The sequence below is a fragment of the Megalodesulfovibrio paquesii genome (assembly GCF_054653055.1).
In genome coordinates, this window is record NZ_BAAIGQ010000004.1 from 342702 (window position 1) to 399535 (window position 56834).

Sequence of the window (56834 nt, forward strand, 5' to 3'; positions counted from 1 at the left end):
TGGTGATCGCTTCGGCAGGGCAGCTGTCGATGGCTTCTTCAACGCAATCCAGATCGGAATCGGGATTGATGACAATCGCCTTGTCGCCTTCTTCGTTCATTTCAAAGACGTCGGGGCAGATTTCCACACAGGCTTCACAGGCCATGCAATCGTCATTGACTTCGATGGGCATTGTCCTCTCCTTGAGCTTGGGGGTGACATGTGTTTGACAGATCGTTTCTGTAATGACGCGTGGATGTTTCGGGCTGCCGCGCCGGGACATTGGCAGTCGCCAGTCATTGCAGCCGGTTCCATTTTACCAGAGACATAGCCGGATGGAGAGGCCATAGCAAGGCCCCATTCGCAACGCAAGCAATTCCACTTAAAAAAGTTGGCCGGAGGGTTGCGCCATGGGTCCGAGAGCCAGGGCGTACAGGAGCCGCGCCGTGGGAGCGAGTTGCAGAAATCCCGCGGCCTCCTCGTCAAAAAAGGCCCCCACGCCGCACGCACCCCACCCGAGTGCCCCGGCCGCAAGATACGCGCGTTCGCCCAGCCGGCCTGCAGCCAGACCCAGGCCGCGGTAGCTGCGCGGCCCCTGGCGCGCCTCGCAGTCCGCGAGATCCGCCACCAGATAACACTGCACCGCCGCCCTGGCCATCCAACGCTGGCCCAGACAGCAGGCCGCCAGCATCTCATGTGGTGCGCCCCCTTGCAGCAAGGCCAGCGTGCGCCGCACCCTGTCCAGCACATAGAGCCCGTCCTCAAGGCCTTCCACCCGGCGCAGCGCAAGGGCCACGGCCAGATGCCGGCTGCCACGGTCCTGCAGGGTGCGCTCGGACAGCAGCTGACACAAGGCGTGCATCATGGCCGCGGGCACAGGCGCGTCCGAGAACCGTCGCTGGCTGCGCCGCGCCAGGAGGCAACGCGCGGCAGAGGGCCATTGCCGGCCGGCAAACACCGCCTCGGCCGCGGGCAGGGCCATGCCCGCATCCGGCGTACCAGGCGTACCAGGCGTGCCCGGCACGCCCGGCACACCTGTTGAACCAGGGCGCTGGGCAAAGCAGGCGGCCCCTTCCGGCGAAGGTGCGTCCTCTGCCCGGCCCACAAACCGCGAATCAATATTGCCTGCCTGATGCATGGCCAGCATGCCCGGCCACTGCGGTTCCACGGGAGCGCAGCGGCTGGCCTCGCGGGCGGCCGTGCGATCCAGAAAATCCTCCAGAGGCCCGGCCTGCGCCGGGGCCTCCTCAAAGGCGTCCGGCACCGCACCGTTGAAAAAGGGAATGGCCAGCAGGCAGACTTCGCGCTCGGTATCCAGGCCCAGCAGCGCGTTCATGGCATCATCCTTGAAATCCACGGCCCACATGGCGCCAAAGCCTTCCAGCGCCAGGGCCTGCAGCAGATTCTCGGCCAAATGCCCGGCGTCCAGTAGCAGATACCGGTACGCGCGTTCGCCGTATTTCCAGGCAGAACGATGGAAGATGCCGGTAATGCAGACCACGCCGCACAGCCGGGCTCCGGAACCGGGCACCGGAGCCGGCAACCCCGCGGCCAGGGCCGCGACTCCCAGGGCATCGCCATGCCGCAGCAGGGAAAGGCTGTGGGTTTCCGGCTGATGGTGCCACAGGCCGGGCTCCAGGCCGGCTTCGGGGCAGCCGCTGCCGTCTCCCCCTTGCCAGGTCTCTCCCAGGGCCACATAAAGCTCGCAGGGGTAGAGTGCGCCAGCCGAGGGCCAGCTGCGGAAATGGGCGAGCCCGTCGGCATGCACGCGGGTCTGGGTAATGCCCGCAGCCAGTCCCAGAATGTTGGCCAGCCGCTGGAGACTGGGCCGACCCGGAGCGGCCAGCCCGCCTTGCAACAGCATGGGCAGCGACTGGGCCGCGGCAAAGGAGCAGTCCGGCAGGGGCAGCACCCGGCTGGCCAGGCCCTGCCCATACCGTTTGAACACTTCCGGCCGGTTCGCCCAGTCCAGCTCCCGGCCAATCAACCGTTCGCGCGCGTGGCTGGTGGCGGTGTGATATTCCATGACGGATGACATGCCTGCTCCTCTTGCCCCGGCGACAGCTCTTGCGATACGAAAAGACGCCCGCAACAATCCTTGCGTGTCTGTGCTATCACCTCCAGCCCGTGATGACAAAATGATTTCCGCCTCCACCCTTGGCTTTGCCTATGCCGATGGCCCGGCAACACTCCAGGATCTCTCGTTTCATCTGGAGCCGGGAACCATCACCTGTCTGGCCGGGCTCAACGGCAGCGGCAAATCCACGTTGTTGAACGTCCTGGCCGGGCTTTTCACCCCCACCACCGGCACCCTGCGCGTTGGGGACCATGTGTCTCCAGGCCAGGAACGGGCCTTGCGCAGCCGCGTCCGCCTGGTGCTTCAGGAGGCCGAGTTGCAGTGCCTCGGGGCCACGGTGGGGGAAGATCTGCTGCTGGGGCTTGCCGCCACCCCCGAAGCCCAGGCCCGGCGCATGGCCCGGCGCATGGGCCTGGAATCGCATTGGGATGCCCCCATCCAGACGCTCTCCCACGGCCAGAAGCGCAAATGCGCCATCGCCGCCGCCCTGCTGGCCAACCCGGCTGTGCTCCTGCTGGACGAGCCCCTGAGCGGGCTGGACCATCCGGCCACCCTGGAACTGCGCGACATCATACAAGAAAATCAGGCCGCCGGCATGACGCAGATTCTCTCCACCCACGACCTGGAACCCGTGCTCGATCTCTGCCAGCAGGTGCTGGCCCTGGAGGCTGGCCGACTCGTCTGCCTTGCCCCTCCGGCGGCTGCCCTGCCCCACCTGCAGGCCATGGGACTTCGCCCGCCCTGTTCCTGGCGCCTTGCCCGAACCCTGGAACCCTACGCCTGACCATTGTTTCAGAGGCTGGACCACAGCTGCCGATTCCGCTACCCTTCCACAAGTTGTTCCCCCACCTCCGCCAACCACGAAGAAACGATTATGCTCGACATCAAACGCCTGCAAAAAGATCCCGACGCTGTCCGCCAGGCCCTGGCCCACCGCAACGCCGTGCTCAAAGTGGACGATTTTCTGGCCCTGGACGACGAACGCCGCCGGCTGATCCAGGAAACCGACGCCCTGAAGGCCGAACGCAACACCGCCTCCACCGAAATCGGCAAGCGCAAGCGCAACGGCGAGAATGCCGACGAACTCATGGCCCGCATGGGCGAGGTCAATGCACGGATCAAGGAGCTGGATGTGCTCCTGGCCGAGGCTGACGCGCGGGTGGAAACCTGGCTGCTCGCCTGCCCGAACATCCCCCACACCAGCACTCCCGTGGGTGCGTCCGAGGCGGACAATCCCGTACTCCACGTCTGGGGCGAGAAGCCTTCATTCGACTTCACCCCCAGGGAGCACTGGGAGCTGGGCGCGGCCCTGGGCGGGCTGGACTTTGAACGGGCGGCCAAGATCTCCGGAGCCCGCTTTGCTGTCTCCTGGGGATGGGCTGCCCGGCTGGAGCGCGCCCTGGCCGCCTTCATGCTCGACGTGCACACTCTGGAGAACGGCTACACCGAGGTGGCCACCCCGGCCATCGTCACGGCCAAGACCCTCTATGGCACAGGCCAATTGCCCAAATTTGCGGAAGATCTCTTCAAGCTCGAAGGCGCGGAACAGTACCTCATCCCCACGGCCGAAGTGCCCGTGACCAACCTGCACGGCGACGAGACCCTGCCCGAGGAGTCCCTGCCCAGGGCCTACTGCGCGCACACACCCTGCTTCCGTTCCGAGGCCGGCAGCGCCGGCAAGGACACCCGCGGCCTGATCCGCCTGCATCAGTTCAACAAGGTGGAGCTGGTGCGCATCTGCCGCCCAGAAGACAGCTACAACGAACTGGAAACCATGCGCGGGCATGCCGAGTCCATCCTGCAGAAGCTCGGCCTGCATTACCGCGTCATCCAGCTTTGCACCGGGGATATCGGCTTCTCCTCAGCCAAAACGTACGACCTGGAAGTCTGGCTGCCCGGCCAGAATGCCTATCGGGAGATTTCCAGCTGCTCCAACTGCGAGGACTTCCAGGCCCGCCGCGCGGCCATCCGCTGCAAGGCCAAGGCAGACAAGAAATCCCGTCTGGCCCACACCCTGAACGGTTCCGGGCTGGCCGTGGGCCGCACCCTGGTGGCCGTGCTGGAAAATGGCCAGCAGGCCGACGGCAGCGTGGTTCTGCCCGAGGCGTTGGTGCCATACATGGGTGGCGTGCGCGCCATTCCTACTGCGGGCTGAGCGCCTGCTCCACATGAAAATGGCAGGGGGTATTCCCGGATAGTCCGGGAATCCCCCCTGTATTGTTATGGCCGCTTTTTCTGATGCGGCTTTTTTCTTGGCTGCGACCCGCAGCCCGGCGCGCTTCCTCAGCCGGCAATCCCGCCCTTGGGCAGGATGACCTTGAACAACACGGCGGCCAGGACCACCATAACAATCACGGCCAACACTTCCATGCCTTGATCCTCCGTTGCACGTCTTTTTCATCTCGTAGACATCCATGGGGAATCTGGCAAGATCCCCGCACGCGCATTACCAAATCGCATTCCCACCCTTGCGGTTTCGCTTTTTATCTCGTAATTATAGTTTGTCGGCTAAAAACCAACAGACACGGCTAAATTCTCGAATCATTCCCTACAATTCGCTAGAATCCCACTCTGGGGGCGTGCATGAAGAACCTCAAACTGGCGTATAAAATCGGGACGGGCTTCGGATTATTGATTCTCATTTCCTGCGCCCTGGGGGGGGTGGCCATCTGGAACATGGGCGACGTGGAAGATGATGCCACGCAGCTCGTCCAGGAGTTCATCCCGGAAGTGGGCATGGCGGGCGAGGTGGAACGCGAGACGGCAAGCCTCATGTATGCCATGCGCGGCTACGCCTTTACCCAGAAAGAGGCGTTCTGGCAGCAAGCCACCACCGCGCAAACCCAGCTCAAGGAAGCCCTGCGCCTGCTGCGTGCCCATGCGGATAAATACCCACGACTCGTCAAACTCAGGGAAAAAATCCCCGCTGCGGAAAAATCCATCGCCGAATATGAATCGCTGATGACCAAAACCCGGGAGAGCGTGCAGGGCATGCTCGCAGCCCGGGGCGCCATGGAAGTGGCTTCAGCTGAATATGTCAAAAACATCAATGCCTTTGTCACTGACCAGCATGGGGAGCTTGCCCGGGAAATCGCCTCGGGCCAGCCCGCCAGCGCTCTGCAGGAACGCCAGCAAAAGATCCAGTGGGTGGAAGAGGCCATCACCCACACCACCACCGCGCGCCTGATGAACATCAAGGCCATGGCCTGGCAGGACATTACCATCATGGACGAGGCCCTCAAGGCCTTTGACAAGCTGGAAGCCGTGTTTGACCAGCTCAAAGCGGTGACCCGCAAGCAGGTCAACCTGGACCAGATTGCCGCCTGCCGCAAGGCGGCTGCCGCGTACAAGCAGGCAATCCTGAGCTTTACGACCAACTGGAAGCAGCTGGAGCAGGTCAATAGTGACCGGTCCCGGGTGGGCGATGAGGCCACTCAAACGGTTGTCGCCATCGCCAGGGCTGGCATGGACGCCACCACCAATGTTGGCAACGGCGCAGTGGAAGCCATGGGCAATGCCTCGCGCGTGCTGGTTATCGGCTTGTCCGCAGCCATTCTCATCGGGCTGGTCCTGGCCTGGGCCATCACCAGGATGATCACCGGGCCCATCACCAAGGGGGTTACCTTCGCCGAAGCCATGGCCCAGGGCGACTTCACCCGCACCCTGGACATCAATCAAAAGGATGAAGTCGGCGCGCTGGCCAAGGCCCTTAATGAGATGGTCGGCCGCCTGCGCGAGGTGGTGGGCGAGGTGCAAAGCGCCTCGGACAACGTGGCTTCCGGCTCCGAGGAACTTTCCGCCTCGGCCCAAAACATGAGCCAGGGCGCCACGGAACAGGCAGCCAGCGTGGAGGAAATCTCCTCCTCCATGGAAGAGATGAGCGCCAACATCCGCCAGAACGCCGAAAACGCCGTGGAAACCGAGCGCATCGCCCTCAAGGCCGCCAAGGATGCCCAGGCAGGCGGCGAAGCCGTGGGCAAAACCGTCTCGGCCATGAAGGAAATTGCGGAAAAGATCTCCATCATTGAAGAAATCGCCCGCCAGACCAACCTGCTGGCCCTGAACGCCGCCATCGAGGCCGCCCGCGCCGGCGAGCACGGCAAGGGCTTTGCCGTGGTGGCTGCGGAAGTGCGCAAGCTGGCGGAACGTTCCGGGGCGGCGGCCAACGAAATCAGCGATCTTTCCTCAACCAGTGTGGAAATTGCCGAAAAGGCCGGCCAGATGCTCACTGTGATTGTGCCGGATATTCAGCGCACTGCAGAGCTGGTGCAGGAGATTGCCGCAGCCTCCAACGAGCAGAATGCCGGCGCCGACCAGATCAACAAAGCCATCCAGCAGCTGGATCAGGTGGTGCAACAGAACGCATCGGCCTCGGAAGAAATGGCCTCCACCTCCGAGGAGCTTTCCAGCCAGGCCCAGCAACTGCAGGGCACCATGTCCTTCTTCCGCGTGGATGGCACGGGCATTCGCCGGCCCGCCGCCACCACCCAGGCCCAGGTGGTCCGCAAGCCCCTGGCCACTGCCAAGCCCAAGGCGGCCATTGCCGCCGGGCGTGGCCCCAAGCCGGCCAGCCCCACCCCCTCCGGCGGCGTCCGGCTGGATCTCAAGGACGACATTGCCGATGATGAATTCGAACGCTATTAGCCGCTGCGCCTAGTTCGTCGCAACCATAGGGAGGGCCTGATGTTTTGCCGCACCGGGCCCTTCCGCGCATGATCTTTTCCAGTGCGGCCAAGTTTGCAACCCCCTTCGGAGGCCGGCATGAGCGACGCGACCTCGCAGCTCAACCAGCACCTGACATTCTCGCTGGGTGAAGAGCAATTTGCCTGCAATATCGGCTCGGTACGGGAAATCCTCGACGCCGCGGAAACCACCCGCATCCCCATGGCCCCCGAATACATGCGCGGGGTGATCAACGTGCGCGGCCAGGCCGTGCCGGTGGTGGATTTGCGCGTCAAGTTCGGCATGGAGCCTGCGCCCGTCACGGTGCATACCTGTGTCATCATCATGGAATTGTCTGTGGGCGGCGACACCGTGCTCCTGGGCGCGCTGACAGATTCTGTTCAGGAAGTCATTGAAATTCCACAGGACACCATCTCCCCGCCCCCGCGTCTGGGGGCCAGCATCGACACCCGCTTCATGACCGGCATGGCCCGCATGGGCGAACGGTTCTGCATTCTGCTGGATCTGAACGCCGTCTTCTCTGTGGACGAGCTGGCCGAGGTGGCCTCGGTGGCTGCCCAGCCTGCCTGAACTCGATCGAATTCGCATCCGGCCCGCCCTGGCTGCCCCGGCATCGCGACAGGCGTCCTGCGAGTTCCATCCAGGACGCCTTTTCCCTTCCCAAAACCCGCCATTTTGCCTACTGATTGACCCAGGCTCACATTTCTGTCGTCCTCCTGGCGGCAATCCTCTTGCTCTGCAGATCCTCCAAGGAGCAGCCATGGAACAAACATATGATGTGATTGTCATCGGCGCCGGCCCTGCTGGTGGCGCGGTGGCTTCGCCCTGCCGCGAAGGCGGGCTTTCGGTGGCCATGATCGAAAAGGACCTCTTCGGCGGTGTCTGCCCCCTGCGCGGCTGCAACCCCAAAAAGGTCCTCCTCGGACCGGCCGAGCTGATCGAAGCGGCGCGACATATGGCCCCGCACGGCCTTGCCGGCCAGTTGCGCATCGAGTGGCCGGCGCTGATGGAGTTCGTCCGCAGCTTCACCCGGCCCATCCCGGACTATGCGGAAAATGCCTATCAGCATGAAGGCATTGAGACCTATCACGGCGCTGCCCGCTTCCTGGATGCCCACCGGGTCCAGGTGGGCGATGACATCCTGCGCGGCGAACACATCGCCATCTGCAGCGGCCGCGTGCCCCGCCCCATGCAGGTGCCGGGATATGGGGAGCTGCCCACTTCCAACGAATTCCTGGAGCTCGAAGAACTGCCCCGGCGCATTGCCTGCATCGGCGGCGGCTTTGTGGCCCTGGAGCTGGCCGGCCTGGCCGTACGCGCCGGCGCCACCGTGCATCTGCTGCATCGCTCCGAACGCCTGCTGCGCGGCTTTGACGAGGACTGCGTGGATGTGCTGGCCACGGCTTCCCGCGAGGCGGGACTGGACATCCGCATGCAGACCTCGGTCAAACACGCGGCCCGCACCGAGCGCGGGCTGGTGCTGACCCTGGAATCCCCTGCCGGCCAAAGCCAGCTGGAGGTGGATGCCCTCTTCAACTTTGCCGGCCGGATGGCCGATGTGGAGGGCCTGGCCCTGTCCGCCGCAGGCCTCTCGGCCGATGGCCGCGGCATCGCCGTGTCTGCGACCATGCAAACGGCCGTGCCGCACCTTTTCGCCGTGGGTGACTGCGCGGCCACGCCCTTCAACCTCACCCCTAGCGCCAGCCTGGAAGGCGCCGCGGCGGCGGCAAACATCCTGGCCCTGCGCCAGGGCCGGCCGCTGGCCGAGGTGGACTACACGGGCATCCCCAGTGTCTGCTTTTCCCTGCCGCCCCTGGCGGGCGTGGGGCTGTCCCAGCAAGAGGCGGAGGCCGAGGGCCTGCCGCACCGGGTCAAGACTTCCAACCTGGCCAAATCCTTTCCCTGGAAGCGCCTGGGCGAGACGGCCGGGCTGGCCAGGGTCATCCTGGACGAAGACGGGGACCGGCTCCTGGGCGCACACCTGGTCGGGCACATGGCCGAGGAGATGATCAACCTCTTTGCCCTGGCCATCCGCTCGCGCATACCCCTCTCCACCCTGCGCCAGACCGTCTGGGCCTACCCGACCTGCGGGTATTATCTGAAGTACATTGTCTGAAACAAGGGGACCGCCTTTTTCAAAGGCGGTCCCATCCTGCGCTCCTGCCCCAACTGACGAGCTGGGAAGCGCGCGGCACTCCACTCCTTGAGCGGGGCGTTCAGGGGGAAACCGTTCCAGACGAACGAGTTCCCCCTGATTTCTTTATGTGGTGCCTAGAAGAACTTTTCCTGCAGCCCGAACGGATCCTTGAACTCCAGGGCCGGGTCGAACTTGAGCTTCTTCTCGCCGCGGTTGTCCACATACTTCATGAGTTCCAGGTCGATGCTCATGGGCACATCCACGCCGGCCTTGGTCAGCATCTGACGGAGGATGCCTTCCGCCTTGGTGGAGAAGGCCACGGAATCACCCAGGATACGCATGCCTTCCGCGGGGTTGTGGAAGCCGACGGAGTTTTCCGCGCCCATGAAGAGCTAGCGCAGGAAGCCTTCCATGTACAGGTCCTTGGCCTTGTCATACATGGCCTGATCCACCTGCGCGCCCTCGGCCTGCTTTTTGTGGGTCAGCTCAAAGAGCTTGGCCACGGTGGCGCTGGCGTAGCCGGCGCGCAGCATCATGGAGACGGTGCGGTCCTGGATGGAGAAGACGCGCTCGCGCAGCCACTCGGTGCTTTCGGCATGGCACTGGCGGCAGGCCTTCATGTCACCCTGCACCGGACTCATGACGCGGTGGTCGCTGATCTTCTTCACACCCACGGTGGTGTACGGCATGTGGCAGTCGGCGCAGGAGGCGCCAGCCTTGAAGTGCGTGGATCCCATGGAGAAGTACTCGAATTCAGGATGCCGCATGAAGGGCATGCCAAAGCCGGTTACCGTCTGCTTCCATTCGATGACCGTGGGATCGTTGCGGATCTGCTTGATGATGTTTTCCACGCTGATGTTGCCCCAGGTGCTGCCCTGCCAGGGGAAATACAGAGCTTCGGACTTCTTCTCCGGATCCTTGGGAATGTTGTACGTCACGTGGCACTGCGCGCAGATGACGGAACGCATCTGCTGGCGGGTCAGATCTGCCTGCTTGGTCCCGATGGCCTCCAGGGCCTTGCCCAGCGTGAAGCTGCGGGAAATCTGCAGACCCAAATCCTTGTTGTTGTGGCAGTCGATGCAGGCCACGCCCAGCTCGCGATCCTTTTCCGGGATCTTGGCCAGCACTTCCTTGAAAGGCAAGGCGTAATAATCCTTGCCCATTTCCTTTTCCAGCTTGGCGGCGTAGGGCGTTTTGCAGGAGAGGCAGACGCCGCCGGACTTCAGGCGGGAGGAGTCAATCTCCAGCTGGTCGCGGACCATATAGGCGTGGCCGCGGGGTTCGTTGTACTCGATGCCAAAGCCCCAGCCGTTGAACAGCAGGGCCATGTAGGGAAACTGCGAGAGCTTGTCCACGGTGACCTGGCCACCGTCCATGCCGGTCTTGTACTTGCTGCGGCGGGTGTCTATGGGTTTTTCGGTGAGCTTCCAGGTTTCATACTGCTCGGGGTAGGCCTTGCCCCAGACGGCGGGGTCGATTTCGCCATCCGGGATTTCCGGACGGACCATTTCCGGCTTGGGCGGGGCCTGGCAGGCCCAGAGCCCCAACACGCAGAGCACCACCAGCCACTTGCCATAGCGTACGATGTGTCGTTGCATTCGCGGTCTCCTCCTCAGAACGTTTCACGCGCGCCGGCCCGCTTATGCTGCAGCATGCGGTGGCAGTCCCAACAGGGGCGGTTCTGGTCAATCATTTCCACCCGCGCACTGTGGCAGCGGATGCAGTTGTCCTGGACAAACTTCTGGCCATGCTCCGAGATCTCGATGATCTCCGGCACCTTGCCCATGTTGAAGACATAGACGTCCTTCATGCCGTCGATGCCTTTCCAGGTGTAATAGGTGAGCTTGTTCTGGTGGGGCAGGTGGCAGTCCACGCATTGGATGGTGCGGTGCGCGCCGGTGTGGAACCACGCCTCGTACTGCGACTCCATGACATGGCAGGAGGCGCAAAACTCGGGCGTTTCGGTCTTGGCCAGCAAATGCGGCGGGCCAAAGGCCAGAAACACCCCGCCCGCAGCGCCGAGCGTGAGACTTGCCAGGGCAATCTTCCACCAACTTCGCCTGGGGGGAGGACTGTGCTGCGACGGTGTCATCAAGGGTACGCCTCCTTTGTCTGCTGAACGTGGAGGGAACGATCCGGACCTCAGAAAGATTTCCTATCCTTAGAGACCTCTGCACAACACCACCCGAACGACTCTTCGCCGAGGAAATGGCCCTCTCGGCCTCTGATTTTGGTCTAATCTGTCATCGTTTTCATCATTTTTCCCTCATTTTCATCATTCCTTCCAAATTTTGGACGCACCAGCCCCTCAAGTGCCCATCAACCGCACGGCTTTCTTCAAATTGAAGGCCATTCCCACCAGATACAGCTCGGCGCAGACCTTTTTCAGGCCCAGATAGCGCGCCCGGGCCAGGCCGTAGCCGCGTTTCCAGGTCCCGAACACCCGCTCCACGCCGCAGCGCACGCTGCTGATGAGCCGGTTGCGCAATCGTTCATAGGCCGTGAGCGGCGCGTGGCGGGTGGCCTTGTCCATGGTGGCGTCCTTGAGGCCGCGGGCCAGCAGCGCGTCGCGGTTGGCGCCGCTGGAATACCCCTTGTCGCCATAGACATAGGTCCCTGGAATAACATGGATTTCATCGAGCAGCGTTTCGAACTCGCGCATGTCTGACCGGTTGGCCGAGGTGGCGTGGCCGCCGAGGAAGAAGCCGTCGCGAGCATCGGTGGCGGCGTGGATTTTGTAGCCGTAATGACAGCGACGCCCCTTCTTGAGCCAGGCCGCGTCGGCATCGTCTGAAAAGCTGACCTTGACCGAACAGTCTGATTTCGCAGGGGATGCAGGTTGCTGTTCGGCCTCCTCCGCGCGATCCTCGGGCAGGATGTCGATGATTTTGCGCGGGCGGCGGGCAGATTCGACCACCGAGGCGTCGACCACGGTCCCCTCACGCACGAGCAGGCCCTTGGCTTCGAGCTGCTCGTTGAGGCGATCCAGAAGCTTATCGAGAATATTCAACTTGATCAGGCCGTTGCGAAATCGGCAGATGGTGGTTTCGTCGGGGACGTCACCCTCGAAGGACAGACCAACGAAGCGGATGAAGGAGAGGCGGTCGTAGAGGGCCTGCTCGGTGGCCGGGTCGCTGAGATTGTACCACCGTTGCAGGAGCAGAATCTTGAACATGGCCAGGGCCGGGTAGGCGGGGTTGCCCACGGCGTCGGCCTTGCGGGTAAGTTTCTTGTTCAAAAACGAACGGATAGGCCGCCAGTCGATGAGGGCGTCAATGTCGTCCAGGAAGGTGCGCTTGGTCTTGCGCCGGGCCATGAAGTAATCGCCAAGCAACGGGGCCTTGGGGCTGCGCTCTGCCATGTTATCCTCCTTGGGGTGAAGGAAGAATAGCAGATATCATGCTGGATTTGAAGAGAAAATATGCGGTGGCCGTGCAGAGGTCTCCCTTAATGTGTCCGGCATTCCTTGATCCAGGTCAAGAAACCCACTGATGACAAAATATGGAAAGCGATATTGTTGCGAATAGTTAGGGCGAAAAAATATTTCTCCTCCCCCTCGGCAATACACAAACCGCCGGGCAGGGCCACGAATGCATGCGTTCGTGGCCCTGCCCGGCGGTCAACCGGAGGGGGCGCGGGGGAACTCAGTTCCCCCGGATCATCTGTTCGGATGAACTCAGTTCCCCCGGATCTTCCCTTCTTTTCTCTTCTTCTCTTCCCTACACGACCTTGTTCAGCGCGTATTCGATGATACCTTCCGCGCCCTTGGCCTTGAGTTGGGGGATGAGGGTGCGGACGACGTGCTCTTCGACCACGATTTCCACGCTGACCCACTTGGAGTTGAACAGGTGGGCCACCGTGGGAGAGTTCAGGGAGGGCAGCACGGACATGACGTCCTCAACCTTGTCTTCGGGCACGTTCATCTTGAGCCCCACGAGCTTTTCCGCCCGCAGCGCGCCTTCAAGCAGCATGACCAGCTGTTCGATCTTGGCCCGCTTCCAGGGATCTTCCCAGGCGGTCTTGTTGGCGATGAACTTGGTGTTGGTAATGAGAATCTCGGAGATGATGCGCAGGCCGTGGGCCTTGATGGTGGTGCCGGTTTCGGTCACCTCCACGATGGCGTCGGCCAGGCCTTCCACGACCTTGGCTTCCGTGGCGCCCCAGCTGAACTCCACATCCACATTGATGCCAGCCTGGGTGAAGTACCGCTTGGTAAAGCCCACCAGCTCGGTGGCAATCTTTTTGCCCTGCAGGTCTTCGGGGCGCTTGTAGGGCGAGTCCCCGGAAACAGCCAGCACCCAGCGGGCCGGGCGGTTGGAGGTTTTGGAGTACACCAGGTCGGCCACTTCCACCACGTCGGATTCGTTTTCGAGAATCCAGTCCTTGCCCGTGAGGCCGCAGTCCAGAAGGCCGGATTCCACGTACCGGCTCATTTCCTGGGCGCGGCACATGGAGCAGACGATCTCGGCATCGTCCACTTCAGGGAAGTAGTTGCGATGCGCGGGGCGGATTTTCCAGCCGGACTTGGCGAACAGATTGATGGTTGCGTCCTGCAGGGAGCCCTTGGGGATGCCGAGTTTGAGACGATTCTCGCCGGCCATTATTTGTAGACCTCCTTGGGGTCAAAGACATAGGCGGAGCACACGGCGCAGGCTCCGTCCTTGAGTTCACGGAAGAAACAGCTGCAGTAGCCTTCATGGCAGGCCGCGCCGCCGATCTGGTCCACCAGCAGCAGCAGCGTGTCGTTATCGCAATCGATGCGGATGGAGACGATCTTCTGGACATGGCCGGAGGTGCCGCCCTTGTGCCAGAGCGTTTGCCGGCTGCGGGACCAGTAATGCGCCTCGCCCGTTTCCAGGGTTTTTTGCCAGGCTTCTTCGTTCATGTACGCCAGCATGAGCACTTCGCCGGTCTTGTGATCCTGGGCAATAGCCGGGATCAGGCCGCCCTGCTTGGCGAAATCAGGGGTAATGGATGTCATGTCAGCCATGGGGATACATTCCTCGCAGAAAAAAACCGCCCACCGATGCGGCAGGCGCAATTCTTTCACTTATCGCGATTTTTCCCGGCTCGCAAGCGGGAGCGCGTGGCGTTTGCGCGGAGAATGTGCCAAAACGGCGCATCACGGCGGGATTTCCTGCGGCTCAGCCAGCTTGCGCCTTGAGTTGCCCGCAGGCCGCGGCAATATCCGCCCCCTTGGATGCCCGGCGCAGGGCCGTCAGCCCCTTCTTTTGCAAAATGGCCATGAACTCAAGCACATCCGCCTCACGCGGCGCCGCATACGGAGACTCCGACCCTTGCGGCGGATTGTAGCAGATCAGGTTGATCTTGGGGGACGAACCCTTGAAATGTGACAACAGCCTGACCAGCTCCCGCGCATGCTGGGGCTGGTCGTTCACCCCGCCCAGGAGCACATATTCCAGGGTGATGCGTTGCCGGGCCTTGAGAGGATAGGCCTCCAGCAGGGCCAGGAGCTCCTCCATGGGCACGGCCTGGGCGGCCCGGGGCAAAAGCTTCTCCCGCAAGGCCTGCGTGGGCGCATGCAGGGACACTGCCAGGCTGCACAGCCCGCTCTCCCCCAGTTCCACCAACCCGCGCTTCAAGCCCACCGTGGACACGGTGACGCGGCGGGTGGAGAAGTTCATGCCCAGCGGGTGGGTGATTATCTGCAATGTATCGAGAAGATTATCGTAATTAAGCAACGGCTCGCCCATGCCCATGAAGACCAGATTGCGCAGGGGCAGGGCCATGCCGCGTCCGGCCATGACCTGCCGGGCGGCGAGGATCTGCCCGGCCATTTCGCCGGCGGTCATGTTCCTGGTAAAGCCCAGGCTGCCCGTGGCGCAGAAGGTGCAGCCCATGGCGCAGCCCACCTGGGTGCTCAGGCACTGGGTGGTGTGGTCCTTTTCCGGGATGAGCACGGTTTCCACGCGTTCGCCGTCTTCCAGAGCCAGGAGCAGCTTGACCGTGCCGTCGGCGCTGGCCTGGGTGGCCACCACCTCGGGCAGGGCGCAAGAGCACGCGGCCATCAGCTTTTCCCTGAACCCCTTGGAAAGATTGGTCATGGCGGTCACATCCACCACGCCTTTTTCCCAAATCCACTGGAAGAGCTGCCGGGCACGAAAGGCCGGCTCCCCGAGATCAGCACACAGCTGTTCCAGGGCCGGCAGGGTGAGTGAAAGAAGTGATGTCTTGGTCATATGCCTGCACCCCCGGCCACAGCCAACTGGAGGGGGCCCGGGGGAACTCAGTTCCCCCGGAAAATTAGTCATATACACTCAGCCCTACAAAATATCGACGTTTTTCCCTACCCCAGCTTATCCTTGTCCACATATTGCCGAACAAATTCCACCGCCTCGGGCACGGACTGGACATCGCCGCGGATCTGGGCCTGGAGAAGCTGGTCTCGCAGCACGCCCACCTGCGGGCCGGGACGCAGGCCGGTGAAGTCCATGATTTCATTGCCATTCAGCAACGGTTCGAGCATCTCTTCGGGCACATCGGCGCGCTCCAGGAGCTTCAGATTGTGATTGAAGCTCTTGTAGCTGCCGCGCATGGCCTTGAGACGGGCGCGGGCCATTTCGATAAGCCTGGGATATTCGTCCAGTGCCTTGAACCGGCGGATGCCCTTGTCTGACAGCATGTAGGAGAAGCGATGATGGTGGCGGACCAGATGACAGATAAGATCCGTATCCTCGGGCGAAAACCGCAAGCGGGTGAGGATCTTGCGGGTAATCTTGGAGCCGACTTCCGCATACTGGGAAAAATGCCACTCCCCGGCGGCCACCTGGGCGGTGTACAGCTTGCCCACCCCGTGGAACAGCAGGGCCATGGCGCCGAACCAGTCGTACGGCAGTTCTTCCGGGTAGCAGCGCATGGCGTGGAAGGTGTGCTGCAGCACGGTCACTTCCTCGCCGCCGTCCTCACTGGTCTGCTTGACGCGGGTCAGGGCCGAGACTTCGGGCATCAGACCGTGGAGGATCTGGGCGTCGTACAGCAGGGAGGCGAAGTGCGAAAGGTTTTCGGCCTCCACCTTGCGCCATTCGTCCATAATGTCAGAGATGGAAACATAATCCAGCACGCGGCGGGCGCTGCGAACGATGGCCAGCCAGGTGTTCGGCTCAATGGGCAGGTTGAAGTTGGCGGCAAACCGGATGGCGCGCACGGCCAGAAGATAATTGCGGCGCAGGGTCTTGTCGGGCATGCCGGCCAGACGGATGACGCCGTCGGCCATGTCGGCAAAGCCTTCGCTGGGATCAGCGGCCCGGGGCAGCCAGGGGCAGGCCAGATCAAGGGCCGGTTCGCCAGCGGCCTCCAGGGCCTTGACGATGCGCGGGGTCAGCTGGGCCACGGCGGCCTCCGGATGCGCGGCCTCGGCCATGTCTTCGGGATAAAAACGAAACCGCGCCCCACCCTGGTCCACGATGGCTGTCAGGTGCTGCTCGTCCGGGGCCTGGGCTTCAGGGAGGATCTTGATCAGATCGTCCAGGCAGGCATCGGTGACGATATCCACTTCCTTGCGGCCGGTCAGGCGAATCACTTCCTCCTGCAGCTGCGGGTTGACGAGGTAGGCATCGTACCCGTTGCGGCAGATGGCTTTGCACAACGCCACGGCATCGCGAAACGGGGTGCTTTCATGCAGCGAACCAGACATGCGTGTCTCCTGGCATGATGGGGAATCGGTAAAGGGTGAAGGTCAGATGACCGCGACGCCGTCAAGATAATGCCCGACCACGCGACCGGTCAGCGTCTCGCCCAGGCAGATGGCGTTCTTGCCCTTGGAATACAGGGCCTGGGGGGTGACGGTCCAGACGGCTTTGGGGTCGAAAAGGACGATATCCGCAGGATCGCCGGGGCGGAACCGGTTCACGGCCAAGCCAAACCGTTCGCCAGGACCGGTGCTGGCGGCCATGACGAAGCGCTCCTCGGCAAGCTCGCCGGCGCGCACCAGCTCCCAGCTCTTGGCCAGAGCCGTATCCAGCCAGCTGATGCCATTGGGCGCCTCCTCAATGGGATGCTCCTTCTCATGCATGGCGTGGGGGGCGTGGTCTGTGGCCAGGAAATCAATGACACCCTCGCGCAGGGCCTGGAGCAGGGCCAGGCGGTCATCCTCGCTGCGCAATGGCGGGCTGACCTTGGCCAGGGTGTTGTAGCCCTGCACCGCCGCCTCGGTGTAGCACAGATAATGCGGGCAGGTTTCCGCAGTCACGTCCACCCCCTTGGCCTTGGCCCAGGCGATGAGTTCCACGGCCTCGCGGCAACTGACATGGGCGATGTGAATGGGCAGCTTGAGGTAGCCGGCCAGAAGCACATCGCGCGCCACCTGGGCGGCCTCACCCACGGTGGGTTGGCCCTTGAGGCCCATGCGGGCCGTGAGCGCGCTTTCGTTCACGCCTGCGCCCGGGGTCAGAAACGGGTCTTCGCAATGGTCGATGACGATCTTGCCCACGCTGGCCGCGTATTCCATGGCCCGGCGGAAGCGTTCGCTGTCCAGGACGGGCAGGCCGTCGTTGGAAAACGCCACGCAGCCGGCCTCGGCCAGTTCGGCCATGGGCGCGAGCTCCTGACCCTTGAGGCCCATGGTCAGCGCGCCGATGGGATGCAGCCGTGGGCCGTGCGGGTGGGTTTTCCTGGCCTGCTCAAGCATGAAACCCGTGATAGCTCCGCTATCATTGACCGGCTTGGTGTTGGCCATGCAGCAGACGCGGCCGAAACCGCCGTGCGCCGCCGCCGTGAGCCCGGAGGCGATATCTTCCTTGTACTCCAGGCCGGGCTCGCGCAGATGCACGTGCACATCCACCAGGCTGGGCAACAGCAGCAGGCCGGCGGCGTCCACGGTGACGCTGGAATCCACATGCCGGGCCGGGTCATGGGGCAACACGGCCTCGATGTTCCCGGCGTCCACCAGCACATCAACATCCCGGCCAAGCAGAGTTCCGCCGCGAATGAACAGATCGGCCATGATCAACCCTTGCGTGTAAGATGAAGGAAAAGCAGGGCCATGCGCACCGCCACGCCGGCAGCCACCTGATCCAGAATGCAACTTTCCGGCGCATCGGCCACGTCAGAGGCGATTTCCAGACCTCGGTTGATGGGGCCCGGATGCAGGACCTTGGCGCCCGGTGCGGCCAGGGCCAGACGGCGGCTGGTAAGGCAATATCGCGAGGCATACTCCCGCAAGTCGGGCAGCAGGCCGGCCTGTTGCCGCTCCAGCTGCAGCCGCAGACACATCACCGCGTCCGCGCCTTCCACGGCCTTTTCCACACAATCATACACGGTGACGGGCCAGGTCTCCACGCCAAAAGGCAGCAGGGTCCGCGGACCACAGAGCCGGACATTCACGCCCATGAGGTTGAGCAGAATCACATTGGACCGGGCCACGCGGCTGTGGGCGATATCGCCCAGGATGCACAGGGTTTGCCCGGCCATCATCCCCCAGTGCTCGCGCAGGGTGTAGGCGTCCAGCAGGGCCTGGGTGGGGTGGGCGTGGCGGCCGTCCCCCGCGTTGATCACGGAACATTCCAGCCGGCTGGCCATGAACTCGGCCGCGCCATTCTGTTCGTGCCGGATGACGATGGCATCCGGGCGCATGGCCTGGAGGGTCAGGGCCGTGTCCTTGAGACTTTCACCTTTTTGCAGACTGGAGCCGGACTTGGCCAGGGAAAACGTGTCCGCCGAAAGCCGCTTGCCGGCCACATCAAAGGATGTTTTGGTCCTCGTGCTGGGCTCGGCAAAAAAAAGCACCACACTGCGGCCTTTGAGGGTGGGAACTTTTTTGGTGGGACGGGTGTTTATTTCCTGGAAATAATCGGCCGTGTCCAGAATAAGCAGGACGTCTTCCAGGGAAAGCTGGGAGATGTCGAGAAGATCCTTGTGACGCCAGGACCGGGCGGTGTCGTGCTGCATGGGTGCGGAGCTCGCCGTGGCTGCAGGGTTCCGTGAATTGGTTCCCCACCCTACACTGAATCGAACCGCTTTCCAAGTGAATGAATGCGCAATCATCGGCGCAAACGCTGTGCAGAAGCGGAGCCGCCGCCGGCCCTCATCACTGTTTCAGGATGCAGCCAGCAACCAGCCGGCAAGCCCTGCCAGCTCTGCCAGCAACGCGGCACTGCCCAGAAAGTCCCCGTTGAGTCCCCCCTGCCGCCGACCCAGCGCCAGCAGTCGCCAGCAGGGTATCGCGGCCAGCAGCAGGGCCAGTGGCAAGGCCCTCGCCCCGCCGCAAGACAGCCAGAGTGCCGCGGTCCAGAACAGCCCCCACCCCACGCGCGCCAGCGTGGCCGCGGCCAGAAAGGAACCGCCCAGCCCGGGACGCGCCAGGGGTCGCGCAGCGCAGGCCAGCGGGAGAATCATGCACCTGCCGAGCACCGGCGCCAGCACCAGAGCCTGTGGCAGGCCGCGATCCAGGCAGGCCCCGGCCAGGGTGGCCATGAGCCCCAGGCCCAGCACCACGCCCATGACTCCGAACGCGCCCACGCGACTGTCCTTGCAAATATTCCAAAAGCGCTCGCCCTCGGCATTGCTGCCCCAGGCGTCGGCGATGTCTGCCAGACCATCCCAATGCAGTCCGCGGGTGATCCACCAGCCCAGGGCGGCATAGAGCCACCCCTGCGCCGCGCCAAGACTGTCCAGGGCGCCCAGCCAGAACAGCCCGCCCTGCAGCAGGCCAATCCCCAGCCCGATGCAAGGGAACCATGCCAGCGAGGCGGCCACAGCCGCAGGACTGTACGGGCGCGCCGGGCCAAAGCGGCAAAGAAATCCCGCGCCAAAGCCCAGCCCCTGCAGGGAGGTATGGAGGTGTTGACGAACAGACATCAGCAGGCAATCAGATGAAGCAAATCCGGACGAAATCACCGGCGCGCAGGCCCAGTTGCGCTGCGGCAGAGGCCTTGTCCAGCGCCAGTTCCAGATAGCCCTGGCTGCCTGCCAGAAGGCCCATGGTCGCCGGGTCCTGCAGTTCGGCATAGGTGCGCACCAGCTGCAGCCCGCGGCGGGTCTCTCCCTCCAGAGCCACTTGCAGCAGCCGGCCTTCTGCCTGCCGCGCCAGCAGCCGTTCCAGCCAGGGATCCACTTCTGCGTTGAGGATGCAATTGCCAAAGCGATCCACATGCAGCACGCGCAGGTGCAGGGCCTCGCCCACTTGCTGCGCCGCCGGGGACTTCAGCCGGACGGCCTCTTCCAGGGGCACCTCGCGGCCGATCTCCGCGGGCAGGGTTCCCTCTGCCAGCCGCGCCGCCAGGGGACCCATGATATCCCGGGCGTGAAACGTGGCGCTGGCGCCGGCAATGGCCTCTGCGGAAGGGGTCAGGTCATGCACAAGCGCCTGGCCCGGCTCCTCCAACAGGGGCGTCAGCAGGCCATTGTCAGGGGCAAGGAACATCCGGCCATCACGCGACAGGCAGATAATCCGCCGGGCCGTGCCCACGCCTGGATCCACCACAGCCAGAAACACCGTGCCGCGCGGGAAATGGTTGCAACTGGCCTGCAGTAAAAAGCCCGCCTGCTCAAGATGATACGGCTGCACCGCATGCGTCACGTCCACAAGCCGGGCATTGGGCGCGCGCCTGAGGATGGCGCCCTTCATTTGCGCGACATAGGGATCGGCGGTGCCGAAATCCGTCAGCAGCGCAATGACCGGCGGCATGACCTCTATGCCATGGCGGCGACCTGTCCACTGCGTGGACACAACGGGTTGCGCTGCGCCGGCCTGGGCTGCGGAATCTCCGGCAATCACCTCTTGCGAGGAGGCCTCGGACAGGTTGTCCGCAGGCTGAGCCTGAACATCGGGAGTGTGGTGTGGCGTGTTCACAAGCCCGTACTACCGCAAAACCAGCGGCAATGGAACCGCGGGCAGGCACCCGGGAATGTGTTATTTCTGTTGCGCCAGCGTGATGTTGAAGGCCACGGAATAGAGGTGGTGGATGAAGTCCACATACTCCAGCACCACATGATCCGGCACACTGATGCGGGCAGGCGCGAAATTCAGAATCCCCTTGATGCCGGCTTCCACCAGATGGTTGGCGGCACGCTGGGCGCGTTCCGGCGGGGTGGTGATGATGCCGATTTCCACACCCAGCTCGTGAGACTTTTCCGTGAGCCGCTTGGTGCACATCACTTCCAGGCCGGAGACTTCCTCGCCAATCTTGAAGGGGTCGCAATCGAATGCGCCGATGATCTCAAACCCGCGGAGCTTGAATTCCTTGTGATTCAACAGCGCCCGGCCAAGATTGCCCACCCCGACCATGACGGTTTTCCAGGGATGATCGATACCCAGACAGCGTTTGAGGGAGGCGATAAGATCTTGAATATAATAGCCCACCCCGCGAACACCGAATTCGCCGAAGTAGGCCAGGTCCTTTCGGATCTGCGAAGGGTTCACGTCGCAGGCCTTGGCAAGACTTTCCGAGGAAACAACGTCGGCCCCTTCACGCTGCATGTCCTCCAGCACTTGCACATACAGTGCGAGCCGCTGGATGGTAGCGCGAGGGATGCTTTCGCTTTTAAGAGAGAAGAGGCGTGGATTTGGCACGGATTTTGTGAATATTGTAACAATCGTGAGGGGAAAAAGGGAGGCCGGGGATGAATCCGCGGCCTCCCAGGTCGCGTAACGACTTAGACGTAGGGGTTGGCCATGATCAGCAGGATGTTGATGACCAGGGCGTAAATGGCCAGGGATTCCACGAAGGCCAGGCCGAGGATCAGGGAGGTCATGATCTTGCCGCCGGCGTCAGGGTTGCGGGCGGTGCCTTCCAGAGCGGCCTTGAGGCCCATGCCCTGACCGATACCGCAGCCAGCGGCGGCGATGGCCATGCCGATGCCGGCGGCGAACAGGGTCAGACCCAGGGCAGGGGCGTCCAGCTTCACGCCACCATCAGCGGCGAAGGCAACGGCAGCCAGGGAGAGCATGGCCAGGGTGTTCAGCACGATCATGAGAGACTTGCGCATTTGACAGCTCCTTGAACAGTATAGTGTGTCGGTCGTAAGACCATTTCCCCGATTGTAAAGACCCGACCTAGTGGGCGTGTTCCAGCGAGCCCTTGAGGTAGATCATGGTCAGCATGAAGAAGATGAACGCCTGCAGCACCTTGCCGAGCAAGAAGAGGAAGAAGATCGGAATGGTGCCGGCAATGGGTGCCAGGATAAACATCAGCAGCATGGCAACTTCCTCACCGCGGATGTTGCCGAAAAGACGAAGCGTGAGCGAAACAGGGCGGGCGATGTGGGAGATGGCTTCCAGGATGAGCATGAAGGGAGCCATGACCGGCATGGGACCCATGAAGTGCTTGATGTAGCCAGGACCCCAGCGCATGATGCCGATGGCGTTGTAATAGATGAACACGGTCAGCGCCATGGCGGCGTTGGTGTTCACGTTGGCCGTGGGAGCGTCGCAACCGGGCACAAGACCAAGCAGATTCTGCACCAGGATGAACACGAAGATAACGCACAGCGGCCCGAAGACTTTGCGACCGTCTTCCCCCACGTTTTCGACGACGAAGTTCTCCAACCCGCCGACCACCGTCTCCATCACGTTTTGCAGCCCGCTGGGGACCATCTTCAGCTTGCCACGCAACACCAGGGCGATGCCGAAGAGGATGGCCATGGCCACCCACGTGTAGAAAATGTGCACCGCGCTCTTGACGCCCAAGGCATGGGAAAGCGCGTCGTTAACGCCCGTGAGATTCGCGAACAATACCGGATGTGGCAATCCGCCGGCCATTTACGCCTCCTTCGAGTGTTGCGCGAGATAAGATTCCACGCCCCAGATGAGGATGGTGGCGACCACAGTGGAAAGCCCCGCCAAAAGGGCCGCCAGGGAGATTTGTCCAAAAACAAGCAAAATAGCGAGCAGAACCCCGGTGAGGATCAGCCTGCCGTAAAAGCGAAAAATCATCGAGGCCACCAGCGGCCCCCGCGCGCCTGCCTCAAGCCGGCGGGCCAGGGAAGTGGCCAGAAAATAAAAGTTGGCCGTGACGATCCCCACCCCGATGGCAAAGTGCAACAGCCAGGGATGGAAGTACCCGCCTGCCACCCCCACGACCAGGGCAATCACCGCCAGGAGGCACTGCCGCGTGAGCAGCGTGCGCACCGAGGCGTTGCGGACCCCTTTGTGGTACAGGGAAGACTCGATGCCGTGCCGTATGGCACGCCAGGGTTGCAGCAGAGTCTCCAGGGTGGAAGTGCGGCTCATGATTCCTCGTCCGGTTTCGCCTTGCGCGGGCCTGCAGCGCCGGCGCCCTTGCCATCCGCCGCAGATGCGGCCTGCCCGCCTTTGTCCGCGCCTTCTGACGCGGCTGCGTTCAAAACATCCGCCATAGTCTGCATCGTCAACTTATTCGCGCTGTTGGCGTCTTCTTCGGCCTGCCGGAGCAGGGTGCGGAGGGCCTGGGCCACCTCTGGGTCGCCTTTGGCTTCTTCCAACTCGCGAATCAGTGCCTGTCGAAGGGCCTCTTCGTCAAGCACTTCGTCATTTTTTTCACCTGCCGGATGGGTTTTCTCCTCCACAACCGGCGCGTCTGCGTTCCTGTGTTCACCCGCGGTATCAGCCACGTCCGCCGTTGTCCGCGTGGGCGATGCGTAGGTGTTCACAAAATGCGCTTTCTTGAAAAAGACCAGTTTGCGCTCGCCTGGGGCTTCCGGCGGGGCCTCGCCACTCTCGCGAGCGACCTGCACAGCGTCTTCGTGCCGGCGTATCCGCTGGGCTTCCTTCCACATATTGCGGAAACCCTCCACGATGCCCATGCCGAGGAACACAATCATCAACCACGGCTTGGTGCCCAGCCACTTGTCCAGGAACCACCCCATGGCCAACCCCACCGCCGTGGAACTGACCATGTGCAACCCAAGCAGCCCGGCGTTGGAACTGACTCCGGACACAGCCTGCATCAGACCACTGCCCTTGGCCGGGCTCTCCGAGGGGGCCTTTTCCGCCCCGGCTGCGCTCCGGGAGCGTGCGTCTTGTTCGGCCATCCTTCCCATCGCCTGGCTTGCGGCCCACTGCCGTCCTGTCCTGGCGGCCCACTGCCGTCCACGTGCAATCCTTCACAAGTGCAAAGAGCCTCTAGCACGCTCCGGGCAGCGCGTCAACGCCAATGCCGGCATTTCATGCGCCTGAAGTGTGCCCGGACATGCGCTCCGCCCCTTGCCGAAGCTCCCGCAACAAGGCTGTGGCCGCGGCCACCCTCGCGCAGTCCGTGCCAGGGGCAACGCCCTCTATCAGCGCGAACTCGGCGTCGCGGGAGGCGAGCAGCCCCTGCCGGCCGGCCTCGCTCACCGCAAACAAGCTGGATCGCCTGTGGCGGGGATTGTCGTGACGAATCACGAACCCTTTTTCCAGCAGCTCATTGCAGACAAGCTGGACATGCTGCCGTGTGACCCCCAGCCTGAAAGCCACGTCCGGGACGGTGGCCTTGCCCTCCCCTTCCAGCACGTGCAGCACCCGATGCTGGGCGCTGCTCAGCCCGGACTGGGAATGCGCCCAGTCCATCACCGCGGCCAGGGCATCCCGCAGGGCGAACACCTCCATGAACAGCCCGTGCAACGCCTCCCCGGCGGAAGCGTCCCTGCCAGCAGCCGGCATGCTACAGCCACCTCCGAACCTGTTGGCGATAATGGGCATACGCCGCACCAAATGCGCGCGTCATGTAAGCCTCCTCCCTGGGAACCACGCGACAGGCCAGATAGATCCCCAGGGGGACGCCTGCCACCAGAAGCCACAGGCTGCCCGCCACCAGCGCCAGGCCCAGGAACAGGCCTACCCCCCCAACGTACATGGGGTTACGGCTCAGCGCGTAGGCCCCCTCAGCCACGAGCCGACAGGCCGGACGGTCCGTGCGAACGTTGGTGCCCAGTAGCTTGAACTGACGATGGGCCACCATCATGAAGGCACACCCTGCCCCGCCCAGTGCCCCGCCCAACCCCAGCTGCCAGGCTCGCGGCAGCAAGGGCACGTTCTGTGGCCACAGCCATTGCAACGCCGCCCCGGCCAGGAGCATGGCGTAAAACATCGCCGGCGGCATGAAACGTACCCCTGGCGAATCGCCGGGATACGGTGACTGCGATGACGGGGATGAAGGGGATGAAGGGGATGAAGGGTGGGCGTCCATGCATTCCTCCTATTGGTTGCAAGGCAAGCGGCCACACCCGGACTTTCTCATTTGACAGCTTAATTGTCAATTTGACATATTAATTGTCAATTTTTGCTACTCCCTGATTTGGCGTGTATTTTTTCCAATTTTTCGCGAACAGCCTGCGGTGTGCCCACAGGCTACAAATCGGTAATCTGCCGGCAATGTCCCGGCAAGGTTCTGTAGTCTAGTTCTCTTTTCAACCCTGGACGGCAATTCCCCCTGCCGTCACGCTCACCACCCCACTCCCACCTCGACAAACCCCTCGTGTCCTGCGGGGGGTTTGTCGTTTCTTGCGCCGTCCACTCCCAGGCTGCACGCACAAATCCCTTTGAAGCAGGCGAACCTGCCCCAAAGGGATTTGCCAATGGGAAGGGACGCGGGGGAACTCAGTTCCCCCGCCCTTCCCTTTTGTTTTTCTTACTCCCCCACTACGCCGCGGAGCCGAGGATGGCCTTGATGTCTTCGTCCGGGGTGGAGATGGGCATGATGTTGAACTGCTGGACCAGGAAGTTCAGCACGTTGGGGGTCAGGAAGGCCGGCAGGCTGGGCCCAAGGCGGATGTTCTTGATGCCCAGGGAGAGCAGGGTCAGCAGGATGGCCACGGCCTTCTGCTCGTACCAGGAGAGGACCATGGACAGCGGCAGATCGTTCACCCCGCAGTTGAAGGCGCCAGCCAGGGCCACGGCAATCTGAATGGCCGAGTAGGCGTCGTTGCACTGGCCCACGTCCAGCAGACGGGGAATGCCGCCAATATCGCCCAGCTGCTTGTCAAAGAAGCGGAACTTGCCGCAGGCCAGGGTCAGCACCACGGTATCCTGGGGCAGTTTTTCCACAAATTCCGTGTAGTAGTTGCGGCCAGGCTTGGCGCCGTCGCAGCCGGCCACCAGGAAGAAGTGCTTGATGGCGCCGGACTTCACGGCGTCGATGACCTTGTCGGCCACGCCCAGGACGGCATTGCGGGCAAAGCCGGTCAGCACCGCGCCCTTGTCCTGATCATCGGTAAAGCCGGGCATGGCCAGGGCCTTTTCGATCACCGCAGAGAAGTCGCCATTGGGCACGTGCGTGGCGCCGGGCCAGCCCACCAGGCCGGTGGTGAAGATGTGATCCATGTAGGACGCGGCAGGCTTCTGGATGCAGTTGGTGGTCATCAGAATGGCGCCGGGGAACTCGGCGAATTCGCGCTGCTGGTTCTGCCAGGCCGTGCCGTAATGTCCGTAAAAATGCTTGAATTCCTTCAGCTTGGGATACCCGTGGCAAGGCAGCATCTCACCGTGGGTATAGATATCGATGCCCTTGCCTTCGGTGGCCTTGAGCAGGTTGTAGAGGTCGTGCAGGTCATGGCCGGAGACGAGGATGCACTTGTTCTTGCGGTGGCCCAGGGGCACGCTCACGGGGGTGGGGTGCCCGTAGGTCCCGGTGTTGGCGGCGTCCAGGAGCTCCATGGCCTTCAGGTTGGTCTGGCCGCATTCCATGGCCATGTTCACCCAGTAGCCCAGGTCCTTGTCTGTGGTCAGGGATTCGGCCAGGGCCTTTTCCACATAGGCGTAGACCGCATCATCCTGTTGCCCCAGGATATAGGCATGGTCGGCATAGGCGGCCACACCCTTGACGCCGTAGATGCAGGTCTGCTTGAGGGATTCGATGTCCGGATCGGGGTCGCGATGGTCGGGGATGTTCTGAGCCTCGCCCTGCTGGACCAGTTCTTCAAGGGTGGCGGCGGGCTGGAAGTCTGCCGGACCGGCCGGGAACACCGCGCCGGGATTTTTGGCCTTGATGGCAGCTTTGAGGGCCTCGCGCTTGGCCACCAGTTCGCCCAGCCGGGCCTGGAACTGCTGCGGATCAAAGCTGACGTTGGTCAAGGTGGAGAAGGTGGCGGCCACCATGAACGGCCCCACGGTCGGGTCCACCACGCCGGCTTCGCGACCCACACGCGCTACCTGGGCCAATCCCTTGAGCGCATAGATGGTCAGGTCCTGCAAGGCGGCCACATCGGCCTTTTTCCCGCAAATACCCATGGTGGTGCAGGCTTGGCCTCGGTTCGTCTGTTCGCACTGGTAGCAAAACATGAGGTCTCCTCCTTGTGCCGCGTGTGCGCCTTTTCCGCCCCCCTGGTTTCCGGTCTGAGCTCGATGAGGGGGCGCTGCGCATTGCGGCGTGTTGTCGTTCATGCGACACTTCTAACCCCCGCGACGAATCCATGCCTTGATACATATCAAAAACCGTGGTTTTTTCTTCCTCAGCAATGTCAAAACAGGCACATTGAACATTACATATTGGAAAGGATTGGTTTCATGGAACTCATGCGCGAGGTCGGCCACGCATCCATCTTTCAGGGACTCGCCCCCAAGCAGCTGGAACGGCTGGCAAACATTGCCACCTCCCGCACTGTGGACAAGGGGCAGATCATTTTCTCCACCGGCGAGGAGGCCAAGGGCTTTTACAGCGTGGCCACTGGCAAAGTGCGCATTTTTCGCGCCGTGCCCTCGGGCAAGGAGCATGTGCTGCACGTCTTTGGCCCGGGCGAGGCCTTCGGCGAGGTGGCTGTGTTCAAGGAAATGCGCTTTCCGGCCACGGCCCAGGCCCTGGAGCCCAGCCGCGTGCTCTTCTACCCCCGCCTGGGTTTTGTGAACGCCCTCAAGGACGACCCGGACCTGGCCATGCAGATGCTGGCTCTGCTCTCGGAAAGGCTGAAGTTCTTTGTCAAGAAAATCGAAGACCTGAGCCTCAAAGAGCTCCCCAGCCGCCTGGCCGGGCACTTCCTCGTCCTGGCGGACTCGCATCACAAGGATACGTTCAGCCTGGACATGCCCAAAAGCCACCTTGCCGCCTACCTTGGCGCGCTCCCCGAAACCCTCTCCCGGGCCCTGCGGGATATGCAGGACAAAGACCTCATCCTCGTGGACGGCCGGACCATTACCCTAAAGGATAAGGACACGCTGGAGCTGCTGGCGCGCGGGGAGCTGTAGGGGGGAGAAGAAAGAAAAGAGAAGAGAAAAACCGGGGGAACTGAGTTCCCCCGGCCCCCCTCCGGTGGGGGGGAGGAGATGCACGAATATCTTTGTAGGAGGGGGAACTTCACGCAAACCGCAAGTCCCGCTCCATCAGATCAATCAGCTTGCGGTGGCCGGCAGGGAAGGCGTAGTGGGCCAGGTCTCGCAGAGTCACCCAGCGGGCGTCCTGGGCGGCGGTGAGGTGGGGGGCGGGGATATCTTCGGTGTCGGGCGCGAGGTCCAGTCTGCAGGCAAAACAATGCAGGGCCACCTTGTAGGTGGTGTAGCCGTGGCGGATCAGGGCGATCTTGTCCGTCACCGTGGCGGGGTAGCCGGTTTCTTCCTGGAGTTCGCGCACTACGGCCTGGTGCGGGGTTTCGCCGGGTTCAATGCGGCCCCCCGGAAACTCCCAGAGTCCGGCCCAGGCCCCGTGTGGCAGGCGTTTTTGGATGAAAAAGCGGTTCCCATGCATCAGGACCCCCGTAGCCACTTCCAGGGGGATGATCGCCTTGGCGCGGGCCGGCACGGGCCGCTCTTCCACAATGTTCAGGCGGTGCGCCTCGCAGTGGGCGGTGATGGGACAGGCCGAGCAGCGCGGATTTTTACCACAGACCAGCGCGCCCAGCTCCATGAGCGCCTGATTGAAGTCGCGCGCATGACCGGGGGGAATGATGGAGGTGGCCGTTTCCCAAAGAAAGGCCTGCGTCTCGCGCGCGGCGATGGGCTCGTCCAGGTCGAACAGTCGGGCGAAGAGCCGGGCCACGTTGGCATCCACGATGGGCGCAGGACGGTTGAAGGCCTGGCTCAGGAGCGCGCCAGCAGTGTAGCGGCCCACGCCGGGCAGGGCGCGGACGGCGTCCAGATCCTCGGGAATCTCACCGCCGTGGCGTTCCACCAGGGCCTTGGCTGCTGTCTGGAGGTTGCGGGCCCGGGCGTAATAGCCGAGTCCTTCCCAGGCCTTGAGGACTTCCTCCTCCGACGCCTCAGCCAGGGCCGCGGGGGTGGGGAAGCGCTCCAAAAAGAGCGGCAGGCGGGCGGCGACCCGGTCCAGCTGGGTCTGCTGGCCCATGATCTCGGCCACCAGCACGTGCCAGGGGGCATAGTCCCCGCGCCAGGGCAAGGGACGTTGATGGACGGCGAACCAATCCAGAAGCGAGCGTTGCAAGGAATTCATGGGCGGTGTGTAGCGCGTTCAGCCCAGACGCGCCAGCAATCGCTTGCAGGCGCCGCGGGCCAGTTGCATGGGGTTGAAGGTCACGGGACGCAGGACGCCGGGCACCTTGAAGCCTGCGGCGTCAAAGTCCTGCGGCGCAAGGGCGGGAAACTCGATCTGCTCCAGCCGCGCGCCGGGCAGGCCACGGCGCAGGGATTCCTGCCAGATGGCCGACTGCTCCGGCCCCACGCCCAACAGGGTGGACACGGCCGTATCCAGGGCCACGGCGCAGGACGACGCGCCCAGGAGCCCCAGGGCATAGGCCTGCCCGCCCATGGGGCCGCGGACATGCATGGCCGTGATGCCATCCAGCAGACTGACCATGGGCGGCAGGGCGGCCAGGATGTCCAGCAGCATGGCTTCGAAGCGGTTGCCCTGCTCGCCATAGCGGGCGTGGGCCAGGGGCTTGCGCATGCCCACCACGCAGCCGAAACAGTTCTTGACCGCCAAAGACAACCGCATCTGCAGGTGCACCTTGCACTTTGGCGCATTGACGAGCAGGTCCTGCTCCAGGGCCACGGCCGAGACGCCGATGTGCTCTCCGAACGAAAGATCCTGCGCGCAGGGACGGTTCAGTTCCACCAGCCGCACGGGCAGGCCCCGCAGGGCGGCCAAAAGACCGACCTTGCGCGCCACGATGTGCCCGGTTCCAAACGCCGGCGAATCCCCCACCTGCACGCGGCACCCGCATTCCAGCAGGTGCAGACAGATGGCCCGGACCACGGCCGGGTGTGTGGCGGCCAGACCGGCATCCGCGGCACTGATGAGGTTGGGTTTGACCAACACCCTGGTGCCCGGCGGCGGCGTGCAGCCGGCAGCCTGCAGCAGACCCGACACCGTGGCTGGCAGGGCTGGGTCCACATAGCTGCCGCAGCGGGCAAGATGCACTTGCAGGAGACTCATTTTCCGGCCAGATGTTCCAGTTTTTCGAGCAGGAAGCGGGCGTGTTGCTTCTCCTGCTGGGCCAGATCCAGAAAGATGGCTTCCATGGCCGCCGCCTCTTCGCCGGAAAGATTCGGCAACTGCTTCGCCTGACGAGCCACGGCGCGGTACAGGTCGTAGGCGGCGTATTCCACCTCCAGCCCCAGCTCGGCCACGCCCAGGCAGCCGTCCTCGTGGGCCATGGCCGCGGCCACCCAGGGACCGAGCTCCTCCAGGCGGCGGCCGCCTTCGAGCACCTCGCCCCCGGCTTTTTTGAAGAGCGTCTCAAAGTCTGGCGCTGTTCCCGGCTTTCCCGGCTCCCAATACCGGCTCAGCACGGCGTACACCTGCCGGGCGTGGGCCTGCTCCATGTCCACCAGCTGCCGGGGGAGCGGATCGCCATCGCAAAAACCGGCCTCGGCAGCCCTGGCTTCCAATGTGTTGTAGAGTGTCAGGGCGGCCTTTTCCATGTCCAGGGCGGCCAGGAGCATGGTTTTCAAATCCCCGTGCAGGGGGATGGCCGCCAGACGGGGCGCACCATCCAGAGCCAGTCCGGTCCAGGCCAGCATGCCACCATCCAGCGAATGGACCGGCGCGGCAAACCGGCCGGATTCCACGGCCTTGCGAGCGGCCACGCGGGAACGGTTGCCAGAGTGGCAATAGAAAATCACGGCCTTGTCCTGGGCAAAAGGCAACGCGCCGCCGGTTTCCAGGGCGGCGGCCAGCTCTGGCAGAGGCATAAGGTGGGCGCCGGGGATGTGGCCGTGCCCATACTCCACGGGCTGGCGAACATCCACCAGCTCGTAGCTGCCTTCACGATGGGTGGCCAGATAGTGTTGCAGGGCTTCGGCGGAGAGGAACGTCACCGACACCGGCGACGAAGGGGAAGCATGCATTGCGGATCGTCCTCAGGCTGCGGGAAAGAAGTCGCGGCCGCACTGCCCGGAACAGGCGGCTCTTTTCCCTTACCCCATGGCGGGACGCTTGTCTGCAGGGATGTGCATGCAGGTGAGCGGGCTTGCCGCGTGGTTCGACTCACCGTACAATCAGGCCATGGCCACGCCCGCCCTGCTTCGCTCTCCGGACCCCCGCCCCATCGCCCTGCTTTGCCTGGCGCTGGGCATCCTGACCTGGCAGACCAGCCTGCCCGGCGCGGCCTGTCACCTGGTGTTTTTTCTGGGGCTGATTTTTTATGCCCCGCGGCGGGCTGGCTTTAATGCCGGCCTGCTGCGCAGCGGGCTGGGATTTGTGGTGCTGTGGAGCGCCGTGAAGCTGGGATTGTTGCTGTGGGAGGCGGACTGGAGATACGCCCCGGCCATGCTGGCCACTGCCGGGGAGCTTGGTCTCAGGCTGGCGGCCCTGGTGAGCATTGGCGTAGCCTTGACGGCGCTGGTCTCTCCGCCGGCCCTGTGCCGGGCCGCGGCCTGGGCGTTGCGGCCCGTGCTGGGTCGCCGGGCCTGGGAGCCGGCCCTGGCCCTGGCGCTGATGCTCCACTTTGTCCCGCTGATCTGGGAAACCGCCGGTCGCCTCCGTCTGGCCCTGCGCTGCCGGCAATTGCCGCTTTCCCGCCGTCGCCAGACCCTGCTCTTCCTGCAGACCCTCCTGCGCGCCCTGGCTCTGCGCACCTGGACGCAGACCCTGGCCATCGCGGCCCGAGATCTGGACCGCGACGAGGCCTGGCGCTGGGAAACGACACGAGCCAGCCGGAACGCCGCGCGTCCCCTCTGGCTCGCCTGTCTGGTCTGTCTGGCAGCGGCCCTCTGGCTGGCCTACGGCCTGCCTGCCTGATCCTTACTTGCCGCTGGCAAATCTGCGGTCCCAGTCATATTCCTTACTGGTGACGGTGTCTTCCATGCGGCGGATGCGGCGGTCGAGGTTGTCGAACTTGTCTTTCAGACGATGCGCCCCGCCCTGGCGGGAGCTGGCGTAAGACTCGTAAAACTCCCGCGCGCCTTCATCCTCGGTGGGCAGCACGGGTTCCAGCTTCATGATCAGCGCCGCAATCACGTAGAGTCCCAGCACGGGCCAGAAGCCGGTGAACACGGCCAGCAGGATCACCAGCAGCCGCAGCCAGCGGACCTTGAGCCCGTAATGCCGGGCCAGCCCCAGAAGCACGCCGGCCACGCGGCCATCCCGGGCGCGGTAGATATGGTTTGGATTGGTGAACGCCATGGCGACGCCTCCTTGTAGGATACAGAATCATCAGGGGAATGTGCTCCCCTGCCCCCGGCTGCAGTGTGCCGGAGGGGGCGCGGGGGAACACGGTTCCCCCCGTCCGTACGGTTGCCATTGCTTGCCGACGCTGCCGATCAGTCCCTGTCTTCCCGTCGCCGGCGCGACTCGGCCGCGTCCAGAAGCAGGGTCTCCAGGGATTCCACCCGGCGTTCCATCTGGCTCAGGCGTTCGTAGCATTCCTGGATGATGCGGGCCTCGTCATCGCCGCCCTGGCGTTTGCCATTGCCAAACAGGCGGATGAACAGCCAGATGCCGGCGGCGATGACCAGCGCGGGCACCAGCACGAGCCAGAATCCCATGACCAGTCCCATAGGGGGGCCTCCCATGAAGTGGTGATACACGGCCTACTTCCCGCCGGCCACGCGGTCCTTGAGGGCCTGGAGCTGCGCTTCGACATCATGCGTGCCTTCCAGATTGGCGAATTCATGCTCCAGGTCGCGCCGCTTGGGGGGCAGGACCATGTCCGCCTCGGCCTCCATGCGCTCAATGCGGCGCTCGAAGTCCTCAAACCGGGCCATGGCTTCCTCACTGGCGGCGCGGCGCACGTCCTGGCGGGCGCGGCGGGAAACGTCGGCGCGGATGTGGCGCTGCACCAGGATGCGCTTCTTCTCCTTGGCGTTCTGCAACTTTTCTTCGAGCACGGCAATGTCCTGCTGGGACTGCTCGATAAGCGCCGCAAAGCGGACGGTTTCTTCCTCCAGGCCGGCGAGCTTTTCGCTGTAATACAGCTTCTCGTTCAGGGCCTCGCGGGCCAGATCGTCGCGGCCTCGTTCCACGGCCAGGGCGGCGCGGCCGTCCCAGAGGGCTTCCTTTTCGCGGGCCACGTCCATTTCGCGGGTCACGCGCTTGGCGTCGGCCATGGCGCCGGCGCAGGCGCTCTTGAGCTCCACGAGGGTTTCCTCCATCTCGCGGATCATCAGTTTGATCATTTTTTCGGGGTCTTCGGCCTTGTCCAGCATGGCGTTCATGTTGGCGCTGACAATATCCTTGAAGCGGGTGAAGATGCTCATGGCGTCCTCCTGAAGTTGAGGGGAGTGGCGAACATCCAACTTAAAGCAGAGACCATGCCAGATATCAACATCTTGGAATGGCTTACTTATTTTTCAAACTATCACAATATTAAGGTGAATTTTACCGATTTTCGGTTACTGTCGCCAAATCGGAGTCACCATGCCTGCAGCATCCACCGAGGCCCTTGGCCGCAGCGAAGCCTTTCTGGAAGCCCACGAACGCCTGGCCCAGGCCGCGCGCATTGAACGGCCCGTGCTTCTGGCCGGCGAGCGCGGCACCGGCAAGGAACTGGCCGCCGCCCGGCTGCACTATCTCTCCCCGCGTTGGCAGGGGCCGTTCATCACACTGCACTGCGCGGCCCTGAACCCCGGCGTGCTGGAGAGCGAACTCTTTGGCCACGAAGCCGGCGCGTTCACCGGGGCCGTGTCCCGTCGCAAGGGGCGCTTCGAGCTGGCCGACGGTGGCACGCTGTTTCTGGACGAAATAGCGCACATCCCCATGCCCGTGCAGATCAAGCTGCTCCGGGTGGTGGAAAGCATGGAATTCGAGCGGGTTGGCGGGATGCAGTCCATCCGGGTGGATGTCCGGCTGGTGGCGGCGTCCAATCGGGATTTGCCGGCGCTGGCGGCGCGGGGTACATTTGCCCCGGACCTGCTGGACCGGCTGGCCTTTGAAGTGATCACCCTGCCGCCCCTGCGTGCGCGGGGCGAGGACGCCCTGCTGCTGGCCGAACATTTTGCCCGCAAGATGGCCGTGGAGCTGGGCCGGGCGGATCCGCCGCGCTTTTCCGCCTATGCCCTGCGGCAGCTGGCCGAGCACCCCTGGCCGGGCAATGTGCGGGAACTGAAAAACGTGGTGGAACGGGCCGTGGCCCGGGTGGACGATGGCGACGAGATTGCCCTGCTCGACCTGGACCCCTTTGCCTCGCCCTGGCGCCCGCAGGAACCGTGCTTCGCGCCGGACACCTCGCCGAGGCCTGAGGATACCGCGTCACCTGCGCCCCAGGCGCCCCTGCTCCGTCTGCCTCTTTCTCTCCAGGATGAAATTGCCCGGCTGGAGCAGGAGGCCCTGACCACGGCGCTGGCCGCGGCAGGCCATCGTCAGGGGGAGGCCGCCCGTCTGCTGGGCCTGAGCTACCACCAGTTCCGAGCCCTGTACCGGAAATACAAGACCCCTCCTCCCCTGGGCAAGGAATGTCTCTGAAAATGAAGCAGGGGAACATCGTTCCGCAAAACGACGTTCCCCCGAAGAGCACTTGCTTGGCGTTGCGGCTTATTCGCTCAGCAGGGCGTTGACCTTTTCCATGACCGCAAAGGCGTCGGCCACGTAAAGAACGTCGGCCTTGCCCTGAGCCCAGCCACAGGAGGCGTCCAGGTTCACGGCGCGACGTTCGGTGATGAAGCGCCAGCCGACCACGTGGGGCTCTTCGCCGTGGCAGCAGGTGGCCAGGCCCTTCTTGTGGCGGGGGGTGGCCCCGGTCTGGCCCACCTGGTGCATGTGGGTCAGGAAGGGCAGCACGCCGTGGCCCTCGCCGCCCATGTCCACCAGGGACTTGGTGCTGCCCAGGGAAGCCTGGGTCTTATCCAGGAATCCCAGGATGATGGATCCCGCATCTTCCAGACGGGTGGTGCCGCCGGCCTGCTTTTTGGTCCAGCCTGCGCCGGTGACGAAGAGGATCTGCGCGTCGGGGCGGATGGTCTGGGCGTCGGCGGCCGGGGCGTCCACACCCACGGTGCGGGTGGCCGAGGCCGGAGCGCTGAAGGAAACGGCCGTCACCGTGGCCGCGCCAGCCGCGCCGGGCGCGTCGGCATAGGGCGCGGCAATGCCGCCGGCCAGACTGATGCACCAGGGCCGCTGGACCCGGCTCTGCCTGGCGGCCATGCGCTGGCGGTAGTACCAGCGGGTGATCAAGGGTGCGCCATTTTCAGCAGCAATTTCCGTGGCAAAGGTATCCACCCGGCCGCCGGCCCGCTGGGCCACGCCGGGGAGGATGCGTGAAAGCCGCGAGGTGGCCGGTGCCAGAACCACGGTGCAGCCTGCAGCGGCGATCAGCGCGGCGGCGGCGGCGGCGTCCGAGGCGTAGCGAGGCTGGGCCAGGGTATCGTCCGTCACGGCCAGAAATCCTTCCGCACCGCAGCCGGCCAGCTGGTCGGCCAGGGGCTGGGTGGCCTGTCCAAAGAGGCCGACCTTGAAGGTCGTGCCCAGCGCCTTGGCCAGGTCGGCGGTGGCCGTCACGGCCTCCAGGGAGTTCTTGCCCAACGCGCCGTCCAGTTCCGGGGCGAGCAACAGCAGAATCGTATCCATGACGGCTCCTTAACTGCGAATCCAGTCCGCGATTTCCCGGGCAATCTCGTCCACGGGCACGTCCTTGACGATGCGGGTGTCCCGGCGCTGCTTGGGCAGCTCCACGGACGCATAAGTCACGCCTTCCGCACCCACCTTGGCTGGCTGGGCCTTTTGCAGGGCCGGCATCACCAGGCGCATGTTCTGCATGCCCACCTGGGGGTTGTTCGGGGGTTCGGGCAGGGAGCCCGTGGCCCAGCCGAGCACGGCCGGTGGGTTGGCCAGCTCGCTGACCAGATAGCTGCCGCCCTCGATGCGTTCCTTGATCAGCAGGTGATCGCCCTGCACCTGGCAAAGATCCACACCCTGGAACTGTTCGGTGATGCCCAGAAGCTCGCCGAGGATCTGCAGTGTGGCGCCCGCACCGCGGGAGGCGGACTGCCAGCCGCCGAAGAGCAGCAGGCGGCTCTTGTCCAGGCCTGGGATGGAATTCACGGCCTCGGCCAGGACGGTGGCCACTTCCGCCGCATCGACAAAGCCGCCGGCCGGGGCGTCGCGCACCACCAGCTCAAAGGGTGCCTTCTGGGCCACCTGCATCATCACCTGCTGCAGCTTGGCCTTGGGGCCCAGGCTGACCAGGGTGACCTTGCTGCCCGGCACCTGCTTGGCCAGGTTGGCGGCCTCGAACAGGGCGTGGCCGACCCAGGGGTCCAGCACGGCGGGCAGCTGCAGTTCGTTCTTCAGGCCCCAGCCGGCCGGGCCGAGGGCCGGCTCCAGGGTCTGCAGCGGGTCGGGGACGATGCTGCCGCAGACGACGATATGATATGGCTGACTCATAGGTTCTCCTTCAACACGCCTTGCCGGCGAATCTCATGACAAATCGATCAGTTATCGGCGGAATGCAATCCGCCGGCGCCGGCCAGAAACTCAACGTTGGTCCGCTCGGGATGTTGCGGATGGTTCTTGGAACAATTCCACAGACAAGCCCCGCAATGCACGCACTTTTCGCGGTCGAACAGCGGTGGGCCGTCTTCGGGGTTGGTGGTGATGGCCTGGCCGGAGCAGGCTTCGATGCAGACCTGTTCGCGGCACTGGCGGCAAAGCTCTGGTGAGGCGAAGCGGACATGGTCGGCATAGCCGGCCGGGGCCTGGACCTTGCCGCCCAGGAGCAATGCGTCCTGGTGGGAAATGAACAGCTCGCCGTCCAGGGGAATTTCCGGCCAGCCGGCGCGGTCCATGAGGGCATCGTGCAGGGAGAGGCCCTTGGCCTTGCATTCCTTGCGGATAGCCTCGATTTCCGCGGCGTCGATACGGCCCTTGTAATACGCCTCCACCGTGGGAATGCGGGACTGCGGAGTCCGGGACTTGGCCGGCCAGTTCCACTTGCCGTTGGTCATGCCGGCCATGCCCACGCCAAGCAGCCCCTGGACCAGGGAATTCTGGAAGCCGTCGCGGGCGTGGGCGGCGCGCAGGGCGCCGGTTTCCACCCAGGAGTTGCGGCGGCGGGCCACATAGGTCGCGTCCAGATTTTCCTTGGTGAAGGGCTTGTTTTCCTTCATCAACTCCAGCACGGCCTCGCCGAGCAGCACGCCCGTGGCCCAGGCCTCGTCCACGCCGGAGTTGGTCAGGCAGTTGGTGGAGCCGGAGCCCTCGCCAATGCGGGCAAAGCCGTCACCCACCAGATGCGGCTCGCCCTGCTTGCCGGCCTCTTGAATGGACTTGGCGCCCCAGCTCAACAGCTTGCCGCCCTTGATGATTTTCTGGATGTACGGGTGCAGCATCCAGTGCTGGAGGTAGCGATACGCCGTGCGGACCGGCGAATCGAACCAGGACGGCACAAAAATACCCAGGGAGGCGGTATTATTGGGATAGACGTACAGGAAGCCGAAAATCTCAGGCTCAGGATAGCCCAGGGTGTGCAGGACGCAGCCGGCCTTGAGGGGGCAGTCCGCCGGCAGCTCCACGACCATCTTCATGCCCACGGCCCAGTCGCGCTGGTGGCGGCCGTCGGGCAGGCCGAGGGTCTGATCCAGCTGGCGGCCCACCGCGCCCACGGGGCCATCGCCGACCACGGTCAGCCGGGCCTTGATGTCCATACCGGGCATGAAGCCGGCGTCGGGGTTGCCGGCCTTGTCCACGCCCTGGTCGGCCAGACGCACGCCCACCACCTTGCCGTTTTCCAGCAAGGCCTGCTGCACGGGCATGCCCGGCCAGACCTGGGCCAGCCCGGAGCCCATCACATTGGCCCCGGCCCACTGGCAAAACTGGCCGATGGAAAGCACCAACCCATCGTGCTTGTTGAGGAACGGCGGAATATAGGGCAGTTCCACGGCGTTGTCCTGCTCCTTGAGGGCCAGCTTCATGCCCTTTTCGGCCAGGGAAAGCAGTCTGGAGCGACGCGAGGGGCCCTTGGCGCCTTTCGTGGCCTGCGGATCGAACATCCAGACGACCTTTTCTTCGGTCACGGGATGAGCGTTGGGGATTTCGCTGAAATCCTGCTCCGGGAAGGAGGTCTTGATGGCTTCGGCCTTGCTCACCACGCCGGAGACGCCGAAGGCGACGTCGTCGGCCCGTTCGTAGCAGATCACCTGGGGCGGCATGCCGGGCATGGCCGTGGATTCGGCCACGGGCATCCCGTTTTCGTCCACCAGCCCGCGGGTCAGGGTGGTGAGAAACCCGGCCGTGGCCGGCCCGAAGCCGACGCAGACGATATCCACATCCATGGACTGGCGTTCGATTTCCGTCGTCATGTCAGGTTGATCCTGTAAAAGACAGACCGGGCCGGGGATCCCCCGCGCCCGAAGGTTCAGGGATCAGCCCGCAGAACGCCGCCGGTGGACGGTGCGTTCTGCGGGCTGCGGCAATGCGCGTTACTGCGGGTAATCCAGGGCTTCGGGAATCATAACCTGGGTCACGGCCTGGGCGGCGCGATCCTTGGCCAGACGGCAACCGGCCAGCCGGGCTTCCACGGCGCAGCGCAGGTTGCAGAAGGTTTCCCACTCGGGGAGGGCGGTGGCATCGCCCTCGGGCTGGGCATAGCCCACCACCAGCTCGGCCACAATGCGGGAGACTTCCCCGGCAGCGCGGGCGGCGTGGACGGTGAAGAGATCCATGAAGAACTGCACCGTGCCTTCCAGGCCGTCGGCCACCACGGGATTCTCGGGGCCCTTGGCCTCCAGCTCCAGCACGTCCTGCAGCTGGCAATAGGCAGAGGCGAGCCAGGCCACGGCATCGCCCATGGCGAAGGACACGCCCTGGCGCTTGGCGTGGAAGAGCGGCTTGCCCTGCGGGTCCTTGGCCTTGGCCAGGTAGTCCAGGGCCCATTGCCACAGTTCCATGGCCGCGGCCAGCGCGCTTGCGCCCGTGACCGGGCAGGCGGCCGGGCGGGTGGTGGCAAGGGCCTTGAGCTCGCTGATCCAGTTGCGCAGGATGGCCTGGAACACGGGCTGGTCCATGGTGGCGGTCAGCTGCCGGCGCTGCACGGACTCGGGGCCTTCATAGGTGGCTTCCAGCTGGGCGTCCATCCACTTCATGCCCAGGAAGCCGGGGCAGTCTTCGGTAATGCCATAGCCGCCCATGAGGGACACGGCCTCGCGCATCATCGTCGCGCCGAAGCCGGTATTCCAGAGCTTGCAGGAGGGGATGAGCACGCCGGTGAGGGCCTGATGGATCAGGTACTGCACCAGGGTGTCGGCGTCGCCCTCGGCGATGATTGCAGCATCGCCACCGTCCTTGCCCTGCTCGGCCAGGTAGGCCAGGGCCTTGTCCTGCACGGCCTTGAGGGCCTTCATTTCGGCGCGGGTGCCGGAAATGCCCTGGCTGTGGAGGATCTGTTCCTTTTCCTTTTCCAGCAGGTCAAAGCGGTCGCAGATGCGGGAGGTGCCGAAGCCCAGGGAGGCGCCAGCCTCGCCCGTGGCCCAGACGTCCACCAGACGATGGCAGGGGTCCTCGTTCATCTGCAGGCCCAGTTCGTAGCGGGGGGAGCCGGGCTGGGCCGCCTCGCCGCCGCGGAACCGCTGGCGCTGGTAGCGGATGACCGGTTCCACGGCCGACAGCAGCTTGGCCGAGGTCATCACGCCCACGGGGATGCGGGTCCGGGTGAAGACCGAGGCGATGGCGTCGGAGTGGGAGACGTTGGGGACGATCACGCCGTCCTTCACGGTGTAGCCGCCAATGATCCGGCTGGCCGGCACCTTGACGCTCAGCACGGGATCGTTGGTGGCGGAGAGCTGATGGACAAGCTTTTTGGTGGGCGCGCCGGCATCCCAGGAGCCTTCATCCTCCTTGAGCAGGAGGATGATGCAGGAGGTCTTGATGCGTGGGTCGTCGCTGGCCACGGCGGCGGTGACGAAGTTGGCGAACTCCATGTTGGTGATGAAGCGGCCGCGCTTGTCCACCTGGAGCATGGGCTCCTGGCCTTCTTCCCACTCGGCCACGCGGACCTTGCCCACCAGCACGCCAGTGTCCACGCCCACATAGGGCAGGGGCTCGGTGAGCGCGAAGGCGCCGCGCCAGGTTTTGCGGTCCTCGCCGGGCTGGGGCGGGCAGATGTTGGGGAAGACGAAGTCCTTCTGCTCTTCCGTGCCCTTTTCGTTGATCGGGGCCAGAGCCAGGTCCGAGGCCAGGGCGCAGGTGGCTGCGCCGCCATCGACCCAGGCCAGCTCAAAGGCGGCCAGGCTCATGGCCATGTTCTTGGGGCCATCAATGTAGCCGCCGTATTTGGGATCCAGGAAAAGCGCGGTCACGCCGGCGTCGTCCATGGCCGTGAGCAGGGAGGCTTTTTCCTCGGTCCAATCGTGGGTGTTGCGTTGGCCGTCGGCCACAAGGCGGGCGACCACTGTTCTGGCCACCGTGCGGGTGGACTGCACCAGCATTTGCAGTTCAAAGCGGTCGGCAAATCGCCACATGATCTGTCGAACGTCGTCGCCCGGCAGGGTGCGCAATGTCTCCATGTGCATCATCCTGAATTATGTTAACGTGTTGGCCAAACAGCCTGACGGAGGGTGTTCCTGACTGGATAAGATAGGTATGTGGCACATACTGTATGATGGCCAGGGAGTCAACGCACGCGGCGGACGTGTTCTTCTTTGAACAAGATGCAGGCCAGCGTTAGCGGCCACGCCAGGAGGTCGGCGACAGCCCCAGGCAGGCCCGAAACAGACGGCAGAGGTGGCTTTGGTCGCAGCAGCCCACGGCCAGGGCGGCTTCGGCGAGTGTGTGACCGGTCTCCAGCAACGCACAGGCCCGGCGGACGCGTTCACGTTGCTGATATTTAAGTGGCGATAGCCCAGTGGCTTGTTGAAACACCCGCTGGAAATGTCCCGGCGAGAGCCCTGCCTCCCGGGCCACGGTCCCCAGGGGCAGGGACTTGGCGCAATGCGCGCGCAGCAAGGCTTCGGCCCTGGCCAGCCTGGCCGACCCAGGCCCGAAAACAGGGCCGGCGGAGGCCCCGGCGGAAAAGGCCGCGTGGCGCAACAGCGCGACCAACACGGCCGAGAGCGCGTTGAGGCGCTCGTCCCTGTCCTGCAGGCGGAGCAGTTGGCCGGGCAGGCGGCGGAAACGGGCTGCCAGGACTGGATCCACCAATCGCACGGTCGGGAACTGCGGCACGCCGCCGGCCAGAGCCTCCAGCAAAGCCGCAGGCACCCGCAGGACCCGATACCCGAGCGGTCCGGGGCTTGAGCACTGGTGGCGCTCTCCGGGCGGGATCACAAACATCTCCCCAGGCGCTATCAGACAGGAGGAAGCCCGCGTGGTGATCACCCGCAGGCCGGCATCCACCAGCCCCAGGCACCAGCCGTCGTGCACGTGGGGCTGGACCCGGGCCACCACATTCCGGGCCAGCACCAGTTCCACACCCGCCGGCAAATCCTTGCCTGTGACGGGCACACGCAGGAGGCGCGGCTTCTTCACCGCAGCGCCGGCGCGAAGGTCGCGCGCATCCACAGCCCGTCCTCGCCGGCTCGCACCAGATGCGGCATCTGCTGGGGAATGACGGCCATCACCCCCGGTGCATAGGCCATGGTCTTGCCGCCAGCCTCGGCTGTCGCGCTGCCGCTCACCACCTCGTGCACTTCCAGCTGGGCATCGTGCACATGCGACTCCAGGCAGCAGCCCGGCTCCACCCGGATCAGATGGCAGGAGAGCCGGCCGGTTGTGTCTGCGCCGCAAATCAGGTGTTTCATCCACACGCCGGCAAAGGCCGGATGTGGGTTCCAGGGGATGGAGGCGCTCTGCGTCCGGGCTTCCGCGGTTTCCACCACGCCGCAGTCCAGGCATTCTCCGTGATGGTTCAACATTGTTGGCATGTTGCATCTCCTTCAAAAAAGATCCGGAATTTCCTGCACCATATCCCCGGGAGAGGTTCACGTCTTGGAAGATCTTGCGATGCCCCTTGCCGTCCGTGGCCCGCACCGGCTAGAGTGGCCGACACAGGAGCGCACCCCCATGGATTTGCAAGGTTCCGTCATCCGGCCCCCGGGCGAGGCCGATTCCATCCTGCTCCAGGTCACCCTGGGCTGCACGCACAATGCCTGCACCTTTTGCGGGGCCTACCTGGGCAAGCCCTTCCGCGTCAAACCCTGGGAGCGCATCCAGGCCGATCTGGACTGGGCTTCCCGCCATTGCCGGCGCATCCGCCGGGTGTTTCTTTGCGATGGCGACGCCCTGTGCCTCTCTCAGAACAAACTCCTGCATCTTTTGGACATGATTCGCGAAAAGCTGCCCTGGGTGGTGCGCATTGCCACCTATGCCGCAGCCCGCAACGTCCAGCGAAAGACCGACGACGAATTGCGCCAACTGCGCGAGGCCGGCCTGGCTCTGTGCTATCTGGGCCTGGAAAGCGGTGACGATGCCGTTCTGACCGCCGTGCACAAGGGGGTGGACTCGGCCACGCAGGTGACCCAGGCGCAACGATTGATGGCCGCCGGCATGAAGCTGAACGTCACCGTGTTGCTGGGGTTGGGCGGCGTTGCCGGCTCCATGGAGCATGCCCGGCGCACCGGCGAGGCCCTGACGGCCCTGCAGCCGGATCAGGCCGCAGCCCTCTCCCTGATGCTCATCCCCGGCACGCCCCTGCATGCCGCCGCCCAGCGTGGCGAGTTCACCTTGCCGGATGCCCCGGGGCTTCTGGCCGAGCTTCGGGAATTGCTGACCCACACCCACATGGAACGCGGGCTTTTCCTGGCCAATCACGCCTCAAACCACCTGCCCATGACCCTGCGCCTGCCGCGGGACAAAGCAGCCACCCTGGCCCGCCTGGATCAGGCCCTGGCCGGTCAGATTGCGCTGAAGGAGGAGTGGAAGCGACGGTTGTGATGCTTTGGCCGTCGCACCGCTGCTGGCTCACCCGCAACGCCCGCGGTTCTCGCATGACATCAAGGAGCACGCATGCATCCCCCTGCCTATCGCTACGGTGAAAGAGGGTTGGCCAAGGAGTTGGCGCCCCTGTCCCTGCAAGAGGTGTTGGAGCATTTCAAGAACCATCTCGGCAATTTCCTGCTTGATGGCTCCGCTGCCTCTTCGTATCTGAACAGGCTTGCTGCGGATCAGGCCCTCACCACCGTTCCCCAGGCCATGGCGGCGCTGTGGTACGCGACGAACATCTATTTCCAACAACGGCCATTGGACAAGGACGCCGCGCAGCTGATGCACCAGCTGCGCCCCTCGCCTGTCACAGAAAGGCAGGCCGCCCTGGCCCGACAGTTTGATCCGGGCGAGACCCTCCGTGACCGTCTGGAACGGCTGTTGGTGACGCATCGCCATGAAGCAGCCCAACGCATGCTGGTGGAATTGCTGCGGGCCAAGCCAGGGCACCTTTGGGTTGCCGTGCAGTTGCTGGAGGTCGAGGAAAAGCTTGGGCACTGCCAGCCGGACTGGTTGGCGGCATTCCAATGCCCACCCCCGGGGGAGGGCCTCTGGCTGGCCCAGCTGACCCGCTTTCATTCCCGCATGGGCAACCATGCCCAGGCTCTGGAGACCTGGGAACGCACCCCCGCCCCCTGGCGCCTGACCCAGTGCCGCAACGCCGCGGCGTCCAGCCTGGTCGCGCTTGGTCGCACCTCAGACGCCGTGTCCATGTACGAGGCCTCCCTGCAGTGTGACCCCCTGCAGCACCCTCTGCGGCATCGCCTGGCGGCCCTGCGCTCGCCCTTGCACCCCAATGCCACCCTGCTGGAAACGCGCGACATCGTGATCAACCTGTACAGCTGGAACAAGGCCGACCTGCTGGAGGAAACGCTTCGCGCCCTGGCGGACACGGACATCGGCGGCGCCCGCGTGCAGGTGCTGCTCAACGGCTGCACAGACGACTCCAAGGCCCGGGTGTTGGCCCTGCGGGAGGCGCACTTTGGCGCGGCCCTGGAACTCATCGAACTGCCGGTGAACATTGGCGCGCCCGCGGCCCGCAACTGGCTTGTCGCCCTGCCCCGCTCCCGGCAGGCGGACTATGTGGCCTTTCTGGATGACGATGTGCTCCCCGGCAAAGACTGGCTGACCGGCCTGGTGACGGCTCTGGAGGCACACCCCCGGGCAGGCGTGGCCGGCTGCAAGATTCTCAACCCCGATTCCCCGCCGACCATCCAATACCTGTACCGCAACGTGTCCCTGGCCAGACACGACATGATCCGCATCAGCCTGGACAAGCAGGCCGACACGCACGACTCCCACGTGTACGATTTCACCCGCACCACGGCCAGCGTCATGGGGTGTTGCCACGTGTTCCGCCGCGCCGCCCTGGAGGCCTGCCCGACCTTTGACCTGCGCTACTCTCCCACCCAGATGGACGACATTGCCCACGACCTGGATCTGTGCCTCGCGGGGTTCGAGGTCCTCTATTGCGGCGAGGTCTCCTGCGTGCACCGCCAGCAGAGCGGCAAGGCCGCCAAGGATTCGGTCAATTACGTCCAGATGGGTAACATGCTGGGCAATGATGTGAAATTCTTCCACACCTTCTTCGACAGGCGCGAGCAGCTCAAGGCCCTGCGCAACCCGACGGATTTCGAGTTTCCTTACTGAAGGCTGCCCTACCCACGCGACAACGCCGGGAACGGTCAGGCAGTCCGTTCCCGGCGTTGTCATTGTTTCCTCAAATGCTACGCACCCGGCAGGGGCGAACCCGTCAACCGTTCAAAGGCTTCCAGGTATTTGGCGCGGGTCTGGTCGATGATGTCCTGGGGCAGAGCCGGCGGCGGGGGCTCCTTGTTCCAGGGCTGGGCCGAGAGCCAGTCACGCAGGAACTGCTTGTCAAAACTGGGCTGGCCACGGCCGGGGGCGTAGCCGTCGGCAGGCCAGAAACGGGAGGAGTCCGGGGTCAACACTTCATCAATCAGCAGCAGCTCGCCATTGAGCACGCCGAACTCGAACTTGGTATCCGCAATGAGAATGCCGCGGGTACGGGCGTACTCGCGGCCCCTGGTGTAAATCTCCAGGGCCATGGCCTCGGCGCGTTCCATGAGTTCCGTGCCGGCGATGGCCTTGGCCTGCTCCACGGTGATGTTCTCATCATGCGCGCCAAGGTCCGCCTTGGTGGACGGCGTGAACAGCGGCTTCGGCAGCTCCTGGGACTCCTGCAGGCCAGCGGGCAGGGCGTGACCGCAGACCTCGCCGGTCTTCTGATAGTCCTTCCACCCGGAGCCGGTGATGTAGCCGCGCACAATGCATTCCACGGGCAGGGGCTTGCACTTGCGCACCAGCACCGCCCGCCCCTGCAGCTGGGCGGCGTGCTTGTGCAGGGGGACGGGCATATCCTGCACGTCCGTGGCCAACAGGTGGTTCTTCACCGCCGGCGCCATCATCTGCATCCAGAACAGCGTAATCTGGTTGAGCACCGCCCCCTTCTGCGGGATGGGCTGCTCCATGATCACATCATAGGCCGAAATGCGGTCCGTGGTGACCATGAGCAGGGCTTCCGGCGAAATCTCATAAATATCCCGAACCTTGCCGCGGTGAATGAGCGGATATTCCGGAATGTTCGTCTGCGTAACAGCGTGCATGGCGGCTCCTGAAAAAGATTATCCCTTGCGGCTTTCCACGGCGCGGGCGTGCGCCTCCAGCCCTTCCAGCCGGGCAAACCGGGCGATTTTGTCCCCGTTGGCCTGCAAAAAGGCCGGCGACGTGGCAATGATGCTGGATTTTTTACAGAAATTGTCCACACCCAGGGCCGAGGCAAACCGCGCCGTGCCCAGCGTGGGCAACACGTGATTGGGGCCGGCAAAATAGTCGCCCACGGGTTCAGGGGTATAATCCCCCATGAAAATGGCCCCGGCGTGACGAATCTGCCCCACCAGCGCCCACGGGTCGGCCACGGCCAGCTCCAGGTGTTCCGGGGCAAACCGGTTGGTCAGCTCGGCAGCGGTGGCAAGGTCGGGCACGTGCACCAGCGCGCTGAAATCCCTGAGGCAGCGTGCAGCGATTTCGTGTCGTGGCAGGGCCTTGCACTGCTCTGCCAGCGCCTCCTGCACTGCGTCCAGCAACTCCAGCGAGGGCGAGATGCACACCGCCGAGGCCAAGGCATCGTGCTCGGCCTGGGAGAGCATGTCCGCAGCCAGCCAGCGGGCGCGGGTCGCGCGGTCCTGGCCGGGGATGTCTTCCGCAATGATGCAGATTTCGCTGGGGCCGGCAATCATGTCGATGCCAATCTCGCCAATCAGCATCTGCTTGGCCGTGGCCACATACAGGTTGCCGGGACCGGCAATGACATCCACCGGGCGGATGCTCTGGGTGCCATAGGCCAGGGCGGCCACGGCCCAGGCGCTGCCCGTGGCGTAGAGTTCCTCAATGCCCAGCAGTGCGGCCGTGGCCAGGATGTACGGGTTCAGCGTGCCATCCTTGCGCGGGGGGGAGACCACGGCAATCTCGGCCACGCCGGCCACCTGGGCCGGGATGGCGTTCATGAGCAGGCTGGAGATGAGCGGCGTTTCCCCGCCCTGCCCGCCGGGCACGTACAGGCCCACGCGGTCCACGGGGCGGACGAGCTGGCCGGTAATGCTGCCATCGGCGTGCGGCCGCCACCAGCTCTGCTGGACCTGGGATTGATGGTAGCTGCGGATATTGGCCGCGGCTTCCTTGATGATATCCATGTCCGCCTGGAAGACGGGATCGGCGCTGGCCAGGGCCTCGGCCAGGGCCGCAGCCGGGACTTTGAGCATGGCGGTGGTGAAGCCTGGGCAGTCAAAGCGGGCGGTATAGTCCGCCAGGGCGGCGTCGCCTTCGGCGCGCACGCGGGCCAGGATATCCCGGACCAGGGCGGCCACGTCCAGGCCGGGGTCCTTGCGCTGCTCCATGTGCGCGGCAATGGCGCGCCAGGAGTCGGGAGAGGGGTAGCGCCAACGAATGCGGGGCATGTGGGGTTCTCCTCGTGTGTGGTTGGCCCTTCGATAATGACGGCCGGAGGAAAAGTCGAGTGTTTAAAAAAACAAGAAAGGCCGGGATCCGAAGATCCCGGCCAGGACAAAGCAGTCGAAACGCGGTCTTAGAACTTGTAGTTCAGGCCCCAGGCGATCTTGAAGCCAGTGGCGTCGTCGGCAGGAGCGTACAGGGTGTTGCCGTAGTCCACGGTCATCAGGCCCAGCTCGAGGATGACGGCCAGGTTTTCGTACAGCTTGTATTCGTGGTCGAAGTTGACTTCGAAGAACATGTCGTCGGAGGTCAGTTCGATACCGGACACGGGGGAGATGATCTCACCCCAGGCGGTCACGTCACGAATACGACGGCTCTTGGGGCTGTTGGTGCCGCCGCCGTAGATGAAGCGGATCTGGTGGGTCAGGTCTTCCACGAAGGAGATGTCCTTCAGGAGCAGAGCCACGCCCCACTTGCCCATGGGGTTGTTGTCATCCAGACCAGCGGTGCCGGCCAGGAAGCCACCGGAAGACAGCAGGCTGCCGCCGTCCCAAGCGAAGCTGGAGGGGTTCCAGTCGCCGGACACGCTGGGCATCTGCTCGGAACCGTTGCGCCAGGAGCTGTCTTCGCCAGAAGCGTACCAGCCCATGACACCCACGGTCATGAAGTCCAGAGCGTAGTCGATTTCAGCAGCCACATAGAAACCGCGGCGGTCAGCAGCAGCGGCTTCAGCTTCCACGGAACCGTAGAGGCCTTCAACCATGAAGGTGAAGGGATCGAACATGTCCAGCACGAACGTGGAGCCAGCCCACCAGGCGAAGGTGCGCTGATCCAGATTGCCGGGGAAGAAAGCGCCGGACATCAGAGCGGGCGGGATCAGGCTGTTGGTGGTACCGGTGCTGAAGGAGGAGGACAGGTAGTCACGACCAACCACGGCGCCAACCACGTAAGGATGAATCATCCAGCCATCGCCCTTGATGGGGGCGAGGATGCCGAACATGTCGAATTCATCCCAGGGGTCGGGGTTGCCGGAGGTGGTCAGGTTGTACAGACGAGCCCAGAAAGCACCAACGGTGATCATGTCGTTGATGGGGTACTGAGCCAGCACAGCAGCCACGTCGTCGTCGAACAGCGGGGAGCCCGCGATGACGCCGGGGGTGGCCAGGCCCTGGATACCAACGGAGAACAGCAGGTCGGTGTCAGGGATGTTGAACTGGATGAAGGCGCGCTTGGTTTCAACGTTCACGCCGTCGGCGCCCAGAGCGCCACCGGAACCGCGACCGGAGGTGGCGGTGTTGCCCCAGCGGATTTCACCGATTTCGAACATCAGGATGCCCTGCAGGTTTTCGCTGGCGATGAAGTCAACCTGCACGCGGGTGCGCTGACGGGCGTCGAAGTGGTCGGTGTCGCTGTAAGACGGACCAAAGCTGCCGAGATCGATGTACGACCAGTTGAACTGGAAGCTACCCTTCACCTTAACTTCAACGGCCTGGGCCATGGCGATGGAACCCAGAACGAAGAGAGCGGCGAGGGCGAGGGTCATAATGCGCTTCATGAGCCTTTCTCCTATTGCTTTTGCGAACATCAGCGGTTGACTGCTTGTCCTAACTCAACCTTCCGGCACCAGCTTTACTCCCTTTTACCGGCCTCTGGCAAGTCGTTTTGTTGACGGCAGTCCAAATTTTTATACGGTCAAAATTCTTTGACCCGCGGCCTGCCCGGCTGGTTCTGTTTGTATTTCAATTCAAAAATCTAAAATAACACATTATATTTCCTGAACCGCCTCGCAGTCCGGTCAAACATTACATTTCCTCAAACTTTCCTGCCCCTCCTTGCCCCCTGCCCCGCGCCACCTTGCCCTTCGCCCCGGCCCGTTTTATCTGCCCTGCATGCATACGCCGCATCCCCTGGCAGCCAGCCTGCCCTCCCGCCCCCTGACTCCTGGCGTCTATCTCTTCAAGGACGCGCAGGGCCGGATTGTCTATGTTGGCAAGGCCAACGTGTTGCGCAAGCGTCTGGCCAATTATTTCCAGAAAGAGCACGCCCTGCCGCTCAAGACCAAGGCCATGCTCAAGGTTGCTGTGGCCCTGGACACCTTGTGCACGGAGACGGAAAAAGAGGCGTTGCTCCTTGAAGCGTCGCTCATTAAAAAGCATCGGCCGCGGTACAACATCGTCCTGCGGGATGATAAACAGTATGTGCTTTTCAAACTGGAGAAGAAACACGAATTCCCACGCCTGACCATCACCCGCCGCGTGGTCCGCGACGGCTCGGTGTACTTCGGGCCGTTCACCTCGGCCAAGACCGCCCGCGATGCCTGGAAGGCCATTCATCAAATCTTTCCTCTGCGCCGCTGCACGGAACATGTATTCCGCAACCGCGTCCGCCCCTGCCTGTATCATCATATGGGGCTCTGTCTGGCGCCTTGTGTGAATGAGGTGGACAAGGAGGCTTACCGCGGCATGGTCGAACGCGTGGAGATGCTGCTGGCCGGCCGCTCCCGCGAACTCCTCCAGCTGCTGGAAAAGCAGATGCACACCGCGGCCGAGGCCCTGGAGTTTGAGGAGGCCGCCCGGTTGCGCGATCAGATTGCCGCCGTCCGCGCCACGGTGGAGCAGCAGGTGGCGGTGCTGAATACCGAAGAGGACGTGGACGTGCTCGGTCTGGCGCAAACGTCCACGGGCCTGGGGCTGGCCTTGCTCTTCATCCGCCGTGGGCGGCTGCTGGACAAAAAACAGTACATCTGGCCGGGGCTCACCCTGGAACACGGGCCCGAAGCCGTGGCCGGCTTTCTCATGCAGTATTACGAGCCCGGCCGCTTCATCCCGCCTCGCATTCTGATTCCCTATGATTTGACTGAGATAGACGCCGAACAGGATTTCCCCCTGAGCCAGGAGCACGTGCAGGTGCTTGCTGATCGCCGGGAGGCGCCGGTACGGCTGGTGCCTCCGCGCAGCACCACGGAAAAGAAACTCATGGCCCTGGCCCAGACCAACGCCCGCGAGGCCCTGCTCCAGGAGGAGCGCAGCGTGGACGATGCCGAGACGCTGCTGGCCAATGTCCAGCGCGCCTTGCACCTGCCGCAGCCGCCCAGACGCATCGAGGCCGTGGACGTCTCCCACACCCGAGGCCAGCAAACCCGCGTGGGGGTGATCGTCTATGTGGACGGGCAGCACCGCAAGGAACTCTCCAAGGTCTACGCCTTTGACCCGGACGCCCTGCCCGGCGCGCCTGGAGACGACTACGCCGTGCTCCATGCCTGGGCCGCCCGGCGGGTGGCTTCCGGACCGCCCTGGCCGGATCTGCTGCTGGTGGACGGCGGCCGCGGCCAGCTGGCCAGCACGCACAAGGGCTTCCAGGGGGCTCCCTGGCCCGCGCCCTTCCCCCTGGCAGCCATCGCCAAGGGCCGCATCGAGGAGGAATCTCCCGACGGCGCGGCCCGGCTGCGCCGGCAGCGGCACAGCCTGGATGACATGATCTATCTTCCCGGCCGCAAGAATCCGCTGCCCCTCAGGCCTGGCGCGCCGGAGCTGCTCTTTCTGCAGCGCGTGCGGGATACGGTGCATCACTTCGCCATCGGCAGCCACCGCCGTTCACGCGGCAAGGCCGTGCTGCAGAGCGAACTGCTCCAGGCGCCCGGAATCGGCCCCAAGACGGCCCGGCTGTTGTGGGATCATTTCCAGACGCTGGACCGCATGCTCGCCGCCACGCCCGAGGAACTGGCCGCAGTGCCGGGCCTGGGACGCACCCGCGCCGGGCGCATTGCCGAAAAGCTGGCCGCTCTCAGACAGTAGACAGCCTGGGCAGTCCGGACAGATTGGACAGTCCCCGGCATGCCAGCCAGGTCCACTCAGGCTGGCGGTGTCAGATGCGGAATCTCTGCCCCGCGGACATTGCGGGACCAGGTTTCCGGCGAGAGGCAGTGCGGCAGCTGCACAGGGAACGTGGTCCCGGCCCTGAGGCGCGCCCGTTCCAGCACCCCGGGCAAGGCAGCGGCAATGGCCGGACCGGAAGGCAGCTCCACACTGGTGATGTGTGGATGGCTTGCGGACAGATCTTTGCCCGGAAAACGATTGGTCAACACTTCCAGGCCAAAGGCAGCCATTTCCAGGGGAGGGTACGACGGGTGCGGTGTGGCCATCATGGCCACACCGGCATGGCAACCAGCCAGAAACGCGGCGTACGCCTCCAGCGGCAGTCTTCCCAGGCTGCGCAGCAACACCCCGGGCGCCAGCGGCACATCCGCATGTGGCTTGCCCAGGCTGACCACGGCCACTCCCTCGCGTTCTTCCGGGGACATGGCCTGCATGAACCGGCTGAGGCCATCCACAATGGCAGCAAAACAGTTGCGTGGCTGCTCCGGCCGCCCATAAATGCACAGCATGAGCGGCGCCGCAGGTTTTTGCACCGTCCAACCCAGGCCGTCCAGGATAGCGCGCAACACGGAGTTGAGAGAGGGAGTCAGCACCACGCTGTGCGAAAATTTCAGACCTTGCGAATGAAAATACCGGGCCAGTTGTGGCGAGTTGAAAATGGCGCAACAGGAATCCCGGTGGCGGTAACTGGCCAGGCTGGCCATGTAGTTGCTGCCAAGCTGGTAGAATCCCGGCTCAAAATCCTGAATGCAATAATAAAATGGCGGGGCCGCATGGCCGGCCTCAGCCATGGCAGCGGCGTAGGCCTCCCAGGCCAGGGTGGTGGTCCACCAGGTGCAGCAGAAAATCTCGCGCTGGTGGCACGGCAGCGGCCCCCGCGCCAGGCTGTGCACTTCCGGGGTGACGCGTACGCTTTCGTGGCAGCAGTCCCGCGGATTGAACAGGGGTTCCCCACAGGCGGGCGTGTGTTCGGCTACCAACCGAAAGGCAGGATACCGGCGCGACAGTGTCCGCCCGATCTCCAGGGCCGAAAGCACGCCACCAAAGGCGTGATTGGCAAAACAATGCGGCAGAATCAGATTGAGCCGCGGCGCCGGGTCGGGCTCCTCTCGCAGCAGCACCCGGTGCTCCGGCGGCAGGGACGCCGCAATGGCGTCCAACATGGCAAGCCGTTCCCCCGCAGCCCCCCCTTCGCCCATACTCCCTCCGTCATTGTACTGCAGCAAATCTGGTCGCTATGCGCTCCACTCTCCGACGGTTGCAGCCAAAATCCCAGTATCCCACTCGGGAGGCGCTGTAGCAGTGCAACACACCCTCACCCGGTGCATGTCCCAGCCGCGGGCTGGTTTCTGCCTTGAAATACAGGTCATCCACAAAGCCAAACACCGAACTGCGGACCTTGGCCTGAATCCAGTCCGGCCCGATCAGCACGATCTCCAGGCGCGGCGTGGCCCGCAGGATGGCCTCCAGCGTGCGCAGGGCCTCGGGGGCGCCGCCGTGGAATGGGATGGGGTCGATGCGGAACCGCTCGGCAGCCGCGGCCGATGTTTTGCTGGAAACACAGTTGGGAGTCACTCCGCAGATCGGGGCGGATTCCCACAGTGGCGGCGGCAGCCCCGTGCTCAGATGGGCCAGCCAATACAACCCCCCCACCACCAGGGCAACCAACGAGCCTCCCCACAGCAAGGCCATTCGGGCATGCGCCAAAGTCATTTGTTCTCCCCCGCCGTGCGCAGCGCGGGCATCCGACGCAGCGCCACCGTGCGGTATCGTTCATCCGGCCAGCCGATGGCGATCACGGCGTGGATGCGTTCATCCGCCGGTACGCCGAGTGCGCGCTGGATGCTTGCATCGCGCTGCATGGCCGCCACGGCATAGCCAATCAGACACGTCCCCAGCCCCAGGGCATGCGCACCAAGCAGCATGTTCTGGGTGGCCAGCAGGGCGTCCTCGGCCGGGCAACTCGCCCCCGGGGCACTGCCGACCAGGATTGCCGCCGGCGCGCCGTGAAAAAGCCGGTCAATCCGCCGCTCCTGCCACTCCTTGAGGGCCAGGGCGACGGCCGGATAGTAGGATTGGTAATAATGCTCCAGCTCAGGCTGACCGATGAGCCGCAGCCCAAGGCGCAGCCAGGCGGACCGGGCCTGCCTGTTCAGCCGGCCGAAATACCCGGCCACGGCCTCGGCATGCCCTTCCACGGCGGCGCGGTCTGGCAGGAGCGTGAAGGTCCAGCGCTGCGAATTGGTGCCAGAGGGCGCGGCAATGCCGAATTTGACCAGATCTTCCAGCACCTCGCGCGGGACAGGCGCGCTCTTGAAATTGCGGCAGGAGCGTCGCGAGGCCATCAGGCGAATCAAAGCGGCAGGATCATCCTTGCCAAAGCCGGACCAGGCGGAATCCGCGGCAAAGCTGGAAAAGGTGTAGGTCTGCGGGTCCAGGGAGGTGACCGTGATGGCATCCGCCGGACACACAGCCTGGCAATGCCCGCATTGGATGGACGCCCTGCCCACCACCCTGGCCTTGCCCTCCACCATGCGCAGCGTGCGCGAGGGGCACACCCGCACGCACAGCCCGCAGCCGGTGCAGCGTTCCTGATCCACCACGGTGCGGACGTCTTGAAATGGGCTGGCCATGGGGGTGTTGTCGCAGTGCGCCAGCATGGCGCGGTTGGGGTCAGCGTGGAACGGCTACTGTTCTGCCGGCTGGGCCGCGGCCACCTTGACGGCAAATTCATGCACCCCTTCCGGCGGGGTGAAAAACACAACCATGAAGGGCACGGAATCGTTTTGTCCCACATTCCGATTGGTGGTCAGGATGCCGGCCTCATCGTTGAGCAGGGCTTCGATGTCCCCTTCCAGAAACGTCTCCAGCTGGGAGAGCGCCACCGTCACCCCGGCCATGGACCGCTTGACCATCAGCACCCGGCCGCCCTCGCCAAAGAGGGTGGCTTCCACTTCCACCAAATCCACCGGCTCGCGGGAAGCGTTGACCACGCGGCCTTCCACCACCAGCAACGGCCCCAGCCGTTCATTTTTGACATAATACTGCCGGACACCCTGGAGCTTGAACCGTTTTTCCAGGTCACCCAGAGGGCCTTGCGTGCTGGCGGCGGCAACCTGGGCCGCAGGAGCCGGGTTGGCCGAACTGGCCAGGGGCGCGCCGCTGGCCGCAGGCGCAGCACCATTCGCGGGGGAAAGCTGCGGCGCCGCATCACCCGCGCTGGCGCCCAGACATCCGGGCAAAACCGCCAATGCCAGCGCCAGCGTGAGCATCCGAACGGGCAGCAGGATCAAACGCACCGCCTGGCTTTGCAGGCCAGACCGCCGCACGCCGTCATGGCCCGGGCTTGCAGCGCACAGCCTCGCCATCATCTTGAGCTTGTTCTGCTTGGTCTTCATCCTCAGGCGCATGCCTCAAGTTGCCCCCCTTGGCAAGTGGCTTCGCGTTGCCCGCAGCAGCATTCCCCTCATTAACTATTTAGTCAAATTATAAATATAGCCTTTTGGAATCAATTTTCGCCGTCTGCCAGCCTTCCTGACGCAGGCCACAAGATTTTCAGCCAAAAGGGCGAAAAGGCCATGAAGCAACGGCTGTCGTGACTTCGCGGGGTGGCGCCCCCCGGTTGATTTGCATTGTCCACTTGACAGCCTTGTTACTTCTATCACATTAGGTTGCGGTGACTGAAGAACGCTGCTGCGTCCTGGCAGCCTGACGGCGGACGGTAACACCATGTGCGCCTTGGCGCGCATGTTTTTCTGAATGTGGCGGTAGGAATAGGAAGACGGCCCTGCGGCCTCAGCCGACAAGGACCGACACGGGAGCCGGCATGGGCGTCGGCGCCTGACAGTGACCTTACTGGAGGAGAATTTTCATGATCAAGAAGCCCCTCGTCATCGGCCTGGCCTGCTGTTTCATGCTGTGCGGCGTCATGCTGCCTTCCTTGCAGGCCCTGGATGTGCCCTGCAAGGTCGTGCTCACTGCGCCCGAAGGTGAAACGCCGCATCCCCGCTTTGGCTCGGTGGATATGAGCCACGCCAAGCACCGCAACGTTTCCTGCGTTTCCTGCCACCACATGTTCGACGGCTGCGGGGACTTCCAGAAGTGCAGCGATTGTCACGTGGACCGTGATGACCGCACCTACGAACGCGGCTTCTACAAAGCCTGGCACAGCGAAAGCGAAATCAGCTGCCGCGGCTGCCACAAGGCTCAGAAAGCCAAGGGCGAAAAGACCGGCCCCATTGGCTGCCTCAAGGGCTGCCACGAGGTCGCCAAGAAGTAACTGTACCGGGATACGCTGTACTTGCAGCCGGGGAGGACACCTGTTCTCCCCGGTTTTTTTGTGTCTTTCGGAGGTCGTGCGGCTGCACCTGTGGCATCGCCCCGGCAGGAACAGTACCCGTAGCCCGCTGGCATTGCCGGGCGTCCATGGAGGCGGGCACACGGCTGTGTCAAGGGCTGATACGGCGCAATGGGACGTGCTCGCAAGGAGAGAAAGGTGGACGTGCTGGCCGTCTCCCGATGCGTCTACACCGGGCCAGCCAGCCGTCCTGGCAGATCAGCCCACATACCGATGCAGCAGAAAACACAGCGCCCCAAGGTGCAGGGCATGCGCAAGAACCGTGGCGGCTGCGGGTGACCAGCGTGGGGCGGGGGTCTCTGCCATATCTACAACGCGCAAGGCCACCCCGAGCCAGACCAGCCCCCAAAAGCATAAAATGACAAAAAATCCATATGGATATCTGACAAACACCCACGGCAGCCCGTAGAGAAGCTCACTCCAGACCACGCACAGGCCCAGCAGCGCGCTCCCCGCCAGCAACCTGCCCCAGCAGACCCCTGCTGCCGGGTTCAAAGTCGATGATGTTGTTTGCGCCCCCAGACGCAGCCACCACCATCCCAGCACCGGGAACAAGGCGGCCAGCACCGGGTGCAGCCAGTCAATGGGAAGCCAAAGGAACACATGCGCCAAGCTGAATCGCGTCACGGCCAGCACCAGCGTCAAGGCAAAGCCGGTCAGCAACCACCCTTCCAGGAACCGCTGGCCCCGGAAGGAGCCCGGCGCCACTGCGGAAACTCTGGCCCAGCGCCCCACGGTCAGGGACCAGCCCGCAAACGCCCCGGCAAGCAGCACCGCATACACTGCCAGCAGATACCGGCCATGGATGTTCGGCAATCCCCGTTCTGCCCCGGCCATCGCAGCGGCCGCGCCGGTGGTCAGCAGGAACCCACAGCAGCCGGCCAGCCAGCAGCAGACCCGCCAGCCCATCAGTCCCTGCCGCTGACGGGCTGCCAGCCAGGCCAGACAGACCAGCCCCACCCCGGCGCAGCCCGCCAGGAACTGCACCAGCCATTCCGGCAACATGGCCTCATGCCAGCCGAAACCACCCCAGAACGTCTGGGAGAGCAGCACCTCTGGCGTGCGGAAGGTCAGGAGTGTTGGCACCTCGCAGACAATACACCAGACGAAGCGCCCAAGATCGGCTTGCGGAGAGCGTTGCGGGTGTGCGGCATAGTGCTGAAATCCTGAATAAAGAAGCAGTACGGCCAGCGCGATGGCCAATGCGGCGGCAGCCAGCCGGCCCACCTTGGCCAGGCAATGCCCGGTGCCGTTGCCGGGCCTTGCGCACAGTCTGGCGGCCAGACTCTCGACCGCGGCGCCTGTGGCACAAATGGCCGCAATCCCCGCCGGCACGACCCACCATGCGCAGGACGCCTCGACAGCCATCAGTGTTCCGAGCACCCGGAAAATCAATCCCAGCTGCTCTGTGCCCGTGCCGGCCAGCAGCAGCAGCCCCCCCAGGGTCAGGCCAAGCCAGAACCGGCGAATGGCCAGGAACGAATCCCATCGGCTGGGCGCACTGGCCACACTCAGGGCGATGAGAAATGCCCCCACAGCCAGGCCGGTGCTTGCGCTGAGCACAAGCAATGAGGCGGCGGCGCCAATCCAAAGCCCCAGGCGGAAGGCC

General features: G+C 64.0%; 52 protein-coding genes and 1 pseudogene (2 of these 53 cut by a window edge). 12 read left to right on the plus strand and 41 right to left on the minus strand.

Going from position 1 to position 56834, the window contains the following annotated elements; all coding sequences use genetic code 11:
• Both ACYQ00_RS04195 and ACYQ00_RS04200 read right to left on the minus strand, forming a co-directional pair.
• A protein-coding gene (locus ACYQ00_RS04195; protein WP_460030919.1) for a ferredoxin crosses the window boundary here: on the minus strand, nt 1-172 show its 5' portion. Its footprint begins 8 nt before the window's first position; 172 of the gene's 180 nt are visible here — the first part of the coding sequence; it begins with the start codon at nt 170-172; the stop codon falls past the left edge of the window.
• A gap of 189 nt (nt 173-361) precedes the next feature.
• A complete protein-coding gene (locus ACYQ00_RS04200; protein WP_460030920.1) occupies nt 362-2017 on the minus strand; it encodes a SagB/ThcOx family dehydrogenase in 1656 nt (551 codons plus the stop codon).
• 100 nt (nt 2018-2117) lie between these two features.
• Here ACYQ00_RS04200 and ACYQ00_RS04205 point away from each other — a divergent pair, with 100 nt between their 5' ends.
• From ACYQ00_RS04205 to ACYQ00_RS04225, 5 genes are all read left to right on the plus strand, one after another.
• A complete protein-coding gene (locus ACYQ00_RS04205) occupies nt 2118-2840 on the plus strand; it encodes an energy-coupling factor ABC transporter ATP-binding protein (protein ID WP_460030921.1) in 723 nt (240 codons plus the stop codon).
• 90 nt (nt 2841-2930) lie between these two features.
• The gene (gene serS, locus ACYQ00_RS04210; RefSeq protein ID WP_460030922.1) at nt 2931-4211 is read left to right on the plus strand and encodes a serine--tRNA ligase; all 1281 of its coding nucleotides are present in this window, start codon (nt 2931-2933) and stop codon (nt 4209-4211) included.
• Between the two features lie 428 nt (nt 4212-4639).
• Nucleotides 4640-6700 (plus strand): methyl-accepting chemotaxis protein, encoded by a 2061-nt coding sequence (locus ACYQ00_RS04215; RefSeq protein WP_460030923.1) that lies wholly within the window; start codon nt 4640-4642, stop codon nt 6698-6700.
• A 117-nt stretch (nt 6701-6817) separates the two neighbouring features.
• Nucleotides 6818-7309 (plus strand): chemotaxis protein CheW, encoded by a 492-nt coding sequence (locus ACYQ00_RS04220; protein WP_460030924.1) that lies wholly within the window; start codon nt 6818-6820, stop codon nt 7307-7309.
• A gap of 190 nt (nt 7310-7499) precedes the next feature.
• On the plus strand, nt 7500-8855 hold the full coding sequence (locus tag ACYQ00_RS04225; protein ID WP_460030925.1) for a dihydrolipoyl dehydrogenase family protein: 1356 nt from the start codon (nt 7500-7502) through the stop codon (nt 8853-8855).
• Nucleotides 8856-9010: 155 nt separating this feature from the next.
• Here the strand turns inward: ACYQ00_RS04225 and ACYQ00_RS04230 are convergent.
• The 19 genes and pseudogenes from ACYQ00_RS04230 to hcp all read right to left on the minus strand — a co-directional run bounded on the left by ACYQ00_RS04230 (nt 9011) and on the right by hcp (nt 27069).
• Nucleotides 9011-10474: pseudogene (locus tag ACYQ00_RS04230) on the minus strand (ammonia-forming cytochrome c nitrite reductase subunit c552).
• Nucleotides 10475-10488: 14 nt separating this feature from the next.
• On the minus strand, nt 10489-10968 hold the full coding sequence (nrfH, locus tag ACYQ00_RS04235; RefSeq protein WP_460030926.1) for a cytochrome c nitrite reductase small subunit: 480 nt from the start codon (nt 10966-10968) through the stop codon (nt 10489-10491).
• A 216-nt stretch (nt 10969-11184) separates the two neighbouring features.
• On the minus strand, nt 11185-12237 hold the full coding sequence (locus tag ACYQ00_RS04240) for an IS5 family transposase (protein WP_460030289.1): 1053 nt from the start codon (nt 12235-12237) through the stop codon (nt 11185-11187).
• A gap of 358 nt (nt 12238-12595) precedes the next feature.
• Nucleotides 12596-13477, minus strand: coding sequence for an ATP phosphoribosyltransferase (gene hisG / locus ACYQ00_RS04245; protein WP_460030927.1), 882 nt, complete (start codon nt 13475-13477; stop codon nt 12596-12598).
• The gene (gene hisI / locus ACYQ00_RS04250) at nt 13477-13857 is read right to left on the minus strand and encodes a phosphoribosyl-AMP cyclohydrolase (RefSeq protein ID WP_460031324.1); all 381 of its coding nucleotides are present in this window, start codon (nt 13855-13857) and stop codon (nt 13477-13479) included. The genes hisG and hisI overlap by 1 nt, the downstream gene beginning before the upstream one ends.
• Before the next feature lie 163 nt (nt 13858-14020).
• Nucleotides 14021-15076, minus strand: a complete 1056-nt coding sequence (rlmN, locus tag ACYQ00_RS04255) for a dual-specificity RNA methyltransferase RlmN (protein WP_460030928.1) — start codon at nt 15074-15076, stop codon at nt 14021-14023.
• Nucleotides 15077-15183: 107 nt separating this feature from the next.
• Nucleotides 15184-16530: a tRNA nucleotidyltransferase/poly(A) polymerase family protein gene (locus ACYQ00_RS04260; RefSeq protein ID WP_460030929.1), complete on the minus strand. Its 1347-nt coding sequence runs from the start codon at nt 16528-16530 to the stop codon at nt 15184-15186.
• Nucleotides 16531-16572: 42 nt separating this feature from the next.
• Nucleotides 16573-17838 carry a dihydroorotase gene (locus tag ACYQ00_RS04265; protein ID WP_460030930.1) on the minus strand — a complete coding sequence of 422 codons (1266 nt, stop codon included), beginning with the start codon at nt 17836-17838 and terminating at the stop codon, nt 16573-16575.
• 2 nt (nt 17839-17840) lie between these two features.
• A complete protein-coding gene (locus ACYQ00_RS04270) occupies nt 17841-18782 on the minus strand; it encodes an aspartate carbamoyltransferase catalytic subunit (RefSeq protein WP_460030931.1) in 942 nt (313 codons plus the stop codon).
• 147 nt (nt 18783-18929) lie between these two features.
• Nucleotides 18930-19691 carry an adenosylcobinamide-GDP ribazoletransferase gene (locus ACYQ00_RS04275; RefSeq protein ID WP_460030932.1) on the minus strand — a complete coding sequence of 254 codons (762 nt, stop codon included), beginning with the start codon at nt 19689-19691 and terminating at the stop codon, nt 18930-18932.
• Between the two features lie 10 nt (nt 19692-19701).
• Complete coding sequence (locus ACYQ00_RS04280) at nt 19702-20685, minus strand: SAM hydrolase/SAM-dependent halogenase family protein (RefSeq protein WP_460030933.1); 984 nt, start codon at nt 20683-20685, stop codon at nt 19702-19704.
• A 60-nt stretch (nt 20686-20745) separates the two neighbouring features.
• Nucleotides 20746-21405: a redox-sensing transcriptional repressor Rex gene (locus tag ACYQ00_RS04285; RefSeq protein ID WP_460030934.1), complete on the minus strand. Its 660-nt coding sequence runs from the start codon at nt 21403-21405 to the stop codon at nt 20746-20748.
• Nucleotides 21406-21488: 83 nt separating this feature from the next.
• The gene (atpE, locus tag ACYQ00_RS04290) at nt 21489-21821 is read right to left on the minus strand and encodes an ATP synthase F0 subunit C (RefSeq protein WP_021760157.1); all 333 of its coding nucleotides are present in this window, start codon (nt 21819-21821) and stop codon (nt 21489-21491) included.
• A 67-nt stretch (nt 21822-21888) separates the two neighbouring features.
• A complete protein-coding gene (atpB, locus tag ACYQ00_RS04295; RefSeq protein ID WP_460030935.1) occupies nt 21889-22593 on the minus strand; it encodes a F0F1 ATP synthase subunit A in 705 nt (234 codons plus the stop codon).
• The gene (locus tag ACYQ00_RS04300) at nt 22594-23064 is read right to left on the minus strand and encodes an ATP synthase subunit I (protein ID WP_460030936.1); all 471 of its coding nucleotides are present in this window, start codon (nt 23062-23064) and stop codon (nt 22594-22596) included. It abuts the gene before it with no gap.
• Complete coding sequence (locus ACYQ00_RS04305; protein ID WP_460030937.1) at nt 23061-23843, minus strand: AtpZ/AtpI family protein; 783 nt, start codon at nt 23841-23843, stop codon at nt 23061-23063. Before ACYQ00_RS04305 ends, ACYQ00_RS04300 begins: the two co-directional genes overlap by 4 nt.
• 133 nt (nt 23844-23976) lie before the next feature.
• Nucleotides 23977-24453: a MarR family winged helix-turn-helix transcriptional regulator gene (locus ACYQ00_RS04310; RefSeq protein ID WP_460030938.1), complete on the minus strand. Its 477-nt coding sequence runs from the start codon at nt 24451-24453 to the stop codon at nt 23977-23979.
• Between the two features lies 1 nt (nt 24454).
• A complete protein-coding gene (locus tag ACYQ00_RS04315; RefSeq protein ID WP_460030939.1) occupies nt 24455-24892 on the minus strand; it encodes a methyltransferase family protein in 438 nt (145 codons plus the stop codon).
• Nucleotides 24893-25431: 539 nt separating this feature from the next.
• Nucleotides 25432-27069 (minus strand): hydroxylamine reductase, encoded by a 1638-nt coding sequence (gene hcp / locus ACYQ00_RS04320; RefSeq protein WP_460030940.1) that lies wholly within the window; start codon nt 27067-27069, stop codon nt 25432-25434.
• Nucleotides 27070-27294: 225 nt separating this feature from the next.
• On the opposite strand from hcp, the gene ACYQ00_RS04325 reads away from it, so the two are divergent.
• Nucleotides 27295-27969 carry a Crp/Fnr family transcriptional regulator gene (locus tag ACYQ00_RS04325; protein ID WP_460030941.1) on the plus strand — a complete coding sequence of 225 codons (675 nt, stop codon included), beginning with the start codon at nt 27295-27297 and terminating at the stop codon, nt 27967-27969.
• Between the two features lie 109 nt (nt 27970-28078).
• Here the strand turns inward: ACYQ00_RS04325 and ACYQ00_RS04330 are convergent, their stop codons facing one another.
• The 3 genes from ACYQ00_RS04330 to ACYQ00_RS04340 are packed head-to-tail and all read right to left on the minus strand — an operon-like array spanning nt 28079 to nt 31023.
• The gene (locus ACYQ00_RS04330; protein WP_460030942.1) at nt 28079-29167 is read right to left on the minus strand and encodes an A/G-specific adenine glycosylase; all 1089 of its coding nucleotides are present in this window, start codon (nt 29165-29167) and stop codon (nt 28079-28081) included.
• Between the two features lie 18 nt (nt 29168-29185).
• Nucleotides 29186-30109 carry a DUF362 domain-containing protein gene (locus ACYQ00_RS04335; protein WP_460030943.1) on the minus strand — a complete coding sequence of 308 codons (924 nt, stop codon included), beginning with the start codon at nt 30107-30109 and terminating at the stop codon, nt 29186-29188.
• A complete protein-coding gene (locus ACYQ00_RS04340; protein WP_460030944.1) occupies nt 30106-31023 on the minus strand; it encodes a rhodanese-like domain-containing protein in 918 nt (305 codons plus the stop codon). Before ACYQ00_RS04340 ends, ACYQ00_RS04335 begins: the two co-directional genes overlap by 4 nt.
• An 88-nt stretch (nt 31024-31111) precedes the next feature.
• Here ACYQ00_RS04340 and ACYQ00_RS04345 point away from each other — a divergent pair, with 88 nt between their 5' ends.
• Nucleotides 31112-31915, plus strand: coding sequence for an energy-coupling factor transporter transmembrane component T family protein (locus ACYQ00_RS04345; protein WP_460030945.1), 804 nt, complete (start codon nt 31112-31114; stop codon nt 31913-31915).
• Between the two features lie 3 nt (nt 31916-31918).
• Here the strand turns inward: ACYQ00_RS04345 and ACYQ00_RS04350 are convergent, their stop codons facing one another.
• The 3 genes from ACYQ00_RS04350 to pspA form a co-directional block, all read right to left on the minus strand.
• Nucleotides 31919-32299: a PspC domain-containing protein gene (locus tag ACYQ00_RS04350; protein ID WP_460030946.1), complete on the minus strand. Its 381-nt coding sequence runs from the start codon at nt 32297-32299 to the stop codon at nt 31919-31921.
• Nucleotides 32300-32436: 137 nt separating this feature from the next.
• Entirely contained in the window at nt 32437-32673 is a 237-nt protein-coding gene (locus tag ACYQ00_RS04355) for an envelope stress response membrane protein PspB (protein WP_460030947.1), read from the minus strand.
• Nucleotides 32674-32706: 33 nt separating this feature from the next.
• Nucleotides 32707-33372 carry a phage shock protein PspA gene (pspA, locus tag ACYQ00_RS04360; RefSeq protein WP_460030948.1) on the minus strand — a complete coding sequence of 222 codons (666 nt, stop codon included), beginning with the start codon at nt 33370-33372 and terminating at the stop codon, nt 32707-32709.
• A gap of 160 nt (nt 33373-33532) precedes the next feature.
• Here pspA and pspF point away from each other — a divergent pair, with 160 nt between their 5' ends.
• Nucleotides 33533-34576: a phage shock protein operon transcriptional activator gene (gene pspF, locus ACYQ00_RS04365; protein WP_460030949.1), complete on the plus strand. Its 1044-nt coding sequence runs from the start codon at nt 33533-33535 to the stop codon at nt 34574-34576.
• Nucleotides 34577-34645: 69 nt separating this feature from the next.
• Here pspF and ACYQ00_RS04370 read toward each other — a convergent pair whose 3' ends face one another.
• From ACYQ00_RS04370 to ACYQ00_RS04395, 6 genes are all read right to left on the minus strand, one after another.
• Nucleotides 34646-35677 carry an electron transfer flavoprotein subunit alpha gene (locus ACYQ00_RS04370; protein WP_460030950.1) on the minus strand — a complete coding sequence of 344 codons (1032 nt, stop codon included), beginning with the start codon at nt 35675-35677 and terminating at the stop codon, nt 34646-34648.
• A 9-nt stretch (nt 35678-35686) separates the two neighbouring features.
• Entirely contained in the window at nt 35687-36493 is an 807-nt protein-coding gene (locus ACYQ00_RS04375; RefSeq protein ID WP_460030951.1) for an electron transfer flavoprotein subunit beta/FixA family protein, read from the minus strand.
• 47 nt (nt 36494-36540) lie between these two features.
• Complete coding sequence (locus ACYQ00_RS04380) at nt 36541-38406, minus strand: NAD(P)/FAD-dependent oxidoreductase (RefSeq protein ID WP_460030952.1); 1866 nt, start codon at nt 38404-38406, stop codon at nt 36541-36543.
• 120 nt (nt 38407-38526) lie between these two features.
• Nucleotides 38527-40608 (minus strand): acyl-CoA dehydrogenase family protein, encoded by a 2082-nt coding sequence (locus ACYQ00_RS04385; protein ID WP_460030953.1) that lies wholly within the window; start codon nt 40606-40608, stop codon nt 38527-38529.
• Between the two features lie 157 nt (nt 40609-40765).
• The gene (locus ACYQ00_RS04390; protein WP_460030954.1) at nt 40766-41602 is read right to left on the minus strand and encodes an AraC family ligand binding domain-containing protein; all 837 of its coding nucleotides are present in this window, start codon (nt 41600-41602) and stop codon (nt 40766-40768) included.
• On the minus strand, nt 41566-41964 hold the full coding sequence (locus ACYQ00_RS04395; RefSeq protein WP_460030955.1) for a cupin domain-containing protein: 399 nt from the start codon (nt 41962-41964) through the stop codon (nt 41566-41568). The genes ACYQ00_RS04390 and ACYQ00_RS04395 overlap by 37 nt, the downstream gene beginning before the upstream one ends.
• Before the next feature lie 139 nt (nt 41965-42103).
• On the opposite strand from ACYQ00_RS04395, the gene ACYQ00_RS04400 reads away from it, so the two are divergent.
• Together ACYQ00_RS04400 and ACYQ00_RS04405 are read left to right on the plus strand one after the other, a co-directional pair.
• Nucleotides 42104-42973 (plus strand): radical SAM protein, encoded by an 870-nt coding sequence (locus ACYQ00_RS04400; RefSeq protein ID WP_460030956.1) that lies wholly within the window; start codon nt 42104-42106, stop codon nt 42971-42973.
• Between the two features lie 72 nt (nt 42974-43045).
• Nucleotides 43046-44671 carry a glycosyltransferase gene (locus ACYQ00_RS04405; RefSeq protein WP_460030957.1) on the plus strand — a complete coding sequence of 542 codons (1626 nt, stop codon included), beginning with the start codon at nt 43046-43048 and terminating at the stop codon, nt 44669-44671.
• Nucleotides 44672-44748: 77 nt separating this feature from the next.
• Here ACYQ00_RS04405 and ACYQ00_RS04410 read toward each other — a convergent pair whose 3' ends face one another.
• From ACYQ00_RS04410 to ACYQ00_RS04420, 3 genes are all read right to left on the minus strand, one after another.
• Nucleotides 44749-45648, minus strand: coding sequence for a phosphoribosylaminoimidazolesuccinocarboxamide synthase (locus tag ACYQ00_RS04410; protein WP_460030958.1), 900 nt, complete (start codon nt 45646-45648; stop codon nt 44749-44751).
• Between the two features lie 18 nt (nt 45649-45666).
• Nucleotides 45667-46998, minus strand: coding sequence for a histidinol dehydrogenase (gene hisD, locus ACYQ00_RS04415; protein WP_460030959.1), 1332 nt, complete (start codon nt 46996-46998; stop codon nt 45667-45669).
• A 128-nt stretch (nt 46999-47126) separates the two neighbouring features.
• Nucleotides 47127-48548 (minus strand): outer membrane homotrimeric porin, encoded by a 1422-nt coding sequence (locus ACYQ00_RS04420; protein WP_460030960.1) that lies wholly within the window; start codon nt 48546-48548, stop codon nt 47127-47129.
• Nucleotides 48549-48882: 334 nt separating this feature from the next.
• Here ACYQ00_RS04420 and uvrC point away from each other — a divergent pair, with 334 nt between their 5' ends.
• Complete coding sequence (gene uvrC, locus ACYQ00_RS04425) at nt 48883-50787, plus strand: excinuclease ABC subunit UvrC (protein ID WP_460030961.1); 1905 nt, start codon at nt 48883-48885, stop codon at nt 50785-50787.
• A gap of 56 nt (nt 50788-50843) precedes the next feature.
• Here the strand turns inward: uvrC and ACYQ00_RS04430 are convergent, their stop codons facing one another.
• The 4 genes from ACYQ00_RS04430 to ACYQ00_RS04445 are packed head-to-tail and all read right to left on the minus strand — an operon-like array spanning nt 50844 to nt 54266.
• On the minus strand, nt 50844-52031 hold the full coding sequence (locus tag ACYQ00_RS04430) for a rhamnosyltransferase WsaF family glycosyltransferase (protein WP_460030962.1): 1188 nt from the start codon (nt 52029-52031) through the stop codon (nt 50844-50846).
• A 46-nt stretch (nt 52032-52077) separates the two neighbouring features.
• The gene (locus ACYQ00_RS04435) at nt 52078-52581 is read right to left on the minus strand and encodes a DUF1499 domain-containing protein (protein ID WP_460030963.1); all 504 of its coding nucleotides are present in this window, start codon (nt 52579-52581) and stop codon (nt 52078-52080) included.
• Nucleotides 52578-53528, minus strand: coding sequence for a nitroreductase family protein (locus ACYQ00_RS04440; RefSeq protein ID WP_460030964.1), 951 nt, complete (start codon nt 53526-53528; stop codon nt 52578-52580). The genes ACYQ00_RS04435 and ACYQ00_RS04440 overlap by 4 nt, the downstream gene beginning before the upstream one ends.
• 27 nt (nt 53529-53555) lie before the next feature.
• The gene (locus ACYQ00_RS04445; RefSeq protein WP_460030965.1) at nt 53556-54266 is read right to left on the minus strand and encodes a DUF3426 domain-containing protein; all 711 of its coding nucleotides are present in this window, start codon (nt 54264-54266) and stop codon (nt 53556-53558) included.
• Nucleotides 54267-54739: 473 nt separating this feature from the next.
• On the opposite strand from ACYQ00_RS04445, the gene ACYQ00_RS04450 reads away from it, so the two are divergent.
• Complete coding sequence (locus ACYQ00_RS04450; protein WP_460030966.1) at nt 54740-55147, plus strand: cytochrome c3 family protein; 408 nt, start codon at nt 54740-54742, stop codon at nt 55145-55147.
• 276 nt (nt 55148-55423) lie between these two features.
• On the opposite strand, the gene ACYQ00_RS04455 is transcribed toward ACYQ00_RS04450, so the two are convergent.
• Nucleotides 55424-56834: the 3' portion of a glycosyltransferase family protein gene (locus tag ACYQ00_RS04455; RefSeq protein WP_460030967.1), read on the minus strand. It continues 1226 nt past the right edge of the window; only the last 1411 of its 2637 coding nucleotides appear in the window; its start codon lies off the right edge, out of view; it ends in the stop codon at nt 55424-55426.

Coding starts and splice junctions, on each gene's coding strand:
- hisD (WP_460030959.1), bottom strand. CDS start 46,998: ATGCCCCGCATTCGTTGGCGCTACCCCTCTCCCGACTCCTGGCGCGCC.
- hisI (WP_460031324.1), bottom strand. CDS start 13,857: ATGACATCCATTACCCCTGATTTCGCCAAGCAGGGCGGCCTGATCCCG.
- ACYQ00_RS04330 (WP_460030942.1), bottom strand. CDS start 29,167: ATGAATTCCTTGCAACGCTCGCTTCTGGATTGGTTCGCCGTCCATCAA.
- ACYQ00_RS04325 (WP_460030941.1), top strand. CDS start 27,295: ATGGAACTCATGCGCGAGGTCGGCCACGCATCCATCTTTCAGGGACTC.
- ACYQ00_RS04380 (WP_460030952.1), bottom strand. CDS start 38,406: ATGACGACGGAAATCGAACGCCAGTCCATGGATGTGGATATCGTCTGC.
- atpB (WP_460030935.1), bottom strand. CDS start 22,593: ATGGCCGGCGGATTGCCACATCCGGTATTGTTCGCGAATCTCACGGGC.
- ACYQ00_RS04265 (WP_460030930.1), bottom strand. CDS start 17,838: ATGGCCGATCTGTTCATTCGCGGCGGAACTCTGCTTGGCCGGGATGTT.
- ACYQ00_RS04200 (WP_460030920.1), bottom strand. CDS start 2,017: ATGTCATCCGTCATGGAATATCACACCGCCACCAGCCACGCGCGCGAA.
- ACYQ00_RS04445 (WP_460030965.1), bottom strand. CDS start 54,266: ATGAAGACCAAGCAGAACAAGCTCAAGATGATGGCGAGGCTGTGCGCT.
- ACYQ00_RS04420 (WP_460030960.1), bottom strand. CDS start 48,548: ATGAAGCGCATTATGACCCTCGCCCTCGCCGCTCTCTTCGTTCTGGGT.
- ACYQ00_RS04375 (WP_460030951.1), bottom strand. CDS start 36,493: ATGAGTCAGCCATATCATATCGTCGTCTGCGGCAGCATCGTCCCCGAC.
- ACYQ00_RS04305 (WP_460030937.1), bottom strand. CDS start 23,843: ATGGCCGAACAAGACGCACGCTCCCGGAGCGCAGCCGGGGCGGAAAAG.
- nrfH (WP_460030926.1), bottom strand. CDS start 10,968: ATGACACCGTCGCAGCACAGTCCTCCCCCCAGGCGAAGTTGGTGGAAG.
- ACYQ00_RS04260 (WP_460030929.1), bottom strand. CDS start 16,530: ATGTCTGGTTCGCTGCATGAAAGCACCCCGTTTCGCGATGCCGTGGCG.
- serS (WP_460030922.1), top strand. CDS start 2,931: ATGCTCGACATCAAACGCCTGCAAAAAGATCCCGACGCTGTCCGCCAG.
- ACYQ00_RS04300 (WP_460030936.1), bottom strand. CDS start 23,064: ATGAGCCGCACTTCCACCCTGGAGACTCTGCTGCAACCCTGGCGTGCC.
- ACYQ00_RS04275 (WP_460030932.1), bottom strand. CDS start 19,691: ATGTCTGTTCGTCAACACCTCCATACCTCCCTGCAGGGGCTGGGCTTT.
- ACYQ00_RS04430 (WP_460030962.1), bottom strand. CDS start 52,031: ATGTTGGACGCCATTGCGGCGTCCCTGCCGCCGGAGCACCGGGTGCTG.
- ACYQ00_RS04400 (WP_460030956.1), top strand. CDS start 42,104: ATGGATTTGCAAGGTTCCGTCATCCGGCCCCCGGGCGAGGCCGATTCC.
- ACYQ00_RS04385 (WP_460030953.1), bottom strand. CDS start 40,608: ATGGAGACATTGCGCACCCTGCCGGGCGACGACGTTCGACAGATCATG.
- ACYQ00_RS04440 (WP_460030964.1), bottom strand. CDS start 53,528: ATGCTGGCGCACTGCGACAACACCCCCATGGCCAGCCCATTTCAAGAC.
- hisG (WP_460030927.1), bottom strand. CDS start 13,477: ATGGCCGGCGAGAATCGTCTCAAACTCGGCATCCCCAAGGGCTCCCTG.
- ACYQ00_RS04310 (WP_460030938.1), bottom strand. CDS start 24,453: ATGCCGGCTGCTGGCAGGGACGCTTCCGCCGGGGAGGCGTTGCACGGG.
- uvrC (WP_460030961.1), top strand. CDS start 48,883: ATGCATACGCCGCATCCCCTGGCAGCCAGCCTGCCCTCCCGCCCCCTG.
- rlmN (WP_460030928.1), bottom strand. CDS start 15,076: ATGACCAAGACATCACTTCTTTCACTCACCCTGCCGGCCCTGGAACAG.
- ACYQ00_RS04405 (WP_460030957.1), top strand. CDS start 43,046: ATGCATCCCCCTGCCTATCGCTACGGTGAAAGAGGGTTGGCCAAGGAG.
- ACYQ00_RS04220 (WP_460030924.1), top strand. CDS start 6,818: ATGAGCGACGCGACCTCGCAGCTCAACCAGCACCTGACATTCTCGCTG.
- ACYQ00_RS04270 (WP_460030931.1), bottom strand. CDS start 18,782: ATGCAGCACGACACCGCCCGGTCCTGGCGTCACAAGGATCTTCTCGAC.
- ACYQ00_RS04315 (WP_460030939.1), bottom strand. CDS start 24,892: ATGCCGCCGGCGATGTTTTACGCCATGCTCCTGGCCGGGGCGGCGTTG.
- pspF (WP_460030949.1), top strand. CDS start 33,533: ATGCCTGCAGCATCCACCGAGGCCCTTGGCCGCAGCGAAGCCTTTCTG.
- ACYQ00_RS04370 (WP_460030950.1), bottom strand. CDS start 35,677: ATGGATACGATTCTGCTGTTGCTCGCCCCGGAACTGGACGGCGCGTTG.
- ACYQ00_RS04205 (WP_460030921.1), top strand. CDS start 2,118: ATGATTTCCGCCTCCACCCTTGGCTTTGCCTATGCCGATGGCCCGGCA.
- ACYQ00_RS04410 (WP_460030958.1), bottom strand. CDS start 45,648: ATGCACGCTGTTACGCAGACGAACATTCCGGAATATCCGCTCATTCAC.
- ACYQ00_RS04335 (WP_460030943.1), bottom strand. CDS start 30,109: ATGAGTCTCCTGCAAGTGCATCTTGCCCGCTGCGGCAGCTATGTGGAC.
- ACYQ00_RS04240 (WP_460030289.1), bottom strand. CDS start 12,237: ATGGCAGAGCGCAGCCCCAAGGCCCCGTTGCTTGGCGATTACTTCATG.
- ACYQ00_RS04350 (WP_460030946.1), bottom strand. CDS start 32,299: ATGGCGTTCACCAATCCAAACCATATCTACCGCGCCCGGGATGGCCGC.
- hcp (WP_460030940.1), bottom strand. CDS start 27,069: ATGTTTTGCTACCAGTGCGAACAGACGAACCGAGGCCAAGCCTGCACC.
- ACYQ00_RS04395 (WP_460030955.1), bottom strand. CDS start 41,964: ATGCCAACAATGTTGAACCATCACGGAGAATGCCTGGACTGCGGCGTG.
- ACYQ00_RS04340 (WP_460030944.1), bottom strand. CDS start 31,023: ATGCATGCTTCCCCTTCGTCGCCGGTGTCGGTGACGTTCCTCTCCGCC.
- ACYQ00_RS04225 (WP_460030925.1), top strand. CDS start 7,500: ATGGAACAAACATATGATGTGATTGTCATCGGCGCCGGCCCTGCTGGT.
- ACYQ00_RS04215 (WP_460030923.1), top strand. CDS start 4,640: ATGAAGAACCTCAAACTGGCGTATAAAATCGGGACGGGCTTCGGATTA.
- atpE (WP_021760157.1), bottom strand. CDS start 21,821: ATGCGCAAGTCTCTCATGATCGTGCTGAACACCCTGGCCATGCTCTCC.
- ACYQ00_RS04450 (WP_460030966.1), top strand. CDS start 54,740: ATGATCAAGAAGCCCCTCGTCATCGGCCTGGCCTGCTGTTTCATGCTG.
- pspA (WP_460030948.1), bottom strand. CDS start 33,372: ATGAGCATCTTCACCCGCTTCAAGGATATTGTCAGCGCCAACATGAAC.
- ACYQ00_RS04355 (WP_460030947.1), bottom strand. CDS start 32,673: ATGGGACTGGTCATGGGATTCTGGCTCGTGCTGGTGCCCGCGCTGGTC.
- ACYQ00_RS04435 (WP_460030963.1), bottom strand. CDS start 52,581: ATGACTTTGGCGCATGCCCGAATGGCCTTGCTGTGGGGAGGCTCGTTG.